This is a genomic window from Caballeronia sp. LZ032 (genome assembly GCF_031451315.1).
In the GTDB taxonomy this organism is placed as follows: Bacteria; Pseudomonadota; Gammaproteobacteria; order Burkholderiales; family Burkholderiaceae; genus Caballeronia.
In genome coordinates, this window is the sequence record NZ_JARUXP010000005.1 from 227868 (window position 1) to 285538 (window position 57671).

At 61.4% G+C, this 57671-nt stretch carries 48 protein-coding genes and 2 pseudogenes (2 of these 50 cut by a window edge); 15 read left to right on the forward strand and 35 right to left on the reverse strand.

Going from position 1 to position 57671, the window contains the following annotated elements; all coding sequences use genetic code 11:
* From QCE69_RS35705 to QCE69_RS35740, 8 genes are all read right to left on the reverse strand, one after another.
* Positions 1-265 carry the start of an ABC transporter ATP-binding protein gene (locus QCE69_RS35705; RefSeq protein ID WP_309935638.1) on the reverse strand. The gene continues 398 nt to the left of window position 1, outside the view, so 265 of the gene's 663 nt are visible here — the first part of the coding sequence; its start codon is at positions 263-265; the stop codon falls past the left edge of the window.
* Complete coding sequence (locus QCE69_RS35710) at positions 262-1080, reverse strand: ABC transporter permease (RefSeq protein WP_309935639.1); 819 nt, start codon at positions 1078-1080, stop codon at positions 262-264. Before QCE69_RS35710 ends, QCE69_RS35705 begins: the two co-directional genes overlap by 4 nt.
* A 6-nt stretch (positions 1081-1086) precedes the next feature.
* Entirely contained in the window at positions 1087-2256 is a 1170-nt protein-coding gene (locus QCE69_RS35715; RefSeq protein WP_409021270.1) for a polysaccharide biosynthesis/export family protein, read from the reverse strand.
* 572 nt (positions 2257-2828) lie between these two features.
* A complete protein-coding gene (locus tag QCE69_RS35720) occupies positions 2829-4160 on the reverse strand; it encodes an aminotransferase class I/II-fold pyridoxal phosphate-dependent enzyme (protein WP_309935641.1) in 1332 nt (443 codons plus the stop codon).
* A gap of 1 nt (position 4161) precedes the next feature.
* Positions 4162-5112, reverse strand: a complete 951-nt coding sequence (locus QCE69_RS35725) for a UDP-3-O-acyl N-acetylglycosamine deacetylase (protein WP_309935775.1) — start codon at positions 5110-5112, stop codon at positions 4162-4164.
* Positions 5109-12776, reverse strand: coding sequence for an SDR family NAD(P)-dependent oxidoreductase (locus tag QCE69_RS35730; RefSeq protein ID WP_309935642.1), 7668 nt, complete (start codon positions 12774-12776; stop codon positions 5109-5111). The genes QCE69_RS35725 and QCE69_RS35730 overlap by 4 nt, the downstream gene beginning before the upstream one ends.
* A 2-nt stretch (positions 12777-12778) precedes the next feature.
* A complete protein-coding gene (locus QCE69_RS35735) occupies positions 12779-14311 on the reverse strand; it encodes an LTA synthase family protein (protein ID WP_409021271.1) in 1533 nt (510 codons plus the stop codon).
* Between the two features lies 1 nt (position 14312).
* Entirely contained in the window at positions 14313-15134 is an 822-nt protein-coding gene (locus QCE69_RS35740) for an SDR family NAD(P)-dependent oxidoreductase (RefSeq protein ID WP_309935644.1), read from the reverse strand.
* Positions 15135-16000: 866 nt separating this feature from the next.
* On the opposite strand from QCE69_RS35740, the gene QCE69_RS35745 reads away from it, so the two are divergent.
* Entirely contained in the window at positions 16001-17080 is a 1080-nt protein-coding gene (locus QCE69_RS35745; protein WP_309935645.1) for a hypothetical protein, read from the forward strand.
* 295 nt (positions 17081-17375) lie between these two features.
* On the opposite strand, the gene QCE69_RS35750 is transcribed toward QCE69_RS35745, so the two are convergent.
* Positions 17376-17585, reverse strand: coding sequence for a hypothetical protein (locus QCE69_RS35750; RefSeq protein ID WP_309935646.1), 210 nt, complete (start codon positions 17583-17585; stop codon positions 17376-17378).
* 577 nt (positions 17586-18162) lie between these two features.
* Here QCE69_RS35750 and ltrA point away from each other — a divergent pair.
* Entirely contained in the window at positions 18163-19410 is a 1248-nt protein-coding gene (gene ltrA / locus QCE69_RS35755) for a group II intron reverse transcriptase/maturase (RefSeq protein WP_309935647.1), read from the forward strand.
* An 83-nt stretch (positions 19411-19493) separates the two neighbouring features.
* Here ltrA and QCE69_RS35760 read toward each other — a convergent pair.
* A pseudogene (locus QCE69_RS35760) lies at positions 19494-19854 on the reverse strand (transposase); the annotation flags it as partial.
* A 35-nt stretch (positions 19855-19889) separates the two neighbouring features.
* Between QCE69_RS35760 and QCE69_RS35765 the strand changes: the two are divergent.
* The gene (locus tag QCE69_RS35765) at positions 19890-20717 is read left to right on the forward strand and encodes a hypothetical protein (RefSeq protein WP_309935648.1); all 828 of its coding nucleotides are present in this window, start codon (positions 19890-19892) and stop codon (positions 20715-20717) included.
* Here the strand turns inward: QCE69_RS35765 and QCE69_RS35770 are convergent.
* The 12 genes from QCE69_RS35770 to QCE69_RS35825 form a co-directional block, all read right to left on the reverse strand.
* Entirely contained in the window at positions 20692-20961 is a 270-nt protein-coding gene (locus QCE69_RS35770) for a DUF1488 family protein (RefSeq protein ID WP_309935649.1), read from the reverse strand. The two genes, QCE69_RS35765 and QCE69_RS35770, sit on opposite strands and share 26 nt — an antisense overlap.
* A 134-nt stretch (positions 20962-21095) precedes the next feature.
* Positions 21096-21449, reverse strand: a complete 354-nt coding sequence (locus tag QCE69_RS35775) for a hypothetical protein (protein ID WP_309935650.1) — start codon at positions 21447-21449, stop codon at positions 21096-21098.
* Positions 21450-22046: 597 nt separating this feature from the next.
* Positions 22047-22709 carry a gamma-mobile-trio protein GmtX gene (gmtX, locus tag QCE69_RS35780; protein ID WP_309935651.1) on the reverse strand — a complete coding sequence of 221 codons (663 nt, stop codon included), beginning with the start codon at positions 22707-22709 and terminating at the stop codon, positions 22047-22049.
* Positions 22706-25312 (reverse strand): VPA1269 family protein, encoded by a 2607-nt coding sequence (locus QCE69_RS35785; protein WP_309935652.1) that lies wholly within the window; start codon positions 25310-25312, stop codon positions 22706-22708. The genes gmtX and QCE69_RS35785 overlap by 4 nt, the downstream gene beginning before the upstream one ends.
* Positions 25313-25340: 28 nt before the next feature.
* The gene (gene gmtY / locus QCE69_RS35790; protein ID WP_309935653.1) at positions 25341-26723 is read right to left on the reverse strand and encodes a gamma-mobile-trio recombinase GmtY; all 1383 of its coding nucleotides are present in this window, start codon (positions 26721-26723) and stop codon (positions 25341-25343) included.
* 83 nt (positions 26724-26806) lie between these two features.
* Complete coding sequence (locus tag QCE69_RS35795) at positions 26807-28069, reverse strand: MFS transporter (protein ID WP_309935654.1); 1263 nt, start codon at positions 28067-28069, stop codon at positions 26807-26809.
* Positions 28020-28784, reverse strand: a complete 765-nt coding sequence (gene arsH / locus QCE69_RS35800; RefSeq protein ID WP_309935655.1) for an arsenical resistance protein ArsH — start codon at positions 28782-28784, stop codon at positions 28020-28022. Before arsH ends, QCE69_RS35795 begins: the two co-directional genes overlap by 50 nt.
* Positions 28785-28797: 13 nt before the next feature.
* Positions 28798-29244 carry an arsenic resistance N-acetyltransferase ArsN2 gene (arsN2, locus tag QCE69_RS35805; protein WP_309935656.1) on the reverse strand — a complete coding sequence of 149 codons (447 nt, stop codon included), beginning with the start codon at positions 29242-29244 and terminating at the stop codon, positions 28798-28800.
* A gap of 9 nt (positions 29245-29253) precedes the next feature.
* The gene (arsB, locus tag QCE69_RS35810) at positions 29254-30315 is read right to left on the reverse strand and encodes an ACR3 family arsenite efflux transporter (protein ID WP_309935657.1); all 1062 of its coding nucleotides are present in this window, start codon (positions 30313-30315) and stop codon (positions 29254-29256) included.
* Positions 30302-30823 (reverse strand): arsenate reductase ArsC, encoded by a 522-nt coding sequence (locus QCE69_RS35815; RefSeq protein ID WP_309935658.1) that lies wholly within the window; start codon positions 30821-30823, stop codon positions 30302-30304. The genes arsB and QCE69_RS35815 overlap by 14 nt, the downstream gene beginning before the upstream one ends.
* Positions 30820-31278, reverse strand: a complete 459-nt coding sequence (locus QCE69_RS35820; protein ID WP_309935659.1) for an ArsI/CadI family heavy metal resistance metalloenzyme — start codon at positions 31276-31278, stop codon at positions 30820-30822. Before QCE69_RS35820 ends, QCE69_RS35815 begins: the two co-directional genes overlap by 4 nt.
* Positions 31275-31607: a metalloregulator ArsR/SmtB family transcription factor gene (locus tag QCE69_RS35825; protein ID WP_309935660.1), complete on the reverse strand. Its 333-nt coding sequence runs from the start codon at positions 31605-31607 to the stop codon at positions 31275-31277. The genes QCE69_RS35820 and QCE69_RS35825 overlap by 4 nt, the downstream gene beginning before the upstream one ends.
* A 193-nt stretch (positions 31608-31800) precedes the next feature.
* Between QCE69_RS35825 and imuA the strand changes: the two genes are divergently transcribed.
* The 3 genes from imuA to QCE69_RS35840 are packed head-to-tail and all read left to right on the forward strand — an operon-like array spanning position 31801 to position 37132.
* Positions 31801-32577, forward strand: a complete 777-nt coding sequence (imuA, locus tag QCE69_RS35830) for a translesion DNA synthesis-associated protein ImuA (RefSeq protein WP_309935661.1) — start codon at positions 31801-31803, stop codon at positions 32575-32577.
* The gene (locus tag QCE69_RS35835) at positions 32507-33970 is read left to right on the forward strand and encodes a DNA polymerase Y family protein (protein ID WP_309935662.1); all 1464 of its coding nucleotides are present in this window, start codon (positions 32507-32509) and stop codon (positions 33968-33970) included. The genes imuA and QCE69_RS35835 overlap by 71 nt, the downstream gene beginning before the upstream one ends.
* Positions 33971-33985: 15 nt before the next feature.
* Positions 33986-37132, forward strand: coding sequence for an error-prone DNA polymerase (locus tag QCE69_RS35840; RefSeq protein ID WP_309935663.1), 3147 nt, complete (start codon positions 33986-33988; stop codon positions 37130-37132).
* Positions 37133-37173: 41 nt separating this feature from the next.
* Here QCE69_RS35840 and QCE69_RS35845 read toward each other — a convergent pair whose 3' ends face one another.
* Positions 37174-37653 carry a hypothetical protein gene (locus tag QCE69_RS35845; RefSeq protein ID WP_309935664.1) on the reverse strand — a complete coding sequence of 160 codons (480 nt, stop codon included), beginning with the start codon at positions 37651-37653 and terminating at the stop codon, positions 37174-37176.
* Between the two features lie 360 nt (positions 37654-38013).
* Here QCE69_RS35845 and QCE69_RS39650 point away from each other — a divergent pair, with 360 nt between their 5' ends.
* On the forward strand, positions 38014-38844 hold the full coding sequence (locus QCE69_RS39650) for an H-NS family nucleoid-associated regulatory protein (RefSeq protein ID WP_409021276.1): 831 nt from the start codon (positions 38014-38016) through the stop codon (positions 38842-38844).
* Between the two features lie 176 nt (positions 38845-39020).
* Here the strand turns inward: QCE69_RS39650 and QCE69_RS35855 are convergent, their stop codons facing one another.
* Positions 39021-39224 carry a cold-shock protein gene (locus QCE69_RS35855; RefSeq protein ID WP_309935666.1) on the reverse strand — a complete coding sequence of 68 codons (204 nt, stop codon included), beginning with the start codon at positions 39222-39224 and terminating at the stop codon, positions 39021-39023.
* 225 nt (positions 39225-39449) lie between these two features.
* Positions 39450-39965, reverse strand: a complete 516-nt coding sequence (locus tag QCE69_RS35860) for an HNH endonuclease (RefSeq protein WP_309935667.1) — start codon at positions 39963-39965, stop codon at positions 39450-39452.
* 754 nt (positions 39966-40719) lie between these two features.
* Between QCE69_RS35860 and QCE69_RS35865 the strand changes: the two genes are divergently transcribed.
* The 5 genes and pseudogenes from QCE69_RS35865 to QCE69_RS35885 all read left to right on the forward strand — a co-directional run bounded on the left by QCE69_RS35865 (position 40720) and on the right by QCE69_RS35885 (position 46020).
* Complete coding sequence (locus tag QCE69_RS35865; RefSeq protein ID WP_309935668.1) at positions 40720-41460, forward strand: site-specific integrase; 741 nt, start codon at positions 40720-40722, stop codon at positions 41458-41460.
* A 125-nt stretch (positions 41461-41585) separates the two neighbouring features.
* Positions 41586-43085, forward strand: coding sequence for an IS21 family transposase (gene istA, locus QCE69_RS35870; RefSeq protein WP_309935669.1), 1500 nt, complete (start codon positions 41586-41588; stop codon positions 43083-43085).
* Positions 43082-43903 (forward strand): annotated as a pseudogene (gene istB / locus QCE69_RS35875) (IS21-like element helper ATPase IstB). Before istA ends, istB begins: the two are co-directional and overlap by 4 nt.
* A gap of 74 nt (positions 43904-43977) precedes the next feature.
* A complete protein-coding gene (locus QCE69_RS35880; RefSeq protein WP_309935670.1) occupies positions 43978-44235 on the forward strand; it encodes a hypothetical protein in 258 nt (85 codons plus the stop codon).
* Positions 44236-44541: 306 nt separating this feature from the next.
* Positions 44542-46020: a UvrD-helicase domain-containing protein gene (locus QCE69_RS35885; RefSeq protein WP_309935671.1), complete on the forward strand. Its 1479-nt coding sequence runs from the start codon at positions 44542-44544 to the stop codon at positions 46018-46020.
* Here the strand turns inward: QCE69_RS35885 and QCE69_RS35890 are convergent.
* Together QCE69_RS35890 and QCE69_RS35895 are read right to left on the reverse strand one after the other, a co-directional pair.
* Positions 45992-46402, reverse strand: coding sequence for a Fis family transcriptional regulator (locus QCE69_RS35890; protein ID WP_309935672.1), 411 nt, complete (start codon positions 46400-46402; stop codon positions 45992-45994). The two genes, QCE69_RS35885 and QCE69_RS35890, sit on opposite strands and share 29 nt — an antisense overlap.
* Before the next feature lie 133 nt (positions 46403-46535).
* Complete coding sequence (locus QCE69_RS35895; protein WP_309935673.1) at positions 46536-46817, reverse strand: hypothetical protein; 282 nt, start codon at positions 46815-46817, stop codon at positions 46536-46538.
* A gap of 264 nt (positions 46818-47081) precedes the next feature.
* On the opposite strand from QCE69_RS35895, the gene QCE69_RS35900 reads away from it, so the two are divergent.
* On the forward strand, positions 47082-48041 hold the full coding sequence (locus QCE69_RS35900) for an SOS response-associated peptidase family protein (RefSeq protein ID WP_309935674.1): 960 nt from the start codon (positions 47082-47084) through the stop codon (positions 48039-48041).
* Positions 48042-48146: 105 nt separating this feature from the next.
* The gene (locus QCE69_RS35905) at positions 48147-48647 is read left to right on the forward strand and encodes a hypothetical protein (RefSeq protein WP_309935675.1); all 501 of its coding nucleotides are present in this window, start codon (positions 48147-48149) and stop codon (positions 48645-48647) included.
* Between the two features lie 33 nt (positions 48648-48680).
* On the opposite strand, the gene QCE69_RS35910 is transcribed toward QCE69_RS35905, so the two are convergent.
* The 8 genes from QCE69_RS35910 to QCE69_RS35945 form a co-directional block, all read right to left on the reverse strand.
* On the reverse strand, positions 48681-48872 hold the full coding sequence (locus QCE69_RS35910) for a hypothetical protein (RefSeq protein WP_309935676.1): 192 nt from the start codon (positions 48870-48872) through the stop codon (positions 48681-48683).
* A gap of 80 nt (positions 48873-48952) precedes the next feature.
* Positions 48953-49339 carry a hypothetical protein gene (locus QCE69_RS35915; protein WP_309935677.1) on the reverse strand — a complete coding sequence of 129 codons (387 nt, stop codon included), beginning with the start codon at positions 49337-49339 and terminating at the stop codon, positions 48953-48955.
* A 298-nt stretch (positions 49340-49637) separates the two neighbouring features.
* A complete protein-coding gene (locus QCE69_RS35920; protein WP_309935678.1) occupies positions 49638-51959 on the reverse strand; it encodes an SMC family ATPase in 2322 nt (773 codons plus the stop codon).
* On the reverse strand, positions 51947-52495 hold the full coding sequence (locus QCE69_RS35925; RefSeq protein WP_309935679.1) for a hypothetical protein: 549 nt from the start codon (positions 52493-52495) through the stop codon (positions 51947-51949). The genes QCE69_RS35920 and QCE69_RS35925 overlap by 13 nt, the downstream gene beginning before the upstream one ends.
* Before the next feature lie 226 nt (positions 52496-52721).
* Entirely contained in the window at positions 52722-54146 is a 1425-nt protein-coding gene (locus QCE69_RS35930; RefSeq protein WP_309935680.1) for a metallophosphatase family protein, read from the reverse strand.
* 82 nt (positions 54147-54228) lie between these two features.
* Positions 54229-54711: an NADAR family protein gene (locus QCE69_RS35935; protein ID WP_309935681.1), complete on the reverse strand. Its 483-nt coding sequence runs from the start codon at positions 54709-54711 to the stop codon at positions 54229-54231.
* 188 nt (positions 54712-54899) lie between these two features.
* Positions 54900-56240: a hypothetical protein gene (locus QCE69_RS35940; protein WP_309788975.1), complete on the reverse strand. Its 1341-nt coding sequence runs from the start codon at positions 56238-56240 to the stop codon at positions 54900-54902.
* Positions 56237-56503: a hypothetical protein gene (locus tag QCE69_RS35945; protein WP_309935776.1), complete on the reverse strand. Its 267-nt coding sequence runs from the start codon at positions 56501-56503 to the stop codon at positions 56237-56239. The genes QCE69_RS35940 and QCE69_RS35945 overlap by 4 nt, the downstream gene beginning before the upstream one ends.
* 678 nt (positions 56504-57181) lie before the next feature.
* Between QCE69_RS35945 and QCE69_RS35950 the strand changes: the two genes are divergently transcribed.
* Positions 57182-57671: the 5' portion of a hypothetical protein gene (locus QCE69_RS35950; protein ID WP_062644210.1), read on the forward strand. The gene runs 110 nt beyond the window's last position; the window shows 490 of its 600 coding nt (coding positions 1-490); the start codon lies at positions 57182-57184; its stop codon lies beyond the right edge, outside the window.

Below are 57671 nucleotides of genomic sequence, written 5' to 3' on the forward strand. Positions count from 1 at the left end.
TGGCGTTCTGACGCCCGGTCAACGTTCCCTCCAGGCCCGCGTTGCCCATGGGCCACGAAACCCGGCAACGGCGCTGGACGCGTCCCTTGGTGGGAAAATCGGTTCCGCCAATGATGCGCAAGAGGGTCGACTTGCCAGCACCGTTTCTGCCAATCAAGGCGACGCTCTGCCTGGACGGAATGATCAGATTGACGTCATTCAGAATCCACTTTTTCGCGGCATGTTCAGTCTGGTAACGCTTGTGAACGTTCTCGACAAGTATCATCGCATCACCAGTTTCTTGGAGAATCGCTTGTATAACATCAGCCCGAAAAGCAGGAGCCCCAACGCCCATCCGTAAGCATAGGAAAGACTTACGCCCTTCAGCGGCGTGTAATCGGGATAGAAGCCGAGTCTCATCAACTCGAGGCCGTCTACAAGCGGATTGGCAACAACATAGTGCTGGTAAGGCGCCGGCACATATAACTGCAGCGGAAGCAATGCGCCGGATATGTAATAAAGCGGGAGATAGATAATCTTGAAGATGTGGTCGATCTCCGGCACAAAGCGCATCGCTACCGAAGTGATCAGCCCGAAACCCAAACCCAGCAGCGACAGCGCAAACGCCGCCTCGAACACCAGCAACGGATCCTGCGGAAGCCAGATCGGATTCTGGGTGTTCAGCCTCATGCCGTGTCCCATCGAAATCGCGAGCGACATGATGACGATCGAAATCGGGACCATCAGAAAGAGTTCCAGGGTCGCACGCACGATGGCGACGTCGAAAGGCTTGACCTGCCGATAAGCGAAGAACGCGCGATTCGAGTCGATGCCATGCAGAACCTGCATCCACGTGCGACGCCAGAGCATGAATCCGACGAAGCCCGAGATGATCCACATATTGATCGCCATGCCACCAATCTGGCGAATATGAAATGTCTCGAAGCCGAACGCATGCACACCGATGTAGGCGATCGGCTCGAACAACAGCCAGAACCACGCCGCCCGCGCTTCGAACAGACGATCGAGTGCCTCGCGCAGAAACATTGCGCGCCAGACCGAGAACGTTATCTCAAGCGGAGTACGAATTCTTTGCGTCATTCGGCGTTACTGGAAATCGTGGGTGAAGGTCACCGTCGGATCGGCCACCATAACCACGTACGTCAGGAATTTCCGGAACTCCGCGCCAGGCGAATTCGATACGTAGATCACGTCGTGATTCTGGATCGGGAAATTCTGCGTAACGAAGAATGCAGCCGGATCACGCAGATTGATCTCGTACACGACCGGCACTTTGCCATTGCTGGACTTGACCGACGGATTCTTGTCGTCGACCAGTTTCGCGTCTTCGAAGCGGAATACGAAAATGCCTCGCGCATCCGCACGGGAATCGTTCAGACCACCGGACCGAGCGAGTGCCTGCGCAAGCGAAATACCCTGCGCTTCGAACGGAACTTCATCGTTCTTGCCCGTCGCGCCGAGCACGGAGAACGTCTGCGGCTGGAACAGCGCGGTCACGACGTCGCCGGGTCTGAGCAGCACGTTCTGCCTGGGATCGCGAATCACGGAATCGAGCGACATCGTGGCCGTCTTTTCGCCACGCGACAGTTGCACCGCCATATGGCCGACCGGCTGTTTCAGGCCGCCCGCGAAAGCAATCGCGTCGAGCAGACGCTCGCCCTTCGGCGTGAGCGGCATCATCGAACTCGAATTGACCTCGCCCACGATCGTGACGTTCGAAGCATTGTTCTTGGTCACGCCGACGAGCACCTGCGGCTGATTCGCCTTGCCCTTAAGATGGCTGACGATGCTCGCCTCGATCTGGGCCGTGGTGCGCCCGGCTACGTTGATGCGGCCCGCGAAAGGAACCGAGATCGTGCCATCCGCCGCGACCATCTGAGCGGGCAGCGTGACGCTGGTCGTCGTGCTCGAACCGAGCGACGGCAGCGACACCGGCTCTGCGCCGCCGAATAGCATTGCCGGCGGCGTTTCCCACAGCGTCACCTGGATCACGTCGCCCGGACCGATCACGTAGTTATTGGCTGCCGTGCTCGTAAACGCAGTCGAGAACTGATCGAGTTGCTTCGCGGCGGCCAGCTTGCGTGCCACGGCATCGTTTACGTCCACGACCTGGACACCTTCGACGCGCCCCGTATCGGGCCGCTCCAAAACCTGCTGACGACTCGCGCCGGATGTCGGCAGCCAGTCTGGAAATGTTCCGCACCCTGAAAGCATCAGAACCGCAGGAAAGCAAACTGCAAAAATATTCTTCTTCATGAACCGTGAAACCTGAATCTCGCGCTGCCTTCCAATCGGACCAGTCGCGATACCGGAAACGCATGGCTATGGCCGATCATTCATTGCGTTCCGCGATCCCGCTCCGATGAGCGCATCATTAGAGAAATTTTTTTCGAAGCGTTAGCCAACCGGTTCCGGATGAAGATGGGATGTCCATCGACAGCCTCCCGGCGACGAAGCGGTCATGCTGTCCACTTCGGTTGGACGCTCCAGCAATTGTTGTTTCAGTTCCGCGATCTGGCCGGGTCCGGGTCGAATCGCCGTGTTCGCGCAAGGCTGCATGGGCAATCCCTTGGCGGGCGGCACGCAGCGTATTCGCGCTGTGCCGCGGTGATTTCGCTCAATCGTGTGCCTTACATGACCGACGATAAGTCGGTGCGTCAGGCAACATACCGAGACCGATAACATTCTAGCCAGTATTCATCGCATCAGATAACTTTTCTTAGTCCTGTTGAAATTTGAATACATTCGATAGAGCGCTCGCAAACCATTGCGCCATCACGCAGACGGCGTCATAGCTTTAGCGCATAGCCCGCATGCTCCACACTTTTTTACCGCCCCGCGATCCTCGCCACCGCCGCAACGGTGCGGCTAACCTGCTCCGCCTCATGCGTCGAGCAGATAAAGAACCGCAACCGCGCCGCTTTCTCTTCGACGGCCGGATAAAAAATCGGCTGCACGTTGATGCCTTCCTCGAACAGCGCGTTTGCCCACTGCGCCGCTTTGAGCGAACTGCCCGTGATGACAGGCACGACCGCATAACCCGCGCTCGTACCGGTATCCAAACCGGCCGCGCGCGCCTCGCTGAGAAACTGTCGACCGCGCGCCTGCAAGTGCGCCACACGCTCCGGCTGCGCAATCAGACATTCGAGCGCCGCGAGCGAAGCCTCGGCAAGCGCCGGCGCCAATCCCACGCTATAAAGAAAACCCGGCGCGAGATTGCGCAGCATATCGGCGAGCGGCTGACAGCCCGCGATGAAACCGCCGCAGCCCGCAAGCGTCTTGCTCATCGTGCCCATCCACAGATCGACGCGATCCGGCGCCACGCCGAAATGCTCGCGAACGCCTCTGCCCGTCGCGCCGAGCACGCCGAGCGAATGCGCTTCGTCGACCAGCAGAAACGCGCCGTGCCGCTCCTTCACCTCGCAAAAACGCGGCAGATCGGGGAAATCGCCGTCCATGCTGTAGAGACCTTCGATCGCGATCAGCACGTTGCGATACTCGCGACGCACGCGCGTCAGCAACTCTTCGAGCGCCTGCCAGTCGTTGTGCGCGAAACTCAGGCGCTTCGCACCGCTGAGCTGCGCGCCCTGCACGATGCTGTTATGCGCGAGCGCGTCGTGCACGATCAGATCGCCCGGTCCGAACAGCGAGCCGATCACGGTCACGTTCGTCGCGTGGCCGCTCACGAACGCGACGCAATCATCGGTTTCGTAGAAGGCGGCGAGCGCCCGCTCGAGCTCGCGATGCACCGGCCGCTCGCCCGCGACGATGCGGCTCGCGGAAGCCGACGTGCCATAGCGGTCGATCGCCATCTTGGCGCGCGCCGCGACAGCAGGATCGCCCGCCAGTCCCAGATAGCTGTAGTTCGCGAAGTTGACGTACTCGCGCCCGCCGATTTGCGTCGTCGCGCCCGCGATGCCATCGTGCACGCGAAAAAACGGCGACTCGACGCGCAGCGTCTCGCCCATCTCGCGCATCAGCCGGACTTGCTGATATTGCGGCATCGCTTCGAAGCGGCTGCGCGCGGACAGCGTCTGGGCGGCCTGCACCGCCTGCACGTCGGGTACGCCGGGCGCCGCGACCGCATCGGTCGCGCGCTCCAGTTGCCGCTTCAGCGCCTTCGCAGCGAGCTGCTGCTTCAATGTTTCTCCGAGTCCCATGTCATCCGTTCCGAGCCGGGTCATCGCCCGCTTGCGCCTCGACCCACTCGTATGCGCCGGGCGTGCCGAGCAGCGCGGCGAGCAGCCGGTAGTTCATTTCATGCGTCGGCCGCCGCGCACTCACGTGACCGAGCAGGGGTGCGCCGGCGAGCGCGAGATCGCCGACCAGATCCAGCACGCGATGCCGCACGAACTCGTCCGGTTGACGCAGTCCGCCCAGCACTCGCTTGCCGACGATCGACGCCGTGCACGACGGCCGCGCGCCGCGCAGAATCGGCACGCCGCGCAAATAGCCAACGACGATCGCGGGCACGGCCCACTTGATCTGCCCATACGAGCGCGACGACGCGATCTCTTCGGCAAACGCGCGCGGCGTGAGGCGGCCATGCCATGCCATGTCGCCGAAGCCCTTGAGATCGTTGTTGTGCACGGTGAGCACATAGTCGTCGGCGGGTTCGACGCGCATTTCGCGGCGCGCGGCGCCTTCGCCAACCGCGACGCTCACGGCTTCGAGCACGCGCAGAAAGCACTTCCGCTGCGGCAGCGCGGTGCGTCCGCATGCGAGGATCGCGTCGATCCACGGCTGCGCGCTGCCATCGAGAATCGGCACCTCTTCGGCGTCGAGTTCGACGATCGCGTGATCGATCTCGCACGCGAGCAGCGAAGCCAGCAGATGCTCGACCGTGCGCACGCCGAGACCATCGTTTCCGTGCAGCATCGTGCAGAGCGGCTGGCCACGGCGCAGCGACGGATCGGCGGCGACCGTCCCGAGCGCCTGCCCCTTATGCACGCGGCGAAACACGATGCCGTGCCGCTCGCCCGCGCTCGTCGCGCCTGCGGCAGGCAGGATCCGCACGTTCACGCGCCGCCCGGTATGCAGGCCGCGTCCCGACAGTTCGAGCGGGCGCGCCAGCGTCCCTTCGCTCGCCTGCCAGCCCGCGGGCAGCGTCACTCCGCGAATGCCGGCGTCGACTGACATGACTCGTCTCCCTGTTGATCCTGTTCCTGGCCAGCGGCGCTTCGATTGCGTTCGAGCAGCGCGCGCGCCTCGTTTTCGTCGAGCGCGTGCCGTTCGGCCAGCGCCGCGATTTCGTCGTCTGCGCCCTGCATTCCAGACGCGTTCGCGCCGCTTTCATCGTCGAGCATGTCGACGATGCGCTCGGCGAGCGTCGTCACGGTCGCGCCTTCCGCGATCGCCATGATCGACAGCTTCACGCCGAACGATTCCTCGACCGCCATGCCGAGCTCCATGCCCATCAGCGAATCCATGCCGAGGTCGAGCACGGAGCGCTCGGGCGTCACGCGCTCCGGCGACATATGCAGGATGCGCGCGATATGTCCGCGCAACGCGGTCTCGACCAGCGCGACCGCTTCGGTCCGCGGCAGCGCGCTCAACTGGTCGAGCAGCGCGCCGTCTTCGTTTGTCGACTCGGTCGAACCGCTGTCCTGCAACGCCGTGTAACGGCGCGCCTGCGCCGCGGGCATGCCGCGCGCGATCGCTGCCCAGTCCAGACGCACCACCGCTTCGCCCGTCGCGCCGCTTGCAAGCGCGAGTTCGAGCGCGGTCATCGCTTCGTCGGAGGTGATCGACGCACCGCCGATGCGCGCCTGCAACGCTTCACGCGTCGCGCTGTTGCGCGCGAGGAAGCCGACGTCCTCGATCGGCCCCCACGCCATGAAAGTCGCGCGCAGCCCGGCCGCGCGGCGATGCGCGACGAGCGCTTCGAGGAAGCTGTTCGCCGCCACGTACGCGCCCTGGCCCGGATTGCCGAGATACGTCGTCGCCGACGAATACAGCACGAAGAAATCGAGCGCCGAGCGCCGCGTCGCGCGATGCAGATTCCACGCGCCCGCGAGCTTCGGTTCGAGCACGGCGAGCATGCGCGCATCGTCGATATTGCGCAGCAGGCCGTCGTCGATACGCATCGCCGAATGCAGCACGCCCTTCAGCGGCGTGCCGCGCGCCTCGATGTTCGCGATCAGCCGGTCGAGCGCGGCGGCGTCGGTCACGTCGCACGACACGACGGACACCTGCACGCCGTGCGTCGCGCGCAATTGTTCGAGTTCCTGCTGCTTCGCGGCGTCGAGCTTGCCGCCGCGGCTCGCGAGCGTCAGATGCCGCGCGCCGCGCGCGATCATCCAGCGCGCGCTCGCATACCCGAGCCCGCCCGTGCCGCCGACGATCAGATACGCCGCCTGCGGATCGAGACTCAGCGCGGGCTGCGCGACGCCGCGCGTGGGCGCGGGCGTCCCCGACGCATACGTGACGAGCACCTTGCCGATCTGCCGCGCCTGTTGCATGTAGCGGAACGCCTCTTCCGCGCGCGCGGCCGGGAACGCGCGATACGGCAGCGGATGCAGCACGCCGTTCACGAACAGCGCCATCACTTCCTCGAAGAGGCGCGTGGTGAGTTCGGGCAGCACGCCCATGAGCTGATCGGCGTCGATGCCGAAATAGCTGATGTTGTTGCGGAACGGCCTGAGACCGATCTGGCTGTTCTCGTAGAAGTCGCGCTTGCCGAGTTCGAGGAAACGCCCGAACGGACGCAGCGTATCGATGCCGCGCACCATCGCCTCGCCCGCGAGCGAGTTGAGCACGATGTCGACGCCTTCGCCGTGGGTGCAGGCGCGCACGTCGTCGGCGAACGCGAGGCTGCGCGAGTCGAACACGCGATCGACGCCGAGCAGGCGCACGAACTCGCGCTTCTCGTCGGCGCCGGCGGTGGCGAACACTTCCGCGCCGAGATGCCGCGCGATCTGGATCGCCGCGATGCCGACGCCGCCCGCGCCGCCGTGAATCAGCACGCGCTCGCCGCGACGCAGGCGTGCCAGTTCGCACAGCGCGTAGTACGCCGTGAAGAACGTGGTCGGAATCGTCGCGGCCGCTTCGAAGGAAATCGCTTCGGGCTTGCGCGCGATCGCGCTCGCCCGCGTGATCACGTGCGTCGCGAACGAAGCCGGCGCGAAGCCGAGCACCGCGTCGCCGGGCGCCCAGCCTTCGACGCCCGCGCCGACGCGCACGATGCGCCCCGACAGTTCCATACCGATCGTCGCGCCCGCGAAGCCGGTTTCGACCGCCTCGTCGGAGAGCAGGCCCATCGCATACATGACGTCGCGGAAGTTCAGGCCGGTCGCCATCGGCGCGATCTCGACTTCGCCCGGCTTCAGTTCGCGCGCGGACTGCGCGAACCATTCGAGGTTGCGCAGCGAGCCGGGCATGTCGAACGCCAGCACGGCAGGCGTGGCGCTGGCTGCTTGACCGGCCGTGGCTTTGCCGTCGTCGCGCGGAATCTGACGCTCGGCGGTCTGCCCCGGCAGCATGCGCGGCACATAACGGCCTTGCGCCGTGAGCAGCACTTCTTCCTCGCCGTCGTCGTGCGTGAGCGCGTGCGCGAGTTGCGATGCGGCTTGATCGTCGGCGCACGTCACGTCGATGAGGCGCAGCGCGAGCGCCGGATACTCGTTCGCCATCACGCGGCTGAGCCCCCAGAGGCTTGCCTGCTCGGGCTGCGCCGCCGTGACCGCGCGGTGATCGAAAGGCGCGCCGCCGCGTGTCACCACGCACAGGCGCGTCTGAGAAGCCATGCCGGATGCATCGAGTTCGCGCGTAAGCGTCGCGAGCGCGAGCGCGCCGTCCTGCTGCGCGCGCATCACGTCGGCGCCGCTGGCGTCATCGAGATGAGCGCGCGGTGCGACGAACGCGATGCGCGTCGGCGTGTTCTCGCCTTCAAGCCATGCGGATGCTTCGCGCACGCTCGCCGATTCGACCGTGCAGCCACAACGCGCGAGTTCTCGCGCAAGCGCGGAGCCGAACGCGCCGTCGTCATCGCCGGATTGCACGATCAGCCAGGGATGGGCATCGGCTGAAGCGGATGGCGTCTGCGGCGACGAAACGGGCGTGCGCGCGATGATCAGCGTCGGCACGCCTTCGAGATCGAGACCCTGCTCGGTGTGGCGCGCGACATCGAAGAGACCCGCGCGCTCGCAGAGCGACTGAAGCGCGGCCGGCGCGAGCGCGCCGTACGTCTGGGCGGCGACCTCACGGCCCGCCGTGCCGAAGACGATGTCGGCGAAACGGCTGCGGCGCGCGTCAGCGAGCACGAGCATGCCGCCCGGCGCGAGGCGTCCGGCGATCGCGTGCACTGTGGCAAGCGCATCGGCCTGTTCGCCGATCATCCGATTGACGACGATCACGTCGAACGGCGCGGCGTCGCGGCAATGCGCGAAAAGCGCATCGTTTTCGCCCAGCAGCAGCGTCTGAATGTGCGCGTACGCTTTTGCATCGAGCGCGGCGAGTTGCTGATGCGTGCACGCGAGCACGTGTTCGCACTGCGACGCCGGCAATCCGATGTCGAGCGGCTGAAGCACGTCGCCGCTCGTCGCGCCGATTTCCAGCACGCGCAGGCGACGCGCGCGCGGCCAGGCGGCGAGCGCCTCCGTCGCGCAGGCGGCGAGCATCGCGCGGGCGTGCGACCAGGTGGGCGACGCATCGAAGAACTGGTCGACGAGGCTGCGCCCCGTCGGCGAGAGCAACGCGGGCGCAACATCGGCGGATGTTTCGTCGCGCAGCACTCGCGGCAACGCGGCGCCGACGTGCGCGAGCAGCGTCAGCTCGGCGACGTGCGCGGGCGAATCCGCCAGCACGTCGCGCCAGAGCGCGTCGAGCGCGGGCATCGCGGCACAGGCGGCATCGTCGCGCACGAGACGCTCGCCCTCGAATCGCGCGAGACCATCTTCGACGACCATCTGCGCGAGGCGCGCGAGCAGCGGCGCTTGCGCGAGCGCGGGCAGCCGGGGCTGCGCGAACGCGCCGATCGCGTCGAGCGCGTTCAATGCGTAGAGACCCGCGAGCACGTCGAGCAACGGCAGCGTTTCGCTCAGATGACGCGCACGCTGCGCGATGTCCTCGTGCGACGCGAGCCGCGCGGCCGCGCGTTCGACGAGCACGGACGGCGCGGGCAGCGCGGCGGCGCTGAAGCCCTCCGGCAGCGGACGCGCTTCGAGCGCGTAGGCAAAGCGCGCCGGCGCGGCATGACGCCGCCCCGTCAGATCGATGCGACGGAAACGGCACGCCGAAAGACGCGCGACGATCGCATCGCTGGCGTCGAGGAATTCGAACGACGCGACGATCGAATGCGGACTGCGACGCAGCACGCGCGCAAGCACGCGGCGCACCGAATCGCCACGCAGAAAATCGACGCGGCCGATCTGCACCGGCACGAAGGCCGCGCGCGCGTCGCCGGGCCCCGCGCCATCCTGCCCGAGCACCGCGAAGAGCGGATGAAAACCGCTGTCCATCAGCGCGGGATGCAGCAGCCAGCCGGTCAGCGCCTGCGCGCCGCCGAGCGCCTGCGGCGCTTCGAAGTCGGCGAGCGCGTCATCGCCCTGCACTTGCACGTTGCGCACCCAACGGAACGCCGGGCCGTAGCTCAGGCCGATCGTCGCCGTGCTCGCATAGAGCGCATCGCCGGACATCGCGGGACGCGCTTCGAGGCGCGCCAGCAGCGACTCGTCGGCGGCGCTCCGCTCGTTGAGCGTGTTGCCGCTTTCGAGCAGGCGGCCGGTCACGTTCAGATTCCACGGGCCGTCGCTCATGCGCTCGCGCGTTTCGATCGAGAACGACGCGGTGCGCGCATCGATCGCGAAGCGGAACAGCTTCGCGTGCTGCGGCTGAAACACGACCGGCATGCGGATTTCGAGATTCTCCAGCGCGACGTCCGGCGTGCGGAAGAACACGCGCGCGGCGGCCAGCGCCATCTCGACATAACCCGCGCCCGGAAACGCGACGCCGCCATCGACGACGTGATCGGCAAGCATCGGCACGCGCTGCGGATCGAGCTGGTTTTCCCACGCGAACGCATGCTCGTGCAGCCGATAGCCGAGCAGCGGATGATCCGCGCGGCGGTTCACGAGGTTGTAGCCTTCGATCGTCGCGGTCTGCCAGTGACGTTCGCGCTGCCACGGATAAGTCGGCAGCGTTGCGTGCAAAGCCTGCGCCGTCGCGGGCACGAAGCGGTCGAGATCGACGCGCGCGCCATGCACGACCGCCGAGAGCATCGAATGTTCGAGCATCTGCGCGCTGTCGTGATGACGCTTGAGCGTCGACACGACGACGCCTGCAAGATTCAGGCTCGCGAGCGTCTGCTTGACGTAGTGGCGCAGAATCGAATGCGGCGCGATTTCGATGAACACGCGCACGCCCGCATCGGCGAGACGCGCGAGCGCGTCACCGAAACGGACCGGCTCGCGGATGTTGCGCCACCAGTAGCCCGCGTCGAGCGCGGCGCCGGACAGCGTGTCGCCGGTGACGGTCGAGACGTAGCGCTTCGTGCCTTCGCGCGGCGCGAGATCGGCGAGACCGGCGCGCACGACCGGCTCGATCGCGTCCATGCGGCTGCTGTGGAACGCGTAATCGAGATCGAGCAGCTGGAAGAAGCTGCCGTTCGCGGCCAGCGACGCGCCGATCGCGTCGAGTGCTTCGGGCGATCCGGCGAGCGTCACGGCCTCGGGACTGTTGGTGCCCGCCAGTTCGATCGAGTCCGCGAGACCCAGACGTGTGATCAGCGCCCGCGCATCGGCTTCACCGATGCCCGCCGCCGCCATCTTGCCGCTGCCGCGCGTGAGGCCCTGCGCGCCGCTGCGCACGCGGATCACGCGCACGGCTTCGTCGAGCGTCAGCGCGCCCGATGCCCACGCCGCCGCGATTTCGCCGACGCTATGACCGACCGCGGCATCGAGTTCGATGCCGCGCGCGTCGAGCGCACGCGTGATGCCGACCTGGATCGCGAACAGCAGCGGCTGCGCGTTTTCCGTCGCGGCGAGCCATTCGGCGCTCGCGCCGGCGCGCAGCACATCGACGAGCGAGTCGCTGCCATCGGCGCGCCAGAGGGCGTCGACTTCGTCGAGCGCGGCGCGGAACACGGCATCTTCCGCATAGAGCTGCTGGCCCATGCCGGCCCACTGGCATCCGTTGCCCGAATAGACGAACGCGACCTTGCCGCCCGCCGCCACGGCCTGGCCGTGCGCAACGTAAGCCGGAAGCGCTTCATCGGATGCATCGACGATCATGCGCAGCGCGGCACGGCCCGATTCGAGATCCGGCGGCGCGATGATCACGCGCTGTTCGAGCCAGTCGCGGCGGCGCGCGGCGCTGGCGGCGAGCGCGGCCCAGTCCGAACGATTCCGCAGGCGCGCGCGGTAACGCGCGGCGAGCGCGGCAAGCGCCGCCGGCGAACGCGCCGAGAGGACGAGCGGAGGCAAGGCCGCGTCCGGCGCATCGAGCGTGGCGGGCACGACGGGCGCTGCGGGCGCTGACGGCGCGCTCATCGCTTCCGCGAGCACGACGTGCGCATTGGTGCCGCCGAAGCCGAACGAGTTGACGCCGATCGTCAGCGGCGCATCTTCGCGACGCGCGAGCGGCGTGAAGCGGTCGACGACGCGCAGGCGGCCGCCTTCGAAATCGATGGCGGGATTGGGCGTATCGAAATGCAGCGAGCGCGGCACGGCGCCGTGCTTGAGACAAAGAATCGCCTTGAAGAGGCCCGCCATGCCCGACGCCGTTTCGAGGTGCCCGACATTGGTCTTCACCGAGCCGATCAGCAGCGGATCGTCGGCCGCGCGGCTGCCCGCGAGCGCTTCGGTCAGCGCGCGCGCCTCGATCGGATCGCCGACCGCGGTACCGGTGCCATGCGCTTCCAGATAGGCGAGCGAACGCGGATCGACGCCCGCGCGGCGATAGACCGAGCGCAGCAACTCGGCTTGCATGGCCGTCGTCGGCACGCTGATGCCGCCGTGCGAATGACCGTTGGAGTTCACGCCGGAGCCCGCGATGACGGCGTGGATCGTGTCGCCGTCCGCGAGCGCGCGCTCGAGCGGCTTGAGCAGCACGAATGCGCCGCCCTCGGCGCGCACGTAGCCGTCGCCGGTTGCATCGAAGGCGCGGCAGCGGCCGCGCGGCGACAGCATCGACGCCTTCGAGAAGCTCACGAAGCCGAACGGATGCAGCAGCAGATTGACGCCGCCCGCGAGCGCCATTTCGGTTTCGCCGGACTGCAACGCCTGCACGGCCTGATGCAGCGCGACAATCGACGACGAGCACGCCGTGTCCACCGACATGCTCGGGCCGCGCAGATCGAACAGATACGACACGCGATTGGACGCGATGCTGAGCGTGTTGCCGGTGGCCGAGTACGGATCGATCCAGTTGAGGTCGTCCATGCTGCGGTTGCCGTAGTCCATGGCCGCCGCGCCGACGAACACGCCGCAATCGCGGCCGCGCATCTCGCCCGGACGCACGCCGGCGTCCTCGAACGCTTCCCACGCAAGTTCGAGCATGAGGCGCTGCTGCGGGTCCATCTGGCTCGCTTCGCGCGGCGAAACGCCAAAGAACGCGGCATCGAAACCGGCTACGTCGTCGAGCACGCCGGCAGCGAACGTATAGCTCTTGCCCGGCTCTTTCCTGGACGGATGCTGGTAGAACCCCGTGCCGAACCGGTCGGACGGCACGACGGTCACTGCGTCGCGCTCATCGCACAGCAGTTGCCAGAAGTCTTCGGGCCCCGTCACTCCACCGGGAAAGCGACATGCCATCCCGATAATTGCGATTTTCCTTTCCATCTTCATGCCGGCATGTGCTGCAACTCGTTGCGCGAATCGGTGTGGTCACGATTCGCCTGCGTCATCGCGCGCTGGATCGCGGAACCGAGCATCTCGACGCCAACCTCCCGGTACGTGCCGATGTCATTTCCAAAGTTGCGCCAAATAAAGTAATCGGTGTGAGTCGGTTCCGTTGCGAGCGCATCGAACACGGAAGACATGGCGGGAACGTGATCGCCGTAAAAGCACAGGATCGCGGGCCGGTTACGTTCGCGCAGATAGCTCGTCAACTTGCCGATCATCGCGTCGGCGTTTTCCACGTGACGAAGGTACGCGGTCAGATCGCGCCAGCGCGCGTCGTCGCCCAGCGTGTGCCGCGACGCGGCCTCCCCTTGCGCAACCGTTTCCAGATGCAAGGGACCATGATTCTCCATCGTGATCGCGAAGGCGAACAGCGGCTTGTCGTCGCTGGCCCGCAACAGCGCGATGAGTTCGTCGGCCACGGCGACATCGCCGACGTAGGGCCCGACGCGCGGCGCATTATCGAAATGCGCGATATCCAGAAAGCGCTCGAAATGCATGTTCGCGAATGCGCGGTGACGACCGAAGAAATTCGCGTGATACGGATGCACGGCCACCGTGCGATATCCGCCACGGCTGAAATAACCCGCCAGCGACGCGCACGCCCGGCGCACGAACATGTACGGATAGAAACGCGCGTAGCCGAGTGCGGCGGACGCGAGGCCGGTGAGCATCGCGAATTCGCTGCGCATGGTATTCGCGCCCCACGCCGGCACATCGAGCTTGCCTTGCTCGAACGATTCGCGTCGCGCGCGATCGAAATGCGCATAGGGCGCGCCGGAGATGCAGGCGCCGAGCCGGCGGGCATCGAAATAAGATTCGCTCTGAATGACGATGACGTCCGGATGGACGTCCGGACATTTGCCAGCAAACGGGCTCGCGCTCACGGCGCGTGCAAACGCGCGCCGTTGCGCACCGCTCAGGCCGTTGATCAGATAACCGACGAACGCGGCGAAGAAGCCGAAGCGGCGCTGATCCGAAAACGGCTGTAGCGAAACCGGCAAGCGCCGTGACAGCGCGATGCACATCGGCAGACAAAGCAACGCGACGATGCCCTCGATGCATCGCTGCTTCGCCGCCACGGGCGTTTCAGCCAGGAATGCGCCCGCCGCCGCCGCGAGGCAGACCAGCACGGCGGCGAGCTTGCCGAATCCGAGGAACGGCAGATACAGACGCGGATGCGAGAAGACCTGGCTGAACAGGCTCACGTCGCTGAAGACGAGCGGCTCGCGCAGCGACGCATATTTGGCGTTGCCGACGACCGCGAGCACGCCGATCAGCACAAGCACGAAGCCCGCGGAAAACAGCGGCCGCCCGGTCAGCGCCATGCAGCCCGCCGTCACGCCAGCGAGCGCGGCCAGATGCAGCATCAGCGCAACGGGCGGTCGACGAAGCGGCGAGCGCGTCACGGCGATCGCTTCAACGGCAAAGGAGCATGCGACCAGGACGGCCGCGAATGTCAAACCGGGAGACACTTCACATATTCCGACGAGGGACTTGAAACAGGAGACCGAGGATGGCGTCGGCCAAGGCGGCGGGCAACAGGCGCAGCAACTTGAGGCCGAGCGTCAGACTGAAGGGAAAAGCGATTTCCACGCGGCGCCGGGTCAGGCGCTTCTTGATATAAGAAGCCGCCTTTTCGGCGCTCCACATGAAGGGTCTGCTGCCGGGAAAAACGTCGCTCATCGCGGTTTGCACGAAGCCCGGCATCACGACCGACATGCCGATACGGTCGCGCGCGAGCACCGGACGCACGGAATCGCAATACGCGACGAGCGCGGCCTTGCTGACGCAATAGGCCGGCGAGATTGCCATGCCTCGCAATCCGGCGAGCGAACTGACCACCGCGATCTGGCCGCGCCGCCGGGTGCGCATGCATTCGATCGCGGGAAGCACCGCGTGCAAGGCGCCGTAGAGATTGATATCGACAACTTCGGCGGTGCGGCTCGCGCCTTCCCAGTCGTCCGATGAGCGCAGCGTGCTGGCGACGCCGGCATTCGCGATCAGCAGGTCGATCGGGTGTCGCGCGTCGAAATCGAAGATCCACGCCTGAAGCGCGGCGGCGTCGCGGACGTCCATGCAGCGAGCCACGACTTCGGCGCCGAGCGCGCGGCATTCCGCGGCGACGGCTTCGAGACGTTCAGCGTTCCTTCCGATCAGTCCCAGCGTGATGTCGGGAGCGCAATAGCTCAAGGCTAGCGCTCGACCGAGTCCCGCACTGCCGCCCGTGATAACAACTACGCGCGGCTCATTCGTGCTCGCCTGTCCCCTCGCTTTCAAGCCATCCTGTTTTGCCATGATCTCTGCACGGAGTTATTCGTTTTTTTTGCAGCGACGGGCCGTGGAATAACCCGCAGACCACCGCTGAAAACATGCGAGGCCAGAGCATCTGCTGATACCGCGAATGCCAGTTCTGACGTGGGTTTGCGCCAATCAAGGCTATGAAGTCGCGAGAACCACACTTGACGCGCCGATCCTCTCAAGCTCTCCGATCGACTTGGAAAACATTCAGTTCAGCGCGACACAACTATTGACTGGCAAACGGGCGCACTGAAAAAGAGTTGCAAGCTTTTAGTGAGCGGGCGCAATCATACCGCAAGTAAATTACTCGACGCCATTACATTTTGCAGCACCTCCTTAAAAGTTGTACCTGGACAACAAATTACACAAAAAAAAGCGAATGTTTTACCGATTGCGACATCGCCGTATTGCCCTCGAGCCCTCTGATAATTGATCCGGCGATGTCAAGTAGCATTCGTCCGCAGAGGTTGCGTGGTTATGCTGGCGCGCGATGCTTCAGCCGGAAACGCAACGCGTTGGAGCACGGAATAGGACTCCTTCGATAAGACACCTGCCCGCGTGCGCGCCCCGCGCAAACGTTCGCGAACGGATGAGCACAGCACTAATCCCGTGCTCAAGCATGCGGTTAGCGGCGATCGGCGAGGAAATCTGAGCGCTTATGCAAAGTTATCGCCCGTCGAGCGCGACGTCCGTCGTTTCCTCGGCGGGCCGTTTGACTTGCTACCGGTTCGCCAGTATGTTTTGGCCCGCCGGTGGAATTCGATTGGCCGAGGTTATCGCATGATGGACACTCGCCTCAATTGCTACTGGCCTTGTTTCCGTCGCATCCGCATCGCGCAGACCGCTTTCGAACCCAGTTCTTTATGAAATATCCTTATCGCTCCAAGTTGAACACGGACACGTTCTTTAATCGATGTGTCTTCAGGGATCGAAATGAAGTTTTCTCGGACATCTTTCATGCGCTGGCCAAGGCGCAGGAAACCCTGACGTTCGATGAGCGTTTTCTGGACAAAACCTTCAAAAATACGACCGAGACGCCGTTCAAGGAAATCTGGAGAGCCGCGCCGGAAGAATATTGCGGTGACGTACTGCCAACACGTATTCCCACGTATTCCGGCTCGTACGAAAGTTATCTGGAAGAACTGGAAAACACGCTCGAGAAAGTGCTTCTGCGCATGAATCCTTCGAAGCGGTATCTGATGGCGCATTCGTCGGGATCTGATAGCCGAATCATTTCGGGAACCATGGCGCGTCTACGGCGCCAGGGAAAGATGTCGTTCGATAACGTGTTGTTCCATTGCTGGTGTACGTTCGAGATCGATTCTTTCCGCAAAATCATGGCCGCGAACGACTGGACCCATATCTCCCTCGTGGACGATAGCCAGCCCGATGTCTACAACATCGGGCGGCTGGACATGCCGTGCGAAGGATGGAACCCGTACACCTATCAACTGGACTTCTGGGGCGATCACAACCCCAGCGAGTATGTGCTGTTGTCCGGCGCTCAGGAAACCTATTCCGTTCCTTACGACAGATGGGTTTATGACCGAAGCTTTTTCAATACTCGCGGGGAAAGCATTCACCGAATGGCGAACGTCTTCCAGGACGTGTTCGTCCCGTTCCTGACCCACGACATGCTCGACCTCACCGTGGCCATGCCGAATGAATGGAAGAACGTGAAGGATCCGCGCATCGGTCGGGACAAGGTGCGATCCGATCTGGTGGAACGGCTTGGCCTAATCGACATTCCCGTGCAGAAGGCCGCGTATCGCTTCAATGTGTCGCCGGAAAGGCGGGCGTCGATGCTCGACGCGTACGAGAAAAGCAAGTTCATGAAGAAGTACGGCGTTGAGCTGGATGAAGCGGATTTGTTCAAGGACTGGAACGGCTGGAACTCCTGCCTCTGGAGCTTCGCCGTCACCGTCTACGAGCCGCTGACGTAATGCACTGACGCCTCCACCTTCGAAGCCAGGGAGAACGCATGCCGGAACTGCGCATAACAGTCCGCGCCTGCGCAGAAGTTATGTTTCTTTAAATATGCCACGTTGCCGCGCTCACTACTCACGCTTTGAACCAACATTGGCTTGCCTTGATCTGCCGTTGCCGCGCGCTATGTCATCTTCCACATCACGTTGTGCTCCACTTCAATCGCGAACGTCCCTTAGACCGGTGGCTTGAGCGGTTTCGCCGTGAAGTTCGCCGCGCCGCTCATGCCCTTGTATTTGCCGGTTCCGCCGATCAGCGTATGCGTTCCGTTTCGAATGTCGTGTAGACCTTGTCGCCGTGGGCATCCGTTTCGGTGCACGCGCCCATGTGGATTTCTCTGCCGCCACGCACGCCGTAGTAAATCACGCAGTGAACCGACATGTCGTCGAATATCTTCTGGGCCGCCCTATTGCGCATGATGCCGAATTCCTCGATGACCAAATCGTTACCGTGATCGCCCATATCGATATTCGAGGCTCTTTTGAAAATTCAGTGGGGTGTGCCAAGAACGCGAGCATCAGTCGACCGATGTTTGCGGAGCTTTACCAAAGATGAAGGAAGGCCCTTCGGAGTCGGCTTGCAGGAGCAGGCTCCAAACCGCCACAAGCTGCGTGGGTAAAGAGCCCTCGTGGTGAGCGTTGTTGGAAAAGGCAGGGAGTACTCTGTCAGGTAAGAGTCAAAGAGACGAACGTGAGTGAACCGCTGATGACGTGTCGATAATTTCACGAACCGATGTCAAAACCGGAGAGCCCACTTGCTCCGGGACAAGATTGGGCGATGCCTGCTGACGGCCCAATCGGCATCCGGCATAAAGGCGGCGTGACTTTGATTCGGGCTTTGGTAAGGAACTTGGGAACCTGTCGTCCTGATGCGAAGGGAGAAATCCAAGCGGAAGGCCTCCGCAAGGATGAGAGTACCGATGCAGGGCACAGGGGCGGAGACGCCCGTAGTAGGGTTGAAGGTTCTGTAATGGGACTGGACCGAAGGGGCGTCATCGTCCGGCGTTATCTCGTCGGCAACTTGAAAGAGGAGGACCGGGGTGAATAACGCAAAGCCGTTTTGTATTTCCAAGCGAGAGGTGTGGGAGGCGTATAAGCAAGTGAAGGCCAACCGTGGGGCGGCGGGTGTGGACCGGCAGTCGATGGCGGAATTCGAGGCGGATCTGAAGCACAATCTGTATCGAATCTGGAATCGGATGTCGTCTGGCAGCTACCTTCCGCCGCCGGTCTTGCGGGTTGACATACCAAAGGACGGGGGTGCGGGTACGAGACCGTTGGGAATACCGACGATTTCAGATCGCATCGCCCAGACGGTGGTCAAACGATATCTGGAACCGCTTGTGGAACCGGTGTTCCACAATGATTCGTACGGGTATCGTCCTGGACGGTCGGCGCATCAGGCGCTCGAAGTGGCCCGGCAGCGATGCTGGAACCATGACTGGGTGCTGGACCTCGACATCAAGAATTTCTTTGGTAGTATTGATTGGGAACTCATGATGCGAGCGGTGCGCTGCCATACGACCTGTGCGTGGGTGCTACTGTATATCGAGCGCTGGCTCAAGGCGCCCGTGCACATGCCGGACGGGACCGTAGTGAAACCGGACAAGGGCACCCCGCAGGGTGGTGTCGTTAGTCCGGTGCTGGCGAATCTGTTTCTTCACTATGCGTTCGACCGGTGGATGCAAAAGTCCTACCCGGACGTGCCGTTCGAGCGATACGCCGATGACGCCATTTGTCACTGCAAGAGCGAAGCGCAGGCTCGGCGGCTCAAGCAGGAACTGGAGGCGCGGCTTGCGGAGTGCAAGCTGGATCTGCATCCAGAAAAGACCAAAATCGTGTACTGCAAGCAGGCCAACAGGCGTGCCGACTATCCGATCTGTCAGTTCGACTTCCTGGGCTATACGTTCAGACCGCGAAGTGTCATGAACCGGATGGGTAAGCTGTCCGTCGGCTTCACTCCGGCCGTAAGCAACAAGGCAGCCCGAGCGATGCGTCAGGAGATGCGCCGCAAGGGGCTGTTGCGTCGATACGATCTGGATCTGAATGACCTGGCGGACCAAACACGCCCGATCCTGCGAGGTTGGATGCAGTACTACGGGCGGTTCACTCGCTCTGCGCTCGGCAAGGCACTGCGTGCGGTCGATGCTGCACTGGTGCACTGGGCGCAACGGAAATACAAGTCTCTCCAGCGCCGTAAGGCACGGGCATGGGCATGGCTGGCGGGAGTCAAATCTCGCCAGCCCGGCTTGTTCGCCCACTGGGGTATAGAGGCGACGGTTGGGCGATAGGAGCCGGATGAATCGAGAGATTCACGTCCGGATCTGTGAGAGCGTGAGGGTGCGATTCCCTTGCGCTACTCGACTAACGGGGCTCAGCGGGCATGCGAGTTGAACGCGGAGAAGTCGGGTTGGCAGCGATAAGGACAGCACCGTTCGCATGGTTTTGAAGCGCGTGTAGCCACGCGCCTTGCGCTTGGCGGCCTGAAACAAGCCATTGATGGCTCCGATGGACGCCGTTGGTCTGTCGAGTCTGAGTCCACGCCACGATGCCGTCAAAGTGTCGACAAATCGACCGTGCGACGTCTTTCATGGTTCGACTTTCGAGCGCATGACATTGGTGCACCACTGCTGCAACATCTCAGAGACGACATGAATTTGCTTGAGTTCGAGAATGTCGCGCAACTGCTCATGATACAGCCAGGCGCGGGCCGTTCGCTTAGTGGTGTACTGAGCTGGTCACGGGGCCGAAGACGGTGGTAGGCTTTGTCGTGGCGATTCCGTGGGCGTGTGCACTGATCGCGACCTACGCCGTCTCGAAAGCCGCCGGACGCGCGGGACGCCTGACGCTTTTCGGCTGCGCGAGTCTTGCTATTGCGGCTGTCGCCATGTTCGTGACGGTCGGTGCTTCGCCGCTCGTCGCGGTGATCGCGCTATGCGTCGCCGTCGTGGGACTGTGGGAGGTTCAACCGATCTTCTGGACGATGCTCACGGACCACCTCGGCGGAATAGCGGCGGTCTTCAGCGTTGCGATGGTGAACACGATCGGCAACCTCGGCAACTTCGTCTCGCCAAACGTGAAGGTGAGGGCCGACACGAGCTTCGGATCCAGCGTGGCTGGTCTGATTCTACTCAGACTCGTCCGCAGCTCCTGGAAGCCGACATCCAACCTTTTCCACGTCGCCAATGACAGCAATGCGACACGCATCGGCCGCACGTCGGCTGAACGGCGAGCGTCCGCTATGGCCGATAAGCAGTCTGCAAAGGCTCGGATGTTTCGGCATTTGCAAAGTCACCCGGACGTAACAACGCTTCAACGATATTACTGGGCACCCTTCGTTTCTCGTCCAATCATCAACACATCAAACGCTTCGCGAGCGTCTTTCAATTCCTGCATTGCGGCGGCGAACCGCGCTAATCCAAGTGTGGTCGAAGCATCCGGGGCGCCGTCTGAAAAATGTGCCTCAAGTGCAATCGAGGCAGCCTGCACTTCACGCGCGGCATTCGCGACACGCCCAAGCGCCCTCGCCTCGCTTGATTTATTCTCGCTCTTCGTCATCGCGCGTCCGGGTTCTACCGTTCGAAGTCCTGTGAGGTAAGTTTAATCACTTCGGTTGCCAAGCGACGGGCCTTGCGTTCAGCCATTGCGACAATTCTCTTTCGACCGTCTGAAAACGCATGAAGCAGGCGAGCCTCGTCGGCATGCCGTCCGAGCCAGAAGTGATCCTCGAGCGCCTCGCGGCAAATGGAACACGTGCATCTCTTCCCACGCATCTCGATCTCAAACTGAACGGCATCCCCGCCGCGCGAGACCGTCTCCAAGGTCTTAACGTTCGTATCCACTTCACACCTGTGCGCTTTCTATAAAAATCGGCGGCTGCGTAAGCGCTAGCGGTCTAGCGCTTGGCGTCAGAAATCTGTTTGCGCTGACAGCCGCCGGATCCCACCGTGTGCGACTTCGCTGCCAGCTCGTTCCTCTATTCTGCTGCCGTCAAAGCAGCACACAGGGTCATCATTTTCTGCACCACGGTGCTCGCATGGTTCAGACCCATCTCGCCCGTAAAGAGGGCTTGGACATCCGATTGCCGAACCGTAATTCCCGCGCTACGCAAATCGCGCCGGGCGACCCGCAACGCCAACTGCCCTATTTTGACGCGTTCGAGCCAGTGCATCACGACCGCATGCCGGGCAAGCCAGATGCGACAGCTTTCGACGACGTGATCCACGCGCCACTCGTGCGTGAGCGAACGCGACGCCGCGGCCGTCGCTACCAGGAAACACAGTAACTCGGCGCGTGAGTCCGGCCGATCATCGATCTCGTGTTCAGCCATCCCTGTTCTCTCCTACATTCTCGCTCGGACGTCCCACGTTGTTTGCGGACGAGGCGCGCGTTTCCATCGCTGCTGACCACGTCTTGTTGCCAAGCCCACTGCCCGTCACACGTTCTGCGATAGTGCGTGTGAATGACGCGCTTGACGGCGAACGCCTTTGAAATCATTCGCTGACTTTATCCGCCCTTTGCGCCTTTGGTACGTGGTCTTGAACACCGAAAAGCTCGTCTGAGCGTCCGCGGCGGCTCCATCGACCGATTTACCCGCGGCCTGGACGCAGTCAAAGCGAGCGTTGCGTCGATGCGCGCCGCTACAAGGATATCCATTCGATGGCCTGCCGGCGACTAAAAAGGGGCAATTCACTGTTCGCGTTTTCGATGTAAAGTACTGTACATCCATACAGTACAATTGTACATCGCCGCCATGTCCGCCCTGCCAAAACACGTCGAGTCGATCCACCCCGCGCTCTGGACCTATACCCGTGGAGTACATAATTTGAGAGCGAAAAGCGTGAAAGCGTTCTGCGATGGGGTCGCCAAGGACTCTCCGTTTCGATGTATGCATACATCGAACTACATCGTTTCGGTTATCGGCTGTTCAGGCTCCGAGGATCTTTCGTATTGCACGCGCGAAGCCGACATCGAACACAGTCCGACCGTGTTCGTTCACGATCTCGCCATGGCTGCCTTCGTGTAAGCCATGTCTTTCGAGGTAGTCGGCAGAGACCGCCTTCCCCAGCGCTTCACGTTCTGAAGGAGTGAGCTGCGCGTTGTGGCCGTTCGTCGTTGTTGGCAACGCGATGGCGGCTCCTGACGCGCGCACACCGATTGGGCGTCGATCCACGACGACTTGAGCGTTGGATTTCAGAAGGTTGACCTCGGCCCGGAGCTTGTCTCGTTCCCCGATGATTGCTTGCATGATGGAGCGGATCGCGGGGTCGTGAATACGCATGAGGTATTCGTGGCTTGCCAGCGGTTTCGATGGTCGAAGTGTCGGTGGCCCGGCATACGTCGCCCAGGCCGAAATCAGCTTGCGGTAGTCTGCCGATTGCATGTTGTAGAGGACGCGCCCCTTTAGGATGCCTTCCGCCTCCGCCAGGCGACCAATGGTTGAGAGAGAAAAATCGCGCGAGCCTGATTCCTGATGCCTGCGACAAATCTCGTGCAGCGCTTTTAGCCTAGCAAGCCGATGGGCGCGACCACCCTTGGCGAGCAGCGTGCCGAGAAGCACGTTCGGGTGGTCGAATGTCGCGCTGTTCATTCTTGCGACTCGTCGATTCGTTGAGGCTTGCGCTTGAGCATGCGGGCGGCACTGCATTCCGGCAGAAACGTGGCGAAATCAACGCCAAATCGCTCGCTCAGACTCCGGCCGGCGTCCATCAGGTTGATGACCTGCCGCGTTCCCAGCACGGGATTGGCGGGGTTCATCTGCCGCGCGAGACGGCGCATGAATGCGTTGCCAACGCGGAGTTGCTCTTCTTCGGCCAGCGTCATGAAAACGGGCGCAAGGTGATCTCGATAAAGCACAGCATCGAGCAACTGACTACGACGGAATACTGCCTTGCCTGCATCGAGATCCGGATAGAGCTCGACGTCTTCGCAAACTCCAGCGAGCTGAAGCAATTCCGATTCGGTCTCTTCGAACGCGATGTGCACATCGCTCGCGGTGCCCACCGCCACTAGTTGAGTAGAGTCTTCGACGGCCCGGTCGAGCGCAGCCTTGCAGCGCTCAATGAGCCGCCAACAAGCGGTGAGATCCTCCGCGAAGTCGTTGAATCGCTTCATCGATCCTTCCCACACGCGCTCTGCTTGCCGAAAGGCATCGAGATGAAGGAAGACCTCGCCGGCGTCTTCAGCGTCAGCCTTCTGCTTCTTTAGGTCAAGAAGCACGCGTTCATTCGCGAGGCAAGCATTGCGGGCCTCGTCGAAATGGTAGGCGATCGTGTTGAAGTGCGCGGCGAGCGATGGAAGGTAGTGAGGCTCCGTCACGAACCAGCGGCATCGAACGCAGTTGCGATTCCCTCCCGGAACGGGAGCGTGCTTTGCGTTGCCAACGGCAGTCCCTGGCAAAACCATCGGACCTCCGTTGTGGCATCCGCCAATCGAACGATTTTCCATCGAATCGCTGGCGTTTCCTCCAGCGAGGCACAGGCCGTGGTGCATTGGCATCCAGCCCAACGCGTTTCTCGCCGCTGGATGCTCAGGGATTGCATCTTCAACACTGCTCACACTATTGCAGATCGCACTTCGGACAAGTTCGTCGTGTGCAGTATCGAGCAGAAAGTTCTGAATGCTCGCATTCTTATTTGCATCCAGGCGAGCCTTCGCATCGAGGAGGACGTCGCGAATATGGGTGGCTCCAGGCTTGGTGTAGTACAAGGTCATAACCAACCGGCTATGACCGACAAGCTTCTGCAGCACAGGGAACGGCACCTGTCCTTCCAAGGCCAGCGCAGTGACAAGGGAGACTCGCAAACTGTGAAGTGGGAACAACGTCCTCTTCTTGGACTGGGGCGGCAGCAGCCGAATCGGTGTTCCGTTGTGGTGAGTCTCGGAACGCCCGGCGAGCCGTGATTCGAATGCCTTCAGCAAATAGAACCAGCACGAATTGAGCGCCTGATCCTGAAGCGGAAAGTTACGCATTCGTGCCGTTGGATATTCTGGCAATCGGAAGAGAAAGCACGCGTCAGGATAGCGCGCCAACTGAAAATCAGTCTTGGCGATGATATGTCGACGATCAAGTTCTGCACATGAGGTCCGACGCGAGATGGGGTTGTACTTCTCTTGCCAGTTGCGCAGCTTCTCGATCCAGTAGAAAACATTCTGGTGAACCGCTCCGCCGTGCGTCCACGGCAGCAAATAGCCCTTCTCTGGCCCTGACTTAGAGACGTCGGCGGTCTTGTTCGTGTTGATATAGAGGACCGCCAGTGCGTTCTCGTTGTTGTTACGATCATAGTCGCGCCGGAACACACCCTGCTGTAGCGGTCGAGATTCGCTTCCTTCTGCAATCTCGCTGCTGTTTCGTTCCCAACGTCCTGCCGCATAGCGCCAGGTGTCTGCCTCTCCGGAGTCAAGTACGCGGACTTGGCTAGTTCGTAACGGCAAGATAAGCTTCACAAGCAGTGCAACCCATCGGACTGGACTCCACATCTGCAACACTTGACCACCGCGATAGTTTCGACTCAGCTTACGCATGCGCCAGACGCAATCCGGATCGTCGCGATCAATCTCGTCTTCGGTCACGTCGAGCCAATCAGGCGCGCTCGCACCCATATGGCCGATCTTGCTCCCGAGCGCACCGTGTGCCCATTGCCAATCGCGAAAATGGGGTCCCGCCGCCAGCATCTGCCGAAGTTGGTCGATGTAGCCATAAGGCAGCGGTGAATAAACGCTCTCGCCGCGCTTCGGCAACCCCGCTTTCGACATACGACGTACCGGGTTGTGATAGCCCTGCATTAATACGGCGTCGTCGTCTTTACCAATCTGACTGAAATGCCGAAGCAACACAAACTGCAGAAAAGCGTGGATAAGATTGTTCGCGCTGATGCCCCAAGGAGAGTCAGGACACGCCGTTCGGTGAAATTCTGGAACCTGTGTCGTTTGCGCCAGGAATACACTCGGGTCCAGCGGCAGGCTCTGCAGAATGAGGTAGCGCTCGAAGAAAGTCGATAGGGCCTGCAGTCTTTGGTGTAGACCATGCGTTTCCCCACCGAGCCACTCCAAGGCGAAGACTCTCCAGGCTGCAAGTTCTGGATAGAACTCCACCACCCAGGCCAGGGTTGCATCCGAATCGCGTCGCATGCTGCGCTCGGTCCTTGCCGCCTTGCGACGCCCCTTGGGTTTAGTTGGAGAGGTCTTGTACATGTGTTTGCTCGGTCACGTGGAGATGTGGCTAGTCAGATGAACGGACCAAATCCGACAAAGGCGTCGTAAGAAGTCCATCCAGCCGGTGCGCCGCTTGCTGAAGTGCTTCTCGGGCTTCGCTAAAGCTTGGTTGTGTGTAGATCTCCTGGCTCTCGATCGATGCGTGATGCATGAAGCGGCGAATCATCGGCTTCTCGATTCCCGCGTGCTTCAAACGCTGGCCGTAGGCGTGTCGGTGCCCGTGCGGAGTTGTGCCAAGCGCCTTGCCAACTTCGAGGCCAATGCGTTTGCACGCGGCCGCGTGAGCCTTGTTGTATTGCGTGAGGGTGTATATCGCACCATAGGGTGCGCGCCGCAGGTTTACGAAAGCGAACGGATGATCCCGATCAAAATGCGCAAGCTGCTTCAGATAGCGATGCCACAGTTCCAGAAACCACTCGCCGTACTCCGGCACGAACCAGTACGCCTGCTTGTAGTAAGGACCGTCATGCATACCGCCTTTCCAGCCAGCATGCCGACGGTCCATCAAGTCTGTACGCGGCACAAGGCCGAAGCGCTGGCCGAGGTATTCTGCTCGGTTCGATTTACGCGGTCGTCCTCGCTCGTCGCACCAATCAGCAGGCGCGGTCCCGTAGTGCGGATGGTGGATGATGACCTTGGCTTGACGCGGATCCTGTGGATCTGGAAATACGTCCTGAACGTAAAGGTGAAAAGGCTCCGACTCTCGAAATCCCGCGCCATGGAGCAGTAGCGTGATCAAGATGCCACGATAGTCGTAACGATCGCCGTTGCGAAAGCCTTTGAAGAGCAACGCTTCAAAGTGACGTTCTGGAAAAGCTGGCGGCTCACCTCGCGCGACCTTCGGGATTCTCCGGTAGCGAAGCCAATATCCTGTGGCGCGCGCGGTGGCATTCGACGCCCACGTATGCCCAAGGAAGGCCTTGCTTCTACGGTATTGGTAAGCGGCTTCATCGAGCTGTCGATCTAACGTGCTGCCGACGTACCGAGGATTGACGCTGGCTGCTTCAGGACGAATTTCGCCCAACCAATTGAAGAAGTCGCTCAAATGGACGATGATGCGTGCCGCGTCGTGCGGCGAGCGAGGTGGCCAGCAAAGGCCCGTGGCGTCAATTCCTGTTTCGCGATTGAACGTTCCTGTGTACAGACGCTTCGCGAAATTCTGAAACAGTTGATGAGGGTCGCGTTCGGCGGGGTTGAGCTGAATGTACTCAAGAAAGAGCCGCACCGATCGCGTCACCTTGCGCATCCACTCCAGACTGCGATCGTGGCTTCTATGCAGGAAATAATCAATCAGCGGCTCGAGTATCCCCGTCGCGGCAAGCAGGGCGGGGATCTCAGTGTAGACGCCGGTTTCGTCCGTGAGGACCTTTGCTCTGATGCTGACGAACATCGCTCGACAGAAATAGCAACACCCTACGCACGCTTTAAGTCACCACGTTGACCGTTGTAAGTCATCGCTGCTCCCGAATCGACTCACCGATAAGAGAGCCGTGCCGGCGCGCACCTCGCTGCGATAAAAAAGCTGACGGCGGATAGCGCGGAGACAAGCAACACCGTCCATTCGACGGCGACATACCCATGCGTCAGTCCCCAGATGCTGGCCGCTGCGATGGGCGCGATGCCCTTCGCAATGTTCGACGGAAACGACAGCATGCCGCTGATCGCGCCGTAGCCCTCCGTCCACAGAAACTGCTGGACGATCGTGCCGCGCAGGATCGTCATCATGCCGTTGGCGGCGCCATAGCAGAGCGCGAAGATCCACAAAAGCGCAGCGGATTTGCCAGCCACAATCAGGACGACCGTCGAGACGGGAAAGAGTGTCACCACGATGAAACCAACTGTCGTGATGGTGACCTTGCGATCGAATGCGAACCAGACCGCGCGGGCGATGACTTGCGCGGGTCCGATCAGCGCCATGGTGATGACCAGAACCGTGTTGGTGACGCCGCGCTCGACCATCAACGGAACCAGATGAAATGTGAGCGCGGCGAAGGTCGCGTAGTAGGTTGTGAAGCACAGCGCGAGCGCCCAGAAGGTAGGCGTGCGCAGTGCACGTCGCGTTGCCGCAGCATCGACCGCCATGCGCTCCGCGCTCGGCTGGGAAGCGTTCGGGTCGATTCGTGAGGAGCGGATCGCGACGACATGAATCGGCAGGCAAATGATTAGATTGCATGCGGCCAGTGCCACGAGCGCGAGACGCCAACCGGCCACATCCACGAGGAACTGCGTGACCGGAATGAAAACCGTGCTCGCGAATCCCGCAACGAGCGTCACCAGTGTGATCTTGGTCTTGTATCGCAGCGGATAGCGATGCGTGAGCACGGCGAAGAGCGGGTCATAGAAGGTCGCCGCCATCGACAAGCCCAAGCCGATCCACGCTATGAAGAGAATCGTGAGCGACGATGTGGCCGACCACATAAGCAGCATGGCTGCCGCGATCAGCGATCCAATGGCCATGACCCGACGTCCGAGCCCGTGGTCGATCCATTTGCCCACCGGATACGCCGCGAAACCCGAGACCAGCAGTCCGAGCGAGAGGGCCGCATTCGTGGACGTGCGGCTCCAGCCCATCGTCTGCTCCATGGGTACGACCAGCAGCGAAAACGAATAGTAGACCGAGCCCCACGACACCAGTTGGGCGAGCGCGAGCGCCCAGGTGGCCAGTGATTCGGCGCGATCCGTCGAATTACTCGACTTCACTGTCGTCGGTGTCGGCGTTCTGTGTGCTGTGCTCATGGCTCATTGCTGCATTGGCGAGGACGGAAACTGATGCCGGGGCCTTCTCTTTACGCTCGCTGTATCGGTTGGTCAGGTAGTCTGAGCGGTCGCGCACGAGCAGCGTGAACTTATACAGCTCCTCCATCACATCGACCACACGGTCGTAGTACGACGAGGGCTTCATGCGACCGCTCTCATCGAACTCCTGGAACGCCTTGGCTACCGAGCTCTGATTGGGAACGGTCACCATTCGCATCCAGCGGCCGAGCACGCGCAAAGCGTTCACCGCGTTGAAGGATTGCGAGCCGCCCGACACCTGCATGACCGCGAGTGTGCGCCCTTGCGTCGGCCGGATGCTTCCGGAGTCGAGCGGCAGCCAGTCGATCTGGTTCTTGAACACGCCGGTCAGCGCGCCATGTCGTTCCGGGCTGCACCACACTTGGCCTTCGGACCAGATGGACGCTTCGCGCAATTCGACGACCTTCGGATGGTCAGCGGGCACGCTGTCGGCGAGTGGCAGACCATGTGGATCAAACACTTTGGTCTCGGCGCCCAACTGGCGAAGGATGCGCTCAGCCTCGAGTGTCAGCAAGCGACTATAGGAGGTCGGACGGAGCGAACCGTAGAGCAGCAAGATGCGCGGCGGATGATCCGAGATCGTCCGGGGTTCGAGCTTTGTGAGATCGGGCGTGTCGAGATGAGAAAGACTGACGTTCGGAAGATCGGTGGACATCGTATGAAATGGGCTACGGGGTGATGGGGCGTGAGAGCAAAATCGCTGTGGCCGGGCACAGTTCAACGGCCTGGCGCGTGGCGAGGATCGCGGCAGGCGCGGTCTCGCGGCTCACAAGCTTGAATCCGGTCGTCTCGAAGAAGGCTTGTGCGTCAGTCGTGAGGAGCCACGCAGTTCTGGCGTCCGCGTCGAACGCCTTACGCAACAGCGCGGCAACCAGAGTCTGTCCGATGCCTTTGCTTCGACAGCCTGGCTCGACTGTCACCGAGCGGATCAGCACATCGCGCCCGTATTGTTCGAAGCCACCGTATCCGACGTGCGAACCGGCAAGCGTCGTGAACCCGAAAAAGCGGCGCTGCGGTTCGTTGAGGTCATCGACCGGGAGGCCGTCACGGACCAGGGCCGTGACCAGACCGGCGTCACTTCCGACGGTCTCGTGTGCAATGATGATGGCTCTCACACTCGCTCCTCAGGCCGTCTCGTACCAGCGCTGCGAGCGATTCACGACGCCAACCACGAGCAGCATGACTGGCACTTCGATCAGCACGCCAACGACTGTCGCCAGCGCCGCGCCAGACTGAAACCCGAACAAGCTGATGGCGGTGGCAACGGCCAGTTCGAAGAAATTGCTCGCGCCGATCAGACTCGACGGACCCGCCACGCAGTGCGCGACCCCGAGCTTGCGGTTCAGCAGATAGGCCAACCCGGAGTTCAGAAACACCTGAATGAGAATGGGGACTGCAAGCATCGCAATGACCAGCGGCTCCCGGACGATTGCTTGCCCCTGAAACGCGAACAGCAGCAACAGCGTGGTGAGCAGTGCGCAAATCGAATAGGGTCCGAGGCGCGACACCGTGCGGTTGAAGTGGGCCTCACCCTTCGCGAGCAGCACGCGACGCAGCAACTGCGCGATAACAATCGGGATGATGATGTAGAGACCCACCGACGTGATGAGTGTGTTCCAGGGAACAGTGATGGCGGATAGGCCAAGGAGCAGCGCCACGATCGGTGCGAACGCAACGATCATGATCGCGTCGTTCAGCGCCACTTGCGACAAGGTGAAATAGGGATCGCCCTTGCAAAGCTGCGACCAGACGAACACCATCGCCGTGCAAGGGGCGGCGGCCAGCAAAATGAGGCCGGCAATGTAACTGTCGAGTTGCGCTGCAGGCAGCCAGGGAGCGAAGACGTGGCGCACGAAGATCCATCCGAGCAGCGCCATGGAGAAAGGCTTGACCAGCCAGTTCACGAACAGCGTGACGCCGATCCCGCGCCAGTGCCCCTTGACCTGCGCCATCGCACCGAAGTCGATCTTGATGAGCATCGGGATGATCATCACCCAGATGAGCACGCCCACCGGCAGATTGACCTGCGCCACTTCCATGCGACCGATAGCCTGAAACAGCGACGGCAACCATTGGCCCAGCGCGATGCCCGCGACGATGCACAGCGCAACCCACACCGTCAGGTATCGTTCGAAGAAGCCGATGACCGGACGGCTCGCGCGAGCGACCGAATCAGTGCTGCTCATTGGATTCCTCGGCGGGACGTTCGCCAATCGCGCGCACTTCCTTCTGGGTTGCATTGCGATCGAGTACGTATAACGGCAGGTTCACAAACTGGCTCACCCGCGTCAGAATCTGCCGATAGACCTTGGTGAAGACCGCGCGCTTCTCTTCGTCGCTGCCCACGAATGCGGCAGGGTCTTCAAAACCCCAGTGCGCGGTGATCGGCTTGCCGGGCCATATCGGGCACACCTCGCCAGCCGCCTGGTCGCACACGGTGATCACGAAGTCCATTTGCGGCGCGTCCGACGCACCGAATTCATCCCAGCTCTTACTGCGCAGCCGGGCCGTGTCGTAGTCCAGCGAGTCGCAGCGCTCGAGCGCAAACGGATTGACCGCGCCTGACGGGTGACTGCCTGCGCTGAACGCGTGGAATCGGCCCTTGCCGAGCGTGTTAAACAGCGCCTCGGCCATGATGCTTCGGGCGCTGTTGCCCGTGCAAAGGACCAGAATGTTGTAGGTCTTGTCGTTCACGTGTTGCTCCGATTGAGATCTGCGCCCGCGCAGCAGGCATTTGAAGAAACGCGGGTTTCGCGCGAACGATCGCGCGACTCTCCATAAACAGGGGCGTGCTCAAGCGTTTGAAACGTCTCCCATGGGACGCCCTGTGGGTCCACGGTCCAGGTCTTATCCGACTTTGCGTAGCAGCAGGTCGTCGCCGTCTGATTCGTGACAGGCAATTCAGCGCTTGCGAAGCGCGCTCGCATCTCGGCGAGTTCCTCGTCCGATTCGACCTGAATGCCAAGGTGATCAATGCCAGGCTTTACGCCACGCTGCGAAATAGCGAAGTTGACCTTCGGATCGCTCAACTCCCATTTGCGGTAGTCCGACTTCGATACCGTCGGTTTCGCGCCTCCAAACATGGCGACGTAGAACCGGGTGCTCGCATCAATATCTTCGACAGCAACGTGGATGTGCATGCGTTTCATGATTTAGCTCCTTGGCACTGCGACACACCTTGAACGGAACAGCCAGCGCCGGCACAGCAGTTCTCGGTCAGAAACCCGAGCAGTCCGTTCATCGCATCGAAGTTGGCTGAATAGAAGATGAACCGTCCCTTCTGTTCGCTGTTGACGAGGCCCGCATGCGACAGGTCTTTAAGGTGAAACGACAGGCCAGACGGCGAGAGGCCAAGCTGCTGAGCGATCTCACCAGCCGGCATGCCTTCGGGGCCCGCGACAACCAGTGCGCGGAAGATCGCCAGGCGCGATTCATGAGCGAGCGCGCCGAGCGCGCGTACAACGAGGTTCGAGTCCATGGCGGCATCATAGACCTGTCGATTCAAAGATTCAAGTAATCTTGAAACGACACAGCGACGGTGCGTGGTCGATCAATTAGGGACGGGAAATAGCGAGCGGAATCGAAGAAGGTTGGACTCGACGTCCAACCGGAAACTCAAACACTTGGGCTAGAATATCTGTATATTTATACAGTACTTCTGGAGCCAAATCGTGAGTCGGACTGCCTTAGCCGCACAGCAGTTACGCACGCCCGAGGAACGGGCGCGCTCCATCGATGCTGCGCTCGACACAAATATGTATTCGGAGTCGGGGGGAATAACGCTCTGGCGCGGGTCTCAGCTCGCGCGCGCCTACGGCAAGACGGTCGACACGGGCTACGCGGCGCTCTCGACGGAGTTGCCTGGCGGCGGATGGCCGCTCGGGTCGCTCGTCGAATTGCTGGTGCAGCAGCCCGGCGTAGGTGAGCTTCGCCTGTTGCGCCCGGCGCTCGCCGAACTCAGCCGCCGGCCGGTTGCGCTACTGCAAGCACCCCACGTGCCCAATTCGCTCGCGTTCTCCTATTTGGGATTGCCGCTCGACAAGCTGATCCAGTTGCGTGCGCCGAAGACCGCCGACGCCCTCTGGTGCGCCGAACAGGTGCTGCGGGCACGAAGTTGCGGCGCGTTGGTCTTCTGGCAGCAGCACATTCGCGCCGAGGCCCTGCGGCGGCTGCATCTCGCGGCGCAGGCGACGGAGACGCTTTTTCTCCTTGTCCGGCCGCTCGCCAGCGCAGCGGATGCGTCGCCGGCCACGTTGCGGCTAAGTGTGCGTTCGGCCGATGGCGGCATCGTCGTCGACGTCGTCAAGCGACGAGGACCGATACGAAACGAGACGCTCAGCGTCGCCCTCCAACCCTCACCGATTCTGCTCAGCCCTCATGGCCGTACTCGTCGCCATTCACCTGCCCCGGCTTTCGCTGGAGGTATTCCGTCCAAGGTGGTCGCCTAGGACGGCGAACGGCTGCGTAGTGCTGGACAAGGACAAGGTCGCCATCGCCGACGCGGTGGCTCGGGAGGCGGGCGTCTCGCTCGGGATGAAGCGCGGGGGCGTCGTGACGCTCGCGCCCGATGCGCTCGTCTACGACCGCGCGCCCGTGCGCGAGCAGGACATGCTGCGCGAGGTCGCGCTCGCCCTGATGCGCTTTTCGCCGATGGTGGCCGTCTGTGAAGAAGATACGGTCGTAGTCGATGTGTCGGCGAGCCTGCGTCTTTTCGGCGGCATCCTGCGGATCTGCCATCAGATCAGGCAGATCGTCGACGCCGTGGGCGTGAGCGTGCGCATGAGCGTCGCCCCGACCGGTCAGGGCGCCTGGATGCTCGCCAAGCGCGGGCATCGCCGCGTGCTCAAGATGCGTTCCCTTGAGCGTGAGCTCGACTCGCTGCCATACCTGGTCGTGCCGGAAATCCGCCGCTTCGCCGACTGGTTCGCCGGGCTCGGATGCCGTGTGCTCGAAGATATCCGGCGCCTGCCGCGCGCCGGGCTGAAAAAGAGGTGTTCCGTGGAGTTGCTGGATTCGTTGGACCGCGCCTACGGGCTGTCGCCGGAACTGTACGCGTGGCTGGATGTGCCGCCCACGTTCAGCGCCCGCGTCGAACTGCCCGACCGGGTCGAACATGCCGAGGCGATTCTGTTCTCCGCTCGCCGGCTCGTCGTGCAGCTATGCGGCTGGCTGAGCGCGCAGCAACTCGCGCTCACGCACGCGAGCGTGACGCTCGAACACGAACGCGGACGCGAGGCGATCGAGCCGACCACGATCGACCTGGCGCTCGCCGAGCCGACCTGGCACGAAGAACATCTCGTGCGGCTGTTGAAAGAGCGCTTGGGGCGGGTCGAACTTCCGGCGGCTGTCATCGCCGTGCGGCTCACCGCGACCAAAGTCCAGGCCGCCGAACCGCCCACTGATACCCTCTTCCCGGACCCCGGCGGATCGGCGGAGGACCACAATCGTCTGCTGGAACTGCTCGTCGCGCGTCTGGGACCGGAGAACGTGCTGCGCCCCGCGCCGACCTCGGATCACCGGCCGGAACACGCGAACCGCTGGGTATCGGTCCAGGATGCAGCCAGGCCCGAAGCGCCGCCCTGCGACCTGCCCCGCCCGACGTGGCTGCTCGAAACGCCGCTGCGTCTGATGATCAAAAACCACCGGCCGTTCTACGGATCGACGCTGAAACTCGTTTCGACGGGCGAGCGCATTGAGGCCGGCTGGTTCGACGGCGATCTGGCGGCGCGCGACTACTTCGTCGCCGAAGCCGCCGACAAGAGTTGCTACTGGATCTACCGCGAGCGCCCGAGCGCCACCTCGGACGAAGTGCGCTGGTTCCTGCACGGCCTCTTTGGATGACATGAGCCAAACCCCGTGGATTCGCCTTTCTCCGCCCTGCCCGCCTATGCGGAGCTCTTCGCCTTTTCCAATTTCACGTTCCTGCATGGGGCGTCGCGCGGGGAAGAACTCGTCATGCGCGCGTCGCAGCTTGGCTACTCGGGTCTCGCCATCACTGACGAGTGTTCGCTCGCAGGCGTCGTCCGCGCTCATGTGCAGGCGAAGGAAGAGAAGCTGCCGCTCGTCATCGGCTCGTATTTCAAGCTGGTGCACGCCGACAAACGCCCCGCCTTCGGGCTGATTCTGCTGGCTCAGAACCGCGATGGTTATGGCAACCTGTCCGAGCTGATTACACTCGGCCGCATGCGGGCGGCGAAGGGCAGCTATCTGCTGACGCCGCAGGACATCGCGCGTCCGGAAAAGACGTATGCGCATCTGCGCGGCATGCCGAATTGCCTCGCGATCCTCATTCCCGATTTCCCTGCGAACGAAGACGCGCTCGCCGCGCAGCTCGAATGGATGAAAGCGACCTTTCCGGCTCGGGCTTGGGTGGGACTGACCCTGCATCAGCGCGCGATGGACGATATCCATCGCGGCACGGTCGAACACCTTGCCTCCCGGCATCTGGTGCCAGTCGTCGCGACCGGCAACGTCGTCATGCATGTGCGGTCGAGAAAGCCGCTGCAAGACACGATGACGGCCATTCGCCTCGGCAAGCCCGTCGCGCAATGCGGCTACGATCTCGCGCCCAATGCCGAACAGCACCTGCGCTCGCGCCTACGGCTCGCCAACCTGTATCCCGAGCACGCGCTGACCGAAACATTGAGCGTGCTGGAGCGCTGTACTTTTTCGCTCGACGAACTCAGGTATGAATATCCCGACGAACTGGTTCCGCCAGGCGTTACGCACGAGGCTTACTTGCGGCAGGAGACGTATGTCGGTGCGCATCGGCGGTTTCCGCACGGCATCCCGCACGCGGTGCAGGAACAGGTCGAGCACGAACTGCAATTGATCCGCGATCTCGAATACGAGGCGTATTTCCTGACGGTCTATGACATCGTGCGCTTTGCCCGCAGCCAGCACATCCTGTGTCAGGGCCGTGGGTCCGCGGCGAACTCCGCCGTGTGCTATTGCCTCGGCGTGACCGAAGTCGATCCCTCGCGCGGCAACATGCTGTTTGAGCGATTCATCAGCAAGGAGCGCGGCGAGCCGCCCGATATCGATGTCGATTTCGAGCATCAGCGGCGCGAGGAGGTCATCCAGTACATCTATCGAAAGTATGGACGCGACCGCGCGGCGATCGCGGCGGCGGTCTCCACGTATCGGCCTCGTGGCGCGCTGAGGGAAACGGGCAAGGCGCTGGGCGTCGACCCGCAGATCGTCGACCGAGTCGCGAAGAGCCATCAGTGGTTCGACAATTCGCAGGACCTGTTGCAACGGTTCGGCGAGTCGGGGCTGGACCCGGAGAACCCGTTGATTGTCGCGTGGGCGTCGCTTGCGGGGCAGATACTGAATTTCCCACGCCACCTGTCGCAGCATTCGGGCGGTTTCGTGATTAGTCGCGGCAAGCTCACGCGGCTCGTGCCCGTCGAGAACGCCGCGATGGCCGATCGCAGCGCCATCCAGTGGGACAAGGACGATCTCGAAGCGCTCGGGCTGCTCAAGATCGACGTGCTTGCGCTCGGCATGCTCTCGGCGATCCGTCGCACGCTCGACATCGTGTCCGAGCAACGCGGCGAGCGTTTCGAGATGCAGGACATTCCTGTCGAGGACCCCGTCACCTACGAGATGATTTCGCAGGCGGATACGATCGGCGTGTTCCAGATCGAATCGCGTGCGCAGATGTCAATGCTGCCGCGGCTCCAGCCGAGGACCTTTTACGATCTCGTGATCGAAGTCGCGATCGTGCGGCCGGGGCCGATTCAGGGTGGCGCGGTTCACCCCTATCTTCGCCGCCGGCAGGGGTTCGAGCCTGTCACCTACCCTAGCGACGCGCTCAAAGTCGCGCTCGGACGCACGTTGGGCGTACCGATTTTCCAGGAGCAGGTGATGCAGGTCGCGATCCTCGCGGCGGGTTTCACGCCAGGCGAAGCGGATCAGCTCAGGCGCGCAATGGCGGCGTGGAAGCGCAAGGGCGGCTTGCAGAAGTATTACGACCGCATCGTCAACGGTATGCGCGAGCGCGGGTATAAACAGGACTTTGCGGAGGCCATTTTCGAGCAGATCAAAGGCTTCGGTGAGTACGGCTTTCCCGAGAGCCACGCGGCGAGCTTCGCCCTGCTGGTGTATGCAAGCAGTTGGCTGAAATGTCACGAGCCGGCTGCATTTCTCGCCGCGATGCTCAATTCGCAGCCGATGGGCTTTTATTCGCCCTCGCAACTCGTCCAGGATGCGAAGCGGCACGGCGTGCAGGTGGCGCCCGTCGATGTGACGATCAGCGGCTGGGATTCCGTTCTCGAACGTCGTGAAGGAGAGGCGGCGGCCGTGCGGCTCGGCTTGTCCTTGCTCAGAGGGATGCGCGACGGCGCGGCGGAGCGGATCGAAGCCGCACGCGCGGTCAGGCCGTTCCTGAATGTCAGCGATCTCGCGCGGCGCGCGCAACTCGACCGGCATGATCTTCAGGTGCTGGCGAGCGCCAACGCGCTGGCGTCTCTCGCGGGAAACCGTCGCGAGGCGTTATGGCAGTCGGTCGCGGCTGTCCCCGACAAGGACATGCTGGCCGGCGCCCGCCTGGAAGACGACACACCGGTACTCGGCGCTCCCTCTGAAGCGGAAGACATCGTCAGCGACTATAAGTCGACCGGACTCACACTCGGGCGTCACCCGCTGGAGTTGCTTCGCCCGATCCTGCTCGAGCAGCGCCTGATCCCGGCATCGACGCTGCGAACGTATCCGAATGGTGGGCTCGCGCGCGGCTGCGGCCTTGTGACCGTCAGGCAGCGACCCGGCACCGCCAAGGGCGTGATGTTCGTGACGCTCGAAGACGAGACGGGCAATGTGAACGTGATCGTCTGGCCGTCATTGCTCGAGAAACAACGAAAAGAAGCGCTCGGCGCATCGCTGCTCGCGGTCTACGGCACCTGGCAATGCGAAGGCGAAGTGCGCCACCTCGTCGCGCAACGGCTTGTCGACATGTCGCATTTGCTGGGCGGATTGACGACGGTCAGCCGGAACTTCTGCTGACAATCCCCAAGCACGGGATGGCCAGCAGATCGCTGGACTGCTCACGAACCTCCTGTACCGGCCAGCGCGGGAAGCCCGAGCGCCGGAGCCAGCGTCTTATAGTCCAGCAGAAAACGCGGATCGCCCGCTGCCTCGCGCGACATCCATTTGGTCAACTCTTGCCGGCATGACTCGGCTTCCATCCGAACGAAGCAGGTCGAGCGCTTCGGCATCATGCTGGCAGCCCAATAGAACTTGAAGAGCGTCTGCCGCTCGGAGGCATCCATTTCCAGGGCCTCCGGATCGTGACCTGAAAGCCACTGCTCGACCTTCACGCGCAGCGAAGCTTCCGATTCATTCGGTCCATACGAGAACATGTACGCGCCGCCCGCCTGTGCCGTTTGGAAATCATCAAGCACGATTGCCAGCACGAATCGCGCGGCTTGCGGGTTGATCTTGAGGTCTGCTGCCTGAGCGCTGCCCGCCAATTGCAACCAAGCGACGGCGAAGCCGATTAATCTGCTGTTGATCCACTTAGACACAACCGGGCCGTAGGTTTCGTTAAAGACACATCTTCCCGTAGCTTACGCCCGGCAGGCGGATCTGCCGACTTTTTGTACGACTCCGCCGAGACCCTGTCGACAGGGACGAGGATCTAATGCAATCGTGTCCAGCTCATTCAGAAGCAAAGGCAGGAACAAATAAGCGAAACCTCACGCTAAATGGTGCTAAGCGCTTCGCCTTATTGACAAATAGTGGCATAGTTCGGGGCATGACCATTAAGGAGACCGCTCATGGCAACCCTTGAACAAATCAAAGAAAAAATGAAGAAACTGCAGACTCAAGCCGACGCGCTGACCGCTAAGCGCTCGCGCGCAATACTTGATGACATCCATGCTTTGATGGCTCAACACAATCTGACATCCGCAGACATCGACGCTCATCAGAAGAGCTCGGCGCGCAAAGGGCGGCCGCGCGGTGCCCTATCGCAGAAATCCGCGCAGACTACGCGAACCTCATCCAAATCGTCGTCAGCAGCCAAGGGGAAACTGCCGGCTAAGTACCGCAATCCGAAGACCGGCCAAACCTGGAGCGGCTGGGCACGCCCCCCGGCGTGGATCGCTAAGGTCAGGGACCGGACTAAGTTCCTCATCGACGGCAGCTCGGCAGAGACAACTGCAACTTCCACTACGACGAACGGAGCGACGGACGGAGCATCGACGAAGCGCTTGGCGAGCCAACCGGCGGCCAAGAAGCGTGCGTCAGTGAAGGCGAGCGCGTCTTCAACCAGCGCCCCGGCATCGAGCGTCGCTGCGACGAAAAAGTCCAGCACCACACAGCCGGTTGCAAAAAAGGCCAGCCGGAAGGTCGCAGCGAAGAAGGCGAAGTCTACGGCCGCGCCCGCTCCCGCGACAAAGACTGCCGCAACAAAGACCGCCGCGACGAAGACTGCCGCGAAGAAGGCAGTCGCCAAAAGAACCGTTGCAAAAAAGGCGGCGGTTAAGAAGTCTGTGACGAAGAAGGCTGCTGCGTCTACGAAGTCCGCGGCGAAGAAGGCGGTATCGGCAAAGACCCGCGCGGGAAAAACCGCGTCCAAGCGTGCTTCAGCGGCAGAGGCGCGCACTGAACGTTCGGCCGCTGAAGCAAGTGTCGCAGCGCCTGATACGCGCGGTGCTGACGCCCATATGACGCCGCCGGTGGCACCGCCGAGTGGCGGAGAGGCGACAGCCTAAACTTGGCAAACTGTTGACGGGGAAGCTCGGGCGCGCTCGGAGCTATCACCAGCAACGCTGCTTTTGACTTCCCCGCAACTGCCCCGCCCCGTCTCAAGACGAAATGGGCAGGCGCGGCCTTGCTGAACGAAAGAGCGGCCCGTACGGGGCCGCTCTCGACTATCGACGTCGGGCCATTACAGCGGCTGAATCGTCGAGGCCTGCTTTCCCTTGGGTCCCTGCTTGATTTCGAAACTCACTTTTTGATTTTCCAGCAGCGACTTGAAGCCGCTGCCTTGAATTTCGGAAAAGTGCGCGAACAGATCCTCGCCACCTCCATCCGGCGTGATGAAACCATATCCCTTTGCATCATTGAACCACTTCACAGTACCGGTTGCCATTTTTGCTACACCTCTACAGATAACGAATCACGCTGAATGGAATTGCACGACGACGGTCCAGCTTCATCACCGCAGCAATGTTTTAGCATGCCGCCGCCCCGACTCTCAATCGGAAACTTCTCTAGTTGGAATAACGTCGCATCGTCACAGTCCTCGACACACCCGGGTCACCCGGATACAGATTGAAGCTGAATCACGGGCGCCTGCCACGCGGCATCGCTGCTCTCAACGTTCTCCGAATTGCGAGTCGTTTTCTGCAAACTGGCGCAGGATTCGTGAGCGAAGCCGCACCTTTGCAACGGCGCTCAAACTCCCAGCGCGGAGATTGCAATTTGCGTGTGCGAGCGCCAAATTGTCCGGATGGTCCGGTCCGCCCGAAGCAAGGGCGACAAAATGCTCGATAGTTGCCTCCTCTTCGCTCATCTTGAGTCCGCAGTAAAAACAAGTATTGCCATCGCGTCGCAAAAGCCGACGTATGGTGGCTTGCCGTTTCTTCCGCTTCTTAGACGCTTGAAGCGTGGGCGCAGTGTTCCCATGATCCGCTGCGCTCGGCAAAGCGGAACTCGCTCGCTCCATGCGAATCGTGAACGGATCGATCTGCACGAGGCTCGCGCGGTCGCGTTCAAGCAGTTGTTGCGCCCGAATCCGAGTGCACATGGCGAGGGCATTACCTGAGGCATCGATCACAAAGACATCTCGCTGCAGAGCAGGGTCGCCAAAAGTGTGCAAGTCGTCGAGCAAGATGATATCGAGGCAAACTGACGTTACTGGAACAGTCCCAAACGTTAGCACGGCGCTTGCCCCGCAGACAATACCCCGATTGAAGCGCGAGTCGCCCGTGTCGTCGGTGTGGCGTTCATCCTCGAGCGTAGTAAGCAAGATCTCCGTGTGGACCTCGGATGCGCCGACGTTCCGAACGAGGTGACCTCACGCCGCCTGCTGCTCCAGCACGATCAATCTTCGTTAGTTTTAGGCCGAGAAGCTCTTCTGCATCTTCCTTGAGTTCCTCGGCTGCGATCGTCGAGATGCCACACACACTGGATTCGGGGTCCTCCAATGGGCTTCCTAGCGCAGGGCCGCCACCGGAAAGCCCCACCGCGGTGCCAGAGCGGCTCACAGTTCTCAGACTATCGCCGCTAAGTCCATTGCCGATTGCTGATCGCAGGTCTCCACACGCTGTAAAGCAAGGTTGGCACGGTGACGAGTTCACTCCTTGGACGAGACGTTGCAGCTGACGCCTCGGCAATGAACGCAGGGCGTACGTCCCGTTCAAGGTTCCCCTCGTCTCCTCGCCAAGCAAAGAATGCAGCGCAATCGAGCCGCTCCGATGAGCTCTCGCGCACAAAGTAGTCGTTCCAAAACGCCCGTCTTAAACGATGCTAGTAGGCGTTCCGGTCTTGATCGCCTGACTACGCGTACCTTGACAGCGAATCTGTATTTGCGAAGCGTCAGCTTCGGGTATCCTGACGAGATTGCCAATTCAGTATATCGATTTATGACCCTGGCACTCTGGACGATTGATCCTGAAGCCGCGTATGCGCAGTGGCAGCGCACCGAAGCCGCCGGCGCTGATCGCCGAGCTTTCGCCGAACGATCCATCGTTCAACACTGTGCGATGTTTGCGCGCTTTAATCGATTCCTTGTCGCCCATGCGCAGACGCTGACGACGTTCGGATCAGATCACATCGATGGATTTTTTGAAGAACTCGCGAGAGATTGCTCGCCGGGCACAACGACACGGCTGAGATACCTGAAGCTCATCGACCGGCTCGTTCGGTATCTTGTCGCCATGGAACTGCGCTCGGCTAACCCTGTGGCTCAGATGCTCGCCGCAGAGTCGTGGCCCGAGGACGAACCCACGCCAATCTACCTTTCGCTTGCGGATGATGGCCGGTTGCAATCGGCTTGCCGCCCGCAGCCGGGAATGGACTTTAAAGCGCTTCGTAACACAGCCATTGTTGCGATCTTGCTGGGCGCCGGCATCACGGCCGCCGAATGCCGTTACCTCCGCCTTTCCGACCTCGATATTCATGGCATCCGGCCGGACGTGTCAGTGCAAAAGCGCGGTCCGCGGATCGCTCGCCGAGTTCCGCTCGAAGTTTTCTCGCTCGACATACTGCGGGAGTACCACGACGCGCGAGCGAAGCTGGCCTGTCAAAGTGAGTGGCTGCTTCTGGCGACCGCCGCCGGTAAGCCGATGAATAGAGAACGACAATTATCTTGGCCGGTCCTTTGACAGTTACCTTGGCCGGTGGTGAGGAGTCGAAGGCGGCGTAGCCGCCGGAGACGACGAACTACCGGCGGCGCCGGAGTAGCGGGGTTTTACGATGGCTGATCGCATCGAACAAGAAGCGAACAGTCATGCCTGGAACCTACGTAACGGACCAGCAGGTCCGACTCTATATGAGCAAGCGCAAACATCACACTCAGGAAGTCGCCGCGGCAATGGCGGGCATGAGCGTTCGCACGGCCCGGCGCATCGAGCATGACGGCCGGCTGCCGTCGCAGAAGTCATCGCGCGCGTGGCGTACACGTCACGATCCGTTCGCGGAGGTCTGGGAGAGCGAGGTCGTGCCATTGCTGCGCCACGCGCCCCGGCTCAAGGCCATCACGTTGCTGTGCAAGCTGCAGGAGGCGCATCCGGGCCTCTTCCCTGACAGCATGCGGCGTACGCTCGAGCGGCGCGTCAGCCAATGGCGCGCACTCGAGGGCCCTGGCAAGGAGATCTTCTTCCCGCAGCAGCACTTGCCCGGCGTGCAGGGGCTCTCGGACTTTACCGACATGCGGGATTTGCGCGTGACGGTCGCCGGCGCGCCCCTCGATCACCGGCTCTATCACTTCGTGCTCGCGTTCTCGCACTGGGAATACGCCTATGTCGTCGAGGGTGGCGAGAGCTTCGAGGCCCTCTCCACCGGATTACAGAACGCGCTGTGGCAGGCCGGCGGCTGCCCGCATGAGCATCGCACCGACAGCCTATCGGCGGCGTTCAAGAATTTGCAGACTGAAGAGGACTTCACGGCTCGCTATGACGCACTGCTGGTGCATTACGGCATGGCCGGCACGCGCAATAACGTCGGCGTGGCCCATGAGAACGGTAGTGTGGAATCCTCGCACCGCCATCTGAAGGAGGCGATCGACCAGGCGCTGATGCTGCGTGGCCATCGCGACTTCGACGATCGTGCTGCCTACGAGGCGTTTGTTCGCGACGTCGTCATGCGCCGTAACCGTCGTAACGCAGCGGCGTTTAACGCTGAGCGCGAACATTTGCAGGATTTACCCGCACATCGCACGACCGACTTCATCGAAGAGGAAGCACGCGTGACACGCTGTGGCACCTTCACCGTGCGGGGCATTCTCTACAGCGCGCCGTCGCGCCTGATTGGTCACCGTCTGAAGGTGCGCGTCTATGCCGATCACCTCGACTGCTATCTGTCCGGCGCGCTCGTGCACAGCACAGCACGGGGCTCGCATGCGGCCAATAGCCGCCGTCGCAAGCTCGACCACCGGCACTTCATTGAGGCGCTCAAGCGCAAGCCCCAGGCGTTCAAGGGGCTGGCGTTTCGCGACGACTTGTTTCCGCGCGAGGCGTACCGCCGGACGTGGGAGCGGCTTGAGGCTCGGCTCACGCAGCGCGAAGCCTGCAAGACCATGGTCGGCTTACTGGAACTGGCCGCGAATCACGGAGTCGAGGCCGTTCTTGCTGAGCGGCTCGAGGCGTTGCTCGCCGCGGGCGAGCTGCCCGATCTCGAGCAACTACAGAATGACTTTGCACCGCGGCAGGCGCAATGCCCAGACGTGGCTGTGGACATGCCGACGGCCGCTCTCTACGACACGCTGCTTGGCGAGGAGGCATCGGTATGAACGCGCCCGCAATTTACGATGCCGCCCGTATGGGGCTGATGCTCACCGAGTTGCGCTTGCCGACGATCGCGCGGTTATGGTCCGAGTTCACACAGCGCTCCGACAAGGAAGGCTGGCCATCGACGCGCCTGCTCGGCGCGCTGCTCGAGCACGAACTGGCCTAGCGCGCGAAACGGCGCATCGAGCGGCATCGCGTCGAATCGCATTTGGACCCAAGCAAGACGCTCGAGGCCTTCGACTTCGGCTTGGTACCAATGGTGTCCAAGGCACATGTAATGGCGCTCGCGAGCGGCGACTCGTGGCTCGAGAAAGGCGCCACGATCCTGCTGTTCGGGCCACCGGGTGCCGGGAAGAGCCATTTAGGCTCCGGCATTGGTCATGCGCTGATCGACGCCGGGTACCGGGTGCTGTTCACACGCACCGGCGAAATCGTGCAGAAGCTGCAGGCGGCACGCCAAAGCCTGCAGTTGCCATCGATGCTCGCCAAGCTCGATCACTTCGATCTGATCATCCTGGATGACCTGTCGTACGTCAGAAAGGACCAGGCCGAAACGAGCGTGCTGTTCGAATTGATTGCGGAAAGATACGAGCGTCGAAGCCTTCTCATCACGGCCAACGCCGCGTTCTCCGGCTGGAATGATGTCTTCCCCGATCCCTCAATGACGGTCGCCGCCATCGACCGACTGGTCCATCACTCGACGATCTTCGAGCTGAACGTGGAAAGCTACCGGCGTCGCAGCGCCGACGACAACAAGCGCGCGCGGCGGCGTCAATTACCCCACCCCGAATCGGAAGGAGCGACAACTATGCCGAGTTGAGCAGCGACAACTAACCCCGTCGACCGGCCAAGATAGTTGTCGCCCGGGCGGCCATCGTAATTGACAATCTACAGATGAAGGACGACACGCTCGGAAAATGCGTGCGACTGGCCTTGCAGACGCTGGAAATCACGGCCGCAGATATGAGCCCACGACTTTTAAGAAATACCTACGCGCGCCGCCATCTCCATGCGGGCCGCACTGACGAAGAGGTCGCCAACCTGCTGGGCCTGTCCAGTCATCGCACCAGCGTTCGACTGCGGCAGACACTTGACCCATCCTTTGCATCGCCTGAGTGTGAATATGAATCTATGAATAGCGAGATCGGGTGACTTCAGTCGGGCTCGCAACGAGATTAACCACTGGGGTGCAGAACATCGATGCTCGGTCAGTTCGGCCGAGATGGGGCGGCAACAACCTTTGGGCAGCAGGGCCGATGCTCGAGACAAGCCACGAGATGGGCGAGAACGCCAGTATGTCGACGAGCGTGACAGTATGGTCGCTCTGTGAGTCCTCTTCCGTACGAGATTGTTTGCGCTCGTGTTCGCGAACGGTTCGCGGGCGCGGCCCTCGCCTCGGAAAGCGCCCGTTTGCTGAACTTCCGGCACACTGTCGCTTTTTCTCGGAAGCGCTCTATCGTGGCCACCACCTTCAAACCTACGGCCGAGCAGGAAGCCGTCGTGACCGCCGCCAGTAGCGGCGACGATCTGAAGGTCAAGGCGTATGCCGGCGCCGGCAAAACGTCCACGCTTCGACTGGTTGCGCATCAACTCGGCTCTCGGCGCGGGAGCTACCTTGCTTTCAACAAAGAGATCGCTGAGTCTGCGCGTCGAGGTTTTCCGGCAAATGTAGCTGCACGCACGGTGCACTCACTTGCTTACGCCGGCGCCCCGTCTCGCCTCACCGCGCGCATCAACCTGCCGTCGGAGCCTCCTCACGAGCTTGCCAGTCGCTACGGACTTGGGGCAATCGAGGTGCCTACCATCACCGGGAAGGCCGTCGAGATTGCGCCGTTTGAGATCGGCCGGATGATCTCAGACGGTTTGGGTAGGTTTTGTCGCTCGCCCGACGAATCCCCGCAGGCTTTTCACGTCCCAGTGGATGAAAAAGTGCGCGAGGACGCTGCTGACTGGCTGCGTGCGCTTCTTGCACCCCACGTAATGCGACTTTGGAGCGAGAGCATCGATCCGCGCGGGCGCAGCGCCATACAACCGGATGTTTATTTGAAGGTGTGGGCACAGAGCAATCCCCGCATCGACGCGGACTTCATCTTGTTCGACGAGGCACAGGACAGCGATGGCGTCATGCTCTCCGTTCTGTCGCGGCAACGACACGCGCAGATCATCTACGTTGGAGACCCCTACCAGCAGATATACGAGTGGCGCGGCGCGGTTAATGCGATGGCACAGATCTTCGCGCCGGAGCGGCCGCTCACCGAATCGTTTCGCTTCGGCCCCACCTTCGCTGCACTCGCGAGCCGTATTTTGGCCCTACTAGGCGAGGCTACGCCCATACGGGGTCAGTCCGGTATCGGCTCGATCATGGTCGAGGACCCTTCTATTGCGCCCCCGGTGGACGCCGTGCTTTGCCGCAAGAACGCGACAGCGATCTGGCAGTTCGCGGCTGGTATTGAGATGGGCCACCGGCCGGCCATTCGCATGAATGCAAACGAGATCGTCGCGTTCGCCGACGGGGCTGATCAGTTGCTCGCCGGCCGCAGAGCGTTTCGTCCGACTGCGTTGTCATTGTTCGAGAACTGGAAGGAAGCCCAGTCGTTCGCACGCAGCGCCCTCGGGCAGGACCTGCGGCCGATTGTGGAAATCGTCGACGGACGTGGCACCAATTATCTGCGCGCCCTGGCTCAGCGTATAACACCCGAAGGCCAAGCCGACTACGTCATCTCGACGGTACATCGCGCGAAAGGCCTCGAATGGAAACGGGTGAGAGTCGTCAATGACTTCCGCTTCAAGATGATTGATGGCCGACTGACCATGGACGAGGACGAATTGCGCCTCCTCTACGTGGCTTTGACCCGCGCGCAACACGTACTCGATATCTCCGATCTACGGGATCAATTGCTGAGACTGTTCAGCGCCCCCTTTGCTGCACAGAATTAGCCTCGAAGGGACTCGCCGGTGATTCAACGCGCTCTTCGGATCGGGCGATGGCGGAGGTCACCATTCTGTCAAGGCGTTCGCAAGCCGCCTTCACCACCCCGAGGCGCACTTCCCTCAATTGCCGGTCGTGCTCGTTGATGACAGCGGGTAGCCTTTCAAGAAGCGTTTCGGGCATGATCCAGTCGTCGACTGCCCTTCCTCGCTCCAGTAGCGCAAGTACTTCTTTCTCGACGTCTTCAAGGAAGGGGAGTTCGAGCAAGCCATGCCCCACCTCTGTCATGAACCCAGTAAGCAACACCGCCTGTGCGACCTGCCTGACGTCCCTCGCTGTGGCGCGTTGGGCGCGCATTGCCTCGAATGCGAGCCGCGAACGCAGGGACATCGCATCCGAATCGTGCCGAGGCATCGGCAGTAACAAGACTTTTGATCTGTCGCGCGGCGCTTTGGCCGATCTACGTTTCTTCGAGATTGGCATATTGGTTTGCCGATAGAGCCATTCGCCATGTTACCAAACGCTAGCTACCGGATTTTCCTGCTGCCGTGCGCCGCAGTACGTCTGTTGGATGTGAACGCGTGCAGACCTGCCGATCGGAATTGGATTGCGACAGGAGCGCCTCCCGAAGGCGAGGCAGCCTGAAGGTCCAGTCATGTCCGTTTCGTTTGATGAGATTGACGACGCCGTCTTCCAAGCGCGCGAGCATTCGGTAGCCATCGAATTTGATTTCGTAGGACCAGTCGCCGTCCGTCGGGCGGCGTTCCACCAGCGTGACCAGCTGAGGCTCAATAACGGGTGGCATCTCGCCAGGTGCCGTTTATGGTGCGATGACGCGCGCGCGGCGTTCCAGCAGCCCATATCACTCGCGTGATTGTTACGCGTCATCCTCGTCACGCGGATGCGCAATGGGCGGATGCGGCGGCTGCGTCGTGGCGATTTCTCCGCCGCTTTTTTGTGCACAGCCGCCTTTTTGTTCCGCTTCTGCGTCAAGGGCGACTTTCCCAACCCTGAAATGTAGATTTTGGTATGTAATAAGTCGATTGACGCTCAGCCTATGGAGCAATGTATGTGTTATTCGGCTCAAATTGAAGCAGACTATCGCAAGTATGTGAAGATGTTCGGCGCTCACATGGACGTCCGCGAATTCGCTCGCCTTTACTGGGAGCGAACCGAAGGCAGCAAAGCGAAAATCCCAAAGGCGATGGATGACGCGTTCCGTGCTCCGCGGACGGACGAGGAACGTCAGATAAAAGAGTTCATCGACCAATACAACGCTGTGCAGGCGACCAAGCTCGAACAGGACCTCTTCAAGAAACGGACGCGGCTTGCCGATGCCGAACGCACTCTGCAAACAAAAATAACGAAGGCCGCGACCGAAAGCAAGCGAATTGCGACCGACAAGATTGAGGCTTCGCTGCGTCGCCTCGACGACCTCAATCGGACGATCCCCGAACCGCGTGACTCGCGCATCTTCCCAGGCCACTATGCCCCGGTCCTCGTCGTCGAGAATGGGAAATACGTCGTTAAGCCGATGCGCTACCAATGTCGCATTGCTGGCAAGCCAGCAAACTACGACATCAAATTTCCGGGCACCTACAATGCGCGGCGCGATAATCTCGAAGGCTTCTGGAAGCCGTTGTTCGGTCACACACACGGCGTATTGCTTGTCGATGTGTTTTACGAAAACGTCAGCAAGGCGAAGTGGGAGGGAACGTTACTCGAGTCACACGACAAAGACGAAAACGTCGTGCTGGAATTTCGTCCGAGTAACGGCCAGTTGATGTTGGTCGCCTGCCTGTGGTCTCGTTGGAGCGCGCCGGACTTGCCGGACTTGCTGTCGTTTGCGGCTATCACTGACGAACCTCCAGTTGAGGTCGCAGCAGCCGGTCACGATCGGTGCATCGTGCCAATCAGACCGGAGAACGTAGAGGCGTGGTTGCATGCGGACGCATTGAATCGAGATGCGCTGCACACGATTCTTGATGAGAAGGACAGGCCGTACTACGAACACCAGCTCGCAGCGTAGCGTCGCCCCCCTCCGAAGTGTTTTTATGCGACGAAAACGGCTGTTGGTAATATAGCGACGGTGACCAAGCAACGGATAATCCAAGCATCGAGAAGCAGGCATTGAATGGACATTTTCTATTATTCGCAAAAACTTGAACAAGACTTGAAGAACGGTCAAGTCGGCTACTTTGGCTCGAACAGCACAAAGATTTTGGAACTTGCAGAGCGGTTACCTAAGCGCATCTGGGTATTCAAAACGCCGAAGGGGATGAAAGGGTCAGTCCAATTGCTCGGCTCGCTGCTCGTCAGTGAAGAACCCCGCGTAGCGGTCCAGACAAGCTACCCCCATATCATCTACTACGATCCGTTTTCGCCTGAGTCTGTGATGTTCACGGACTCAGGCACCATGCACCGCGTTCAAGAGGTGTCAGCGTACTTCCAATATCGCTTTCACTCCGCGTTCAGTGCCAATTTTCAAGGCGACGCTGGGCTACAAGCAATCGAATCGAATGTGGTCCGTGGACTGGAGTCTCTCGTTGCCGATTGGGGGAAATGCCAGATGCTGGAGCGCGTCAGGGACCGAAAGAGCGTCCAACCTATCAATCCGTTCGCTCAGAACTTTTGATGAAGCGGATGACGTCGGACAAAATGGTACCAGTCATCGCGGCCCTCCTTTCGGCAGCTGAACTCTGCCGCCAATGACGACGAACGCATTGGTATCGACATTCCGGATCCACGGTCGTACTTCGTTGTCACGAGTCGGGGAACCGGCGATGTAGTTCACCGCCGCTTCGAGATCCGTGAAACGCCCAGGCACTGCACCGAGCTTTGCTGCTTCAAAATTAGACATTCATGCTCCACAAACAGATGCGCGGAGCGGCCCCGGCGGACCGCATACCCGCAGGAGTTAAGAGAATTATCTGACGGGAATCACTCGACTTCGCTCACATGCTTCCACCACCGTTCGCCCGAAGGCAGTCCTCTGATGAAAGCAAAGTCCTCCGCTTCTTCGCGCGTAAGCTCGATCACACCGCCCTTCAAGATCGCCGTCTGCAGATAGACGACGTTCGCCAGCACGAGCGCTCCATGCTGTTCGGCGATGGCCGTTAGCGTTTCGACGGAATCGAGCAACTCCCCGTGGAACTGCTTCGCGTCAGCGGCGAGGCGCAGTGACGCATCCGCATCGCCGATTGCGCCCAACACCGCATCGCACTGCGCTTGCGTGTCTTCAGGACCGTACTGCTCGGGCTTGATCCAGCTTCGAATCACCATGTCGTTGAGTACGTCGTCGACAAAGTCGGTGCAGGAATAGGCCATTGAAGGCTCCAGTCAAGAAAGTTATTGAAGACGAGCCGCTGTCAGATGCGACGCAAGCGGCCGGTATCGAAAGCAGACGCGCGACGCAGGTACGGCCGGCGCGGCGGCTGCGATTGCGCAGTAGCCGGTGCAGCGTGTTGCGCTGGCGGCAGGTGAGGCACCGCGTTCGAGTGACACTACCGGCTGCCGCAGCAGCAGCATCAAAAGGTTTGCCATATGAGATAGCGCCGGAGGGCGCGAGAAAGGAGGCAAACGGGAAGCGCCCCTTGGGGGGCAACTCCCCACAAGGGTTAATAAATCAGGCGGTAAGCGCCTGTACGTCGATGACCGCGTCGGCTTCCGCGACAAGTTCCGGCGTCTGTGAGATGAAAAACTCTCGCTGATACCCGCCTTGGCGCAACACCTCGCGCTTCATTCGCATGAACTGCACTTTGCGCTCGGGATCGAGCGGGCCGTCTGACTCGTCGCTGAACAAGGTCTGATAAGGCTGACCGGTGTTCTGCGCGAGATAGAGGGCGATGCCACGCGTAAGACACTCGTTGATCCAGACCTTCTGACCACCGGACATGACGGAGACCGACTTGCTGCTGTCGAACTCGGCGTCGTGAACGAGGATCTCGAAGCCTTCACGCAGTTCACCGCTCGCGAGCGTGCGCTGCGTGCGGATCTCAACCGTGAAGCGCATGCCGTAACACGCAAGCAGTAGCTCGTTGACGGTGTGCGTCAGCGCCGGACCCGCGTCATCGATAGTCAGCGCGATCACGCCGTCGTTGCCGAGACCCTTAGCGAGCAGCTTCCACCGCGCGATCTCGTCGGAGAGGCGATCGGCACGCGACTGCGTGGCCGAAAACTTCTCCAACGCCAACGCCAGCGCTTCCGCTTCGGCCTGCATGACACTCTGCGAGCGGATCGATTGCTCGATCCGGCCATCAAGTGCCGCGACGGTCTCCCGGTTCGCTGCGATGTCACGGTCCAGCTTCGCAATCGCGGCGGTCACATCGACGGCGGCCAGTCGCCCGACCTCCTCGGTAATGCGGACAAGCTCCGCTTCCGTACGCGTCTTCTCAGACCGGTACTTCGCGGTTCGTGCCGTACTTTCCTCAGTGATCGAGCGCAGTTCGGCTTGCGCCGCCTCCAGTCCCGATACGGCGGCATCCAGCAATGGCTTAGTCGCAGCAAGCTCTGCCGCCGCCTGCAAGGCACGGCGAAGTTGCGCGGCCGCATCCGTGATGGCGAGCATCTCGACACGCTTCGCTGCCAACTCGGCCGGCACGAGAGCCAAGGCATCGGCTTGCGCTTTCTTCTCGCGATACTCCGCGCGAAGATTGGCGACCGACACCCGCTGCACCTCCGCTTGTGCTTTCGCCTGCAATGCTTGAGTGAGGAGCGGACATTGCGCGTGCATCGAATGACCGACGCACGGCACCTGATCCACCACCGCTGCCTGCTTGCTCAACGTGTCGAAGTGGGCGGCTTTCGTCGTGCCCTGGCTCATCAAACCGGTAAGCGTCGCATCGAGTGTGGTCAACGTCGCGCGTTTGACCTCCAAATCGGCAATGTCGCGCTGCAGAGGAGCAAACCTCGCTTCCTCACGCGCAATCGCCAACTCGGCCTCCTCGCGCTTCGCTGCCGCACCCAGGATCGCTTCAGGGCGAGCCAGCGTTGCTTGGTGCGTGGCCACCGTCCGACTGAGCACGGCGACGCGTTGCTGGCAGCGAACCGCTGCTGCTTGCTCGTCGTCGGCCGCGCTTTTCACGGCACGGCCCAACTCGTCGCGGCGCACGCCCAGCTCTCGCAGGCGCGCCTCGGTCGTGGCCGATTCACTCTGCTTCGCCGCAAGCGTTGCCCGCTCCTGAGTCAGCTTGCTCGCTTGCTCAAGCGCGACATCGCGTTGCTCCCGCGCGGCACGCAAGGTGTTGCCCTGCGCGACGATCGACTGCTCAGCGTCCGCTTTGCGTTGCCGCTTTCCGGCGAGCGCACCAAGCTCTGACTGGATGCCTTCGAGCGACTTGCCGAGCACCTTCGCGACGTCACCGGCTTTCGCCGACAATGCCTTCAGGTGGTCGATGCCAAGGAGTTCGGCCAGCAGCGTCTTGATTTCGCCCGCACCGTAGGACGCGAGCGGCCGCCGGTTCTGAGCCGAGAACACGCTCGTGAAGAACGTTTCCAACGAACCGTTGATCGCCTCGACACAGCGGTTATACGACTCCGCCTTGCCGTCCGACACCGTTCCGTCAGGCAGCGACACCGGACGCCACGTACCGTCGACGCCGCGATAAGCAAGGTAATACTCCGCCTTGCCTGTCTTGCCGGGCTTGCGGAACGCGAAGGACGAGCGATAGCGGATGCCGTCGTGCTCCCACTCGAGTTCCTTCAGCGCACTGGTGCCACAGATGTGATCCCAGTACGAAAAGGCGTCCACCGACAGCTTCGAGGCACGCGACGGCATGATCGGATACGGATGTAAGTTGTCCATGATCGTGGTCTTGCCCGCCCCATTAGGGCCGGTCAAGGCGATTAGGCCATCCGGCAACGCTTCCAGATCGAGCGTCACGCTCTCGCGCTTCATGCCATCGCGCACGCCAACGAAGCCTTCCAGTGTCAGTTTCAGAGGCCGCATGACAGATCCTCCGACACGCTCATCGACGCGGACATCGCGGCCATCTTCGAGTAGAACGCGTCGTCGTCCTCGTTGGGAAACGGCTCGTTCATGACGATCGACGGCACGGCGCGCACCGCTGCTTTGGGCGCTTGAAGCGTTCCGTCCAGTGCGGCCGCCACGTTGTCACAGACTCTGCCGAACTCGCGACGCGCGTTCGTCAGAAGCTCGGACCAACTGCTATGCCCGGTGAGGCTACGGATCTCGGCAGCAGACCACTGGCTTGCATAGCCTTCCTGATACGACCATAGAAGGTGCTGCATTTCAACGGTCGGCGTCACTGCAACCTCGCACGCGCCAGGAGTTGTGGCGAGCAGCAACAGCGTCTGACCGAACTGCGCCAGCACTGCGCCGCGGTACTGGCCGAACGGCTGGTGCTGAATGGCAGCGGTAAACCCAGCCAAATCGACTAACGACTTTTGAAGATCACGCGATGAGCAGTCGCCCAACGCAAAAGTGCGGACCCAGTTCGGGCCAGCGGGATAAAGACCAAACATGATGCACTCCGTTACGGTGAGCGGAGTGCGGCCCGGTAGGGATCGCGCCCCGCCAGGATGAAGAAAAAAATGAACTGCCAGAGAAAGGTCCTGCCACTACGAATCGATGCGTCAAAGACGCGGTGAAACCTCTGTTTCGATAGCGACGATGACAGTCGGCTATCGGAACACGGCTTGCGTGTTCAGGCAAAGGAGCCGTACTGGCCTCCCCCGCATGCGCGGCTATCTACGCCGCGAACAAATCATCGTTAAGCCATGAAAGCTGACTTGCTGAGGCCGACTCGACGATTTCAACCGTCGCATCAGGCATTGGCAATGCCGCTTCCCCAGCGTCGCCATGCGCTTCTTGAAGAGTCGTCAGCGCAGGCGCCGCAATGCTTGACAACGCAGGCAGCGAATCATCTGCGCACGGTTGCGCCAGGTCTGCTTCGGTTAGTCGAGCCAAAACGCCAGCGGCGATCGCTTCTGCGTCCCCGGTTTCAAGCAACTGCAGCCGCTCCAGCAACGGCGCCGGATCGACGTCCGTGTGCTCGCACCAGCGCTCGAGCTTCCGATCAATCGACGTTTCGAGGCTGATGCCTTGGGCGCGTGAGCGGACAACGGGAAGAATGCGGCCTTCGACCTTCAGCTCTGCCGCATTGGCGAACAACGCCGCGATCGCGTCACGGTCCACTGACTGTTTGTGCTCTTCGTCGACCTGCCAACGAACTCGCACGAACTTGTCGGTCGCATCGAGCGCGATTGCCGTCAGGCGTTGCATGTCGGGCGGTCCGTCAAAGTCGATGCAGATCGTCTGCCGCGAAGGCGTAACGACCAGATCAGCTTGGGCCCTTCCAACATCAACATTCCACATCAGAAAGCCCTTGTCGCCTTCCTCACCGTAGTGGAATCGCCCGATGGAACCGGGATAGGCCACGACGCGGCCCGCTCGCTCCCACTGCTGCGCCTTGTGGATGTGTCCAAGCATGAAAGCATCGCATTCAGCCTCGAACAGACTGCCAAGCGAAAACTCGTGGTCGAACCCCGCCATCGTCACGCCGTGCTCGGTCGTACAGCCGTTGACCGTGCCGTGGGAGACCCCGACAGTACGGATGCCTGCGGCGCGAAGCTGCTGGTTGACGCGCCCGGCAGCAGCCAGATAGTCACCCAGCACGGCTTCAAGACCCGTCCCGGCTTCCTTGGCACCGACAGCGGCCGCCAATTGACCCTTGTTGACGGTGGGCAAGCAGGTGAACACGACATCGGCGCCGATCGCGAGCACCTCGCGTAGCTCCTCGTCGGAGTACACCGGGCCGCTTGAGGCGTAAAACCGCCCCTCCTGAAGGCTCACCTGCTGGACCCGTTCGGCCACATAGATCTGATGCGTCGTTGCCATCAGTTCAAAATTGCGCAGCGTGCCCGGCGGCTCATGTGAAAACGTACCCTGCAGCATCAAGACCGGCATACTGCCGCTCAGCCCATTGATGCGCCGTGCAAGGCGGTTTAATGAAGGCGCATGTGCGTCGAGACGATGGTCCGTCGCGTCACCCGAGATCACCGCGACATCGGCGTGCGAGAGAACGGCGTGGTCGATGGCAAAGCCAAAACACCGGTCAGACTCTTCGACGTTGCCTGGCGCGTAATGCAAGTCAGAAAAATGAGCGATTTTCAAAGTCGCCTCCTAAAAATGAAAAAGGCCACCCGAAGGTAGCCAGTGAGTGTCGATGCGCCGGTATCGCGCGCTCGATAAAAGGTTAGATACTAAGCGTGTCGCGGACTTTCATCAGTGCTTGGCCCAGGAGGTTTTGGCCACGCCACTTCGATTTGTCCGTGATGTCAGGATGGTGCGCGCCGAGCCCCACGCCCCATATCACATCGTAGGGACTGGCTTCGACAAGCTCCGTCGGTGCCGTCGCGAGCAACAGCGTGCGTAGGCCGGGATGCTGCGCGAACTTCTCGCGGCATCCGACGTAGACGATCGACTCGCGCTTTACTTTCCACGTGTCGAGGTCGAAGCCCCTGACCTTGCGGCCGAGTGCTTTTTGTTCCTTCGGCAGATGGGTGGCTAGCACAGCTTCAGCAATGTCCTCGTCGCCGAACAGCTTGGCTTTGGAGAACATCATGAACTGTTCTACCGAGCGGAAATTGACGTCGTGATAGGAAAAGCGGCAAGGGTGCCAGTTGCTAAAAGCATCCTCCGTGCCGAAGAACAGCGTGAAGTTGCCGACTCTACGCATCGGAAGCTCCTTCGCGTGAACAAGTAGATGGGCCGCCGAAGCGGACGGGATTCGATGCGCAGGTACAGCGCGGTCGAAAACATTTGAGCAAGCGGTTCTTGCTGAAATGCTCTCATGCGCGAGCGAGGAAGAAGGTGCCAGTCTCGAAAGAAAGGACGCCAGCCCCCCGAAAGGGGGACTGGCCAAGGTTAGACGTAAGCAGCTTGCGCAATCGCGTCCTGAATCTCGACGTCAAGCGCAGCGGGATCGTCGAGCGCGGTTTTAAGGCGCGCGTTCATCGCATCGACATCAGCGATCCGTTCGATCCAGCCGCGACCGTACGTCTGGTGCGCGTATTTGCGAAAGCCGTTCTGTCGCTCCGGCTGACTCAGGCCCAGACGATGCAGCAGGTCCGACATGCGGTGACGCTTGTCCTCCAGCGTCTCGTTGGGATCGGGCAAGTCGTCGTCACTGCTGCCATCGCGGTTATCTTCGTTGTGAACGACCGATGATGAGCCATCGCCTGCCCGTTCGTCCTCCGACTGCCGCTGCTCGGGCTGATGAAGCGGATCGCCGATTGACTGTACCGTCCCGTCCGACTCCAGCAGCGCGACTGCGCGGCTGGCAGCATCGAGCGCCGGTTGAGCTTCGTCCGCGCCATCCAGCAGCGCGCCCAGGTCAATGTCGGCATCCAGCACCGTCAACATCTGCTTCTGACGCACGGCTTGGCCGCTGTCGTCGATGCGCGTGATGTCGAACTCCTTTTTCGAGAGCCAGAAGCGAGTGCCGGTGAGCCGGCCGCGTGCCAACGCCACCGTCTGCATCGCCGAATACGCCTTCTGCAGCACGTAGATCGAGTTGGTCGGCAGCTCGATCAGACCGAGTCCCTTCACGTCCGGAACAGCGAACACGAAGTTCGCCGTCAGGTTGCACTTGCGGTCCTGGTACTGCGGACACACGTGAGGATCGCAGACGCCATCGGGAATGTCGTCGTCTTGCCGGTGAACGACCAGTCGTCCACCGAAGGAGCGCCGCGCCCGCTGTGCGCGTGCATTGCGTTCAACCGGCGCGTACGTCTTGCAGTAGCGCTTGCCGTCGCGATCGTACTCCGAGAAGTACTGTCGCCCGGTTGTCGTGTACGCGGCCATCTGATTTGGCACATTGCGCAGCCAGTCGTCGAACGCGAACATGATCGGGAAACGGTAGAGCCGCAACCCTTGCCCGCGATCCTCGCCATACAGCCGCAGGATTTCGTCGGCTGTGTCCGGATTGGAGAAGTCGGACCGTCTACAGACGAAGTAATCGACGTTTCTGGGAATCAGCGCGTTCCGGAGCTTCAGCGACGTTTCGAGCAGCTTGCCGATGGCTTCGAACGACTCGCCCGCAGCCACCATGTCGTTGTAGAGCTTGACCGCTTTTTCGTTGGACTGGTGCGCCCGCGTGAGCACTTTGATACCGGGTCGAATTTTGCCGATCGTGGGCGGGCGAACAGCTCGTTCTTCAACGAGGCTACGCGGCGCGTGATCGAACATCTGAACAACAGCGTTCATGACGGTTTCCTTGCGAGAAAGAAGATGCCGTTGGTCCGCAGTGATTCGGCCTGAGATTGCATCTCTCGGGCTGCCGCACTGCCGCGACGTTCGCTGACATGGGAAATGAAGACAGAGCGCTCGGCGTCGCTGAACATCGCGACTCGGGCTACTTCGCACCGCTCACGCCAAACGGGGGACGTGGTGTCCGCTTGCCCCCGCTCGGTATTGATTTGATGCGTAATGGCCTCGGCGATACGTTGATTGAGGCGGTCGGGCAACAACATGGAACAGCACCTCCGTTGAGAAAGGTCCGGCCGCAGAAACGACGGACGAAAAAAAAGCCCGCTCCGGTGAGGGAGCGAGCTTCGTGAAATCGATATAGAGACCTACGCGCCACGTCCCTTCCGGGGACGTGGCGTGCAGGGAGCGGCCGGCATACGCCGGTGTCGCTCGGTCAGAGAACGTAAAGTCGTTCTCGCGCAGCATGGTCACGCCGCGCAACAGCCCTTTTCGGAATTACTTCCGCCGCAGGAATCACGGATCAGCCAACTTCGATCGTTCTACCCAGATCAGGCGCTGGAGAGAGAACACCCGAAAACCCGGGTTCGAACGATGTACCGGCGCATATGAATGCAGCACAGGGTACGAGTATTACGGCTGAAATTGGGGAGTGTGTAGCGAGCACACTCAGCACAAGGAAGATTTCCACACCGGTAGCTATCCGGTCGGCGCATGCCAAACGCACGAGGCGGGCACGACTTGCAGAAAAAAGATGGACTCCGGGCTTGGAGTCGAGGTCGATGCGTCGGTGACGCGGGGAATGGAGTTGAGTATCCGGGTTATCGACGCTCGCGTGCGGTGAAAAGCTCACGAAATTCATATAGCTTTCGCCCGCTTGAACACTTGCCTGATCAACGAAAATTCTATGTGAGAGAGAACACAGACATACCGAGAACATCATGGCTGTTACTGACCTAGAAGCGCCCGACGAAGACCCCAAACTGGCTGCAGCGCTCGGCAACGAGAGCGCAGCGCAAAGCGGTCTTCGTCCGTTGAACCGGCTCACCAACGACAGCCGCCTCGCACGTATCAATGGCGACACGCTGGCGAAGACGGAACTGCCCTACTACTCGTTGTACGCACGCGAATTCCTGCGCGCCGACTTTAACTTCGCGGCCGCAAAGATGACCGTTGCGCGCGGGGGCAAGCTCATCGCGATCGAGTCGGAGTTTCGTACGGCCGAGGCTTTTATGAAGAAGGCGCTCGCGTGGGCAAGCAAGTTTCCAGGTCGACGCGCACCGACGCCGCCGGAGATGGTCACGCTTGAAATCAAGCACGCCATGTCCGGTCGCCTCGTGCGGCTCCTCTCGATGTATGACCAGCTTTTCCTGAAGACGATGGAAGCGCTGATGCTGCGAACCATGACGGCTCAAGTGCGCCAATCCGCGC

Excerpts from the sequence above, each read along its gene's own strand:
- QCE69_RS35750 (WP_309935646.1), bottom strand. The coding sequence starts at position 17,585 with ATGGGCGATCACGGTAACGATTTGGTCATCGAGGAATTCGGCATCATG.
- QCE69_RS35745 (WP_309935645.1), top strand. The coding sequence starts at position 16,001 with ATGAAATATCCTTATCGCTCCAAGTTGAACACGGACACGTTCTTTAAT.
- QCE69_RS35710 (WP_309935639.1), bottom strand. The coding sequence starts at position 1,080 with ATGACGCAAAGAATTCGTACTCCGCTTGAGATAACGTTCTCGGTCTGG.
- QCE69_RS35715 (WP_409021270.1), bottom strand. The coding sequence starts at position 2,256 with ATGAAGAAGAATATTTTTGCAGTTTGCTTTCCTGCGGTTCTGATGCTT.
- QCE69_RS35940 (WP_309788975.1), bottom strand. The coding sequence starts at position 56,240 with ATGAACGCTGTTGTTCAGATGTTCGATCACGCGCCGCGTAGCCTCGTT.
- QCE69_RS35900 (WP_309935674.1), top strand. The coding sequence starts at position 47,082 with ATGTGTTATTCGGCTCAAATTGAAGCAGACTATCGCAAGTATGTGAAG.
- gmtY (WP_309935653.1), bottom strand. The coding sequence starts at position 26,723 with ATGTTCGTCAGCATCAGAGCAAAGGTCCTCACGGACGAAACCGGCGTC.
- QCE69_RS35925 (WP_309935679.1), bottom strand. The coding sequence starts at position 52,495 with ATGTTTGGTCTTTATCCCGCTGGCCCGAACTGGGTCCGCACTTTTGCG.
- QCE69_RS35855 (WP_309935666.1), bottom strand. The coding sequence starts at position 39,224 with ATGGCAACCGGTACTGTGAAGTGGTTCAATGATGCAAAGGGATATGGT.
- QCE69_RS35730 (WP_309935642.1), bottom strand. The coding sequence starts at position 12,776 with ATGGAAAGGAAAATCGCAATTATCGGGATGGCATGTCGCTTTCCCGGT.
- QCE69_RS35720 (WP_309935641.1), bottom strand. The coding sequence starts at position 4,160 with ATGGGACTCGGAGAAACATTGAAGCAGCAGCTCGCTGCGAAGGCGCTG.
- QCE69_RS35880 (WP_309935670.1), top strand. The coding sequence starts at position 43,978 with ATGAAGGACGACACGCTCGGAAAATGCGTGCGACTGGCCTTGCAGACG.
- gmtX (WP_309935651.1), bottom strand. The coding sequence starts at position 22,709 with ATGAACAGCGCGACATTCGACCACCCGAACGTGCTTCTCGGCACGCTG.
- QCE69_RS35920 (WP_309935678.1), bottom strand. The coding sequence starts at position 51,959 with ATGCGGCCTCTGAAACTGACACTGGAAGGCTTCGTTGGCGTGCGCGAT.
- QCE69_RS35820 (WP_309935659.1), bottom strand. The coding sequence starts at position 31,278 with ATGAAACGCATGCACATCCACGTTGCTGTCGAAGATATTGATGCGAGC.
- QCE69_RS35905 (WP_309935675.1), top strand. The coding sequence starts at position 48,147 with ATGGACATTTTCTATTATTCGCAAAAACTTGAACAAGACTTGAAGAAC.
- QCE69_RS35865 (WP_309935668.1), top strand. The coding sequence starts at position 40,720 with ATGACCCTGGCACTCTGGACGATTGATCCTGAAGCCGCGTATGCGCAG.
- QCE69_RS35795 (WP_309935654.1), bottom strand. The coding sequence starts at position 28,069 with ATGAGCACAGCACACAGAACGCCGACACCGACGACAGTGAAGTCGAGT.
- QCE69_RS35825 (WP_309935660.1), bottom strand. The coding sequence starts at position 31,607 with ATGGACTCGAACCTCGTTGTACGCGCGCTCGGCGCGCTCGCTCATGAA.
- QCE69_RS35915 (WP_309935677.1), bottom strand. The coding sequence starts at position 49,339 with ATGGCCTATTCCTGCACCGACTTTGTCGACGACGTACTCAACGACATG.
- QCE69_RS39650 (WP_409021276.1), top strand. The coding sequence starts at position 38,014 with ATGGCTCAACACAATCTGACATCCGCAGACATCGACGCTCATCAGAAG.
- arsH (WP_309935655.1), bottom strand. The coding sequence starts at position 28,784 with ATGTCCACCGATCTTCCGAACGTCAGTCTTTCTCATCTCGACACGCCC.
- QCE69_RS35890 (WP_309935672.1), bottom strand. The coding sequence starts at position 46,402 with ATGTCCCTGCGTTCGCGGCTCGCATTCGAGGCAATGCGCGCCCAACGC.
- QCE69_RS35740 (WP_309935644.1), bottom strand. The coding sequence starts at position 15,134 with ATGGCAAAACAGGATGGCTTGAAAGCGAGGGGACAGGCGAGCACGAAT.
- QCE69_RS35935 (WP_309935681.1), bottom strand. The coding sequence starts at position 54,711 with ATGCGTAGAGTCGGCAACTTCACGCTGTTCTTCGGCACGGAGGATGCT.
- istA (WP_309935669.1), top strand. The coding sequence starts at position 41,586 with ATGCCTGGAACCTACGTAACGGACCAGCAGGTCCGACTCTATATGAGC.
- arsB (WP_309935657.1), bottom strand. The coding sequence starts at position 30,315 with ATGAGCAGCACTGATTCGGTCGCTCGCGCGAGCCGTCCGGTCATCGGC.
- QCE69_RS35785 (WP_309935652.1), bottom strand. The coding sequence starts at position 25,312 with ATGTACAAGACCTCTCCAACTAAACCCAAGGGGCGTCGCAAGGCGGCA.
- QCE69_RS35775 (WP_309935650.1), bottom strand. The coding sequence starts at position 21,449 with ATGGCTGAACACGAGATCGATGATCGGCCGGACTCACGCGCCGAGTTA.
- QCE69_RS35835 (WP_309935662.1), top strand. The coding sequence starts at position 32,507 with ATGGCCGTACTCGTCGCCATTCACCTGCCCCGGCTTTCGCTGGAGGTA.
- QCE69_RS35895 (WP_309935673.1), bottom strand. The coding sequence starts at position 46,817 with ATGCCACCCGTTATTGAGCCTCAGCTGGTCACGCTGGTGGAACGCCGC.
- QCE69_RS35910 (WP_309935676.1), bottom strand. The coding sequence starts at position 48,872 with ATGTCTAATTTTGAAGCAGCAAAGCTCGGTGCAGTGCCTGGGCGTTTC.